This is a genomic window from Streptomyces sp. NPDC086080 (genome assembly GCF_044540255.1).
GTDB lineage: Bacteria > Actinomycetota > Actinomycetes > Streptomycetales > Streptomycetaceae > Streptomyces.
The window spans coordinates 56,661-103,957 of sequence record NZ_JBITRU010000027.1 but is presented as its reverse complement, the minus strand read 5'-3'; the positions used below and the strand labels follow the sequence as shown (position 1 = coordinate 103,957).

General features: G+C 71.3%; 43 protein-coding genes and 1 pseudogene (1 of these 44 only partly in view). 15 read left to right on the top strand and 29 right to left on the bottom strand.

Annotated elements, in window-relative coordinates; all coding sequences use genetic code 11:
• Nucleotides 1–215: 215 nt before the first annotated feature.
• The gene (locus tag ACIF9R_RS27655; protein WP_399985085.1) at nt 216–1,298 is read right to left on the bottom strand and encodes a sugar phosphate nucleotidyltransferase; all 1,083 of its coding nucleotides are present in this window, start codon (nt 1,296–1,298) and stop codon (nt 216–218) included.
• Nucleotides 1,299–1,394: 96 nt separating this feature from the next.
• The gene (locus ACIF9R_RS27650) at nt 1,395–2,798 is read right to left on the bottom strand and encodes a peptidoglycan recognition protein (RefSeq protein WP_399985084.1); all 1,404 of its coding nucleotides are present in this window, start codon (nt 2,796–2,798) and stop codon (nt 1,395–1,397) included.
• Nucleotides 2,799–2,927: 129 nt separating this feature from the next.
• On the opposite strand from ACIF9R_RS27650, the gene ACIF9R_RS27645 reads away from it, so the two are divergent.
• From ACIF9R_RS27645 to ACIF9R_RS27630, 4 genes are all read left to right on the top strand, one after another.
• Nucleotides 2,928–3,689, top strand: a complete 762-nt coding sequence (locus ACIF9R_RS27645) for a TIGR03089 family protein (RefSeq protein WP_399985083.1) — start codon at nt 2,928–2,930, stop codon at nt 3,687–3,689.
• Between the two features lie 309 nt (nt 3,690–3,998).
• Entirely contained in the window at nt 3,999–5,201 is a 1,203-nt protein-coding gene (locus ACIF9R_RS27640) for an LCP family protein (RefSeq protein ID WP_399985082.1), read from the top strand.
• Between the two features lie 242 nt (nt 5,202–5,443).
• Nucleotides 5,444–7,237 carry an LCP family protein gene (locus ACIF9R_RS27635; protein ID WP_399985081.1) on the top strand — a complete coding sequence of 598 codons (1,794 nt, stop codon included), beginning with the start codon at nt 5,444–5,446 and terminating at the stop codon, nt 7,235–7,237.
• Between the two features lie 592 nt (nt 7,238–7,829).
• Nucleotides 7,830–9,404, top strand: coding sequence for an LCP family protein (locus ACIF9R_RS27630; RefSeq protein ID WP_399985080.1), 1,575 nt, complete (start codon nt 7,830–7,832; stop codon nt 9,402–9,404).
• 56 nt (nt 9,405–9,460) lie between these two features.
• Here the strand turns inward: ACIF9R_RS27630 and ACIF9R_RS27625 are convergent, their stop codons facing one another.
• The gene (locus ACIF9R_RS27625) at nt 9,461–10,498 is read right to left on the bottom strand and encodes a glycosyltransferase family 2 protein (protein WP_399985079.1); all 1,038 of its coding nucleotides are present in this window, start codon (nt 10,496–10,498) and stop codon (nt 9,461–9,463) included.
• A 128-nt stretch (nt 10,499–10,626) separates the two neighbouring features.
• Here ACIF9R_RS27625 and ACIF9R_RS27620 point away from each other — a divergent pair, with 128 nt between their 5' ends.
• Nucleotides 10,627–12,102 (top strand): LCP family protein, encoded by a 1,476-nt coding sequence (locus ACIF9R_RS27620; RefSeq protein WP_399985078.1) that lies wholly within the window; start codon nt 10,627–10,629, stop codon nt 12,100–12,102.
• Nucleotides 12,103–12,278: 176 nt separating this feature from the next.
• Here ACIF9R_RS27620 and ACIF9R_RS27615 read toward each other — a convergent pair whose 3' ends face one another.
• Nucleotides 12,279–12,836: an acyl-CoA thioesterase gene (locus ACIF9R_RS27615; RefSeq protein ID WP_399985077.1), complete on the bottom strand. Its 558-nt coding sequence runs from the start codon at nt 12,834–12,836 to the stop codon at nt 12,279–12,281.
• Between the two features lie 120 nt (nt 12,837–12,956).
• On the opposite strand from ACIF9R_RS27615, the gene ACIF9R_RS27610 reads away from it, so the two are divergent.
• Nucleotides 12,957–14,228 carry an LCP family protein gene (locus ACIF9R_RS27610; RefSeq protein WP_399985076.1) on the top strand — a complete coding sequence of 424 codons (1,272 nt, stop codon included), beginning with the start codon at nt 12,957–12,959 and terminating at the stop codon, nt 14,226–14,228.
• Nucleotides 14,229–14,264: 36 nt separating this feature from the next.
• Here ACIF9R_RS27610 and ACIF9R_RS27605 read toward each other — a convergent pair.
• From ACIF9R_RS27605 to ACIF9R_RS27585, 5 genes and pseudogenes are all read right to left on the bottom strand, one after another.
• Nucleotides 14,265–14,673: pseudogene (locus ACIF9R_RS27605) on the bottom strand (IS200/IS605 family accessory protein TnpB-related protein); the annotation flags it as partial.
• A gap of 30 nt (nt 14,674–14,703) precedes the next feature.
• Nucleotides 14,704–15,627, bottom strand: coding sequence for an IS3 family transposase (locus tag ACIF9R_RS27600; RefSeq protein ID WP_399985075.1), 924 nt, complete (start codon nt 15,625–15,627; stop codon nt 14,704–14,706).
• Entirely contained in the window at nt 15,624–15,881 is a 258-nt protein-coding gene (locus ACIF9R_RS27595; RefSeq protein ID WP_399985106.1) for a transposase, read from the bottom strand. Before ACIF9R_RS27595 ends, ACIF9R_RS27600 begins: the two co-directional genes overlap by 4 nt.
• Nucleotides 15,851–17,197, bottom strand: coding sequence for an IS200/IS605 family accessory protein TnpB-related protein (locus ACIF9R_RS27590; protein WP_399985074.1), 1,347 nt, complete (start codon nt 17,195–17,197; stop codon nt 15,851–15,853). The genes ACIF9R_RS27595 and ACIF9R_RS27590 overlap by 31 nt, the downstream gene beginning before the upstream one ends.
• A gap of 445 nt (nt 17,198–17,642) precedes the next feature.
• The gene (locus ACIF9R_RS27585; RefSeq protein WP_399985073.1) at nt 17,643–18,011 is read right to left on the bottom strand and encodes a four-helix bundle copper-binding protein; all 369 of its coding nucleotides are present in this window, start codon (nt 18,009–18,011) and stop codon (nt 17,643–17,645) included.
• A gap of 230 nt (nt 18,012–18,241) precedes the next feature.
• On the opposite strand from ACIF9R_RS27585, the gene ACIF9R_RS27580 reads away from it, so the two are divergent.
• On the top strand, nt 18,242–19,405 hold the full coding sequence (locus tag ACIF9R_RS27580; protein WP_399985072.1) for a phosphatidylserine/phosphatidylglycerophosphate/cardiolipin synthase family protein: 1,164 nt from the start codon (nt 18,242–18,244) through the stop codon (nt 19,403–19,405).
• A 42-nt stretch (nt 19,406–19,447) separates the two neighbouring features.
• On the opposite strand, the gene ACIF9R_RS27575 is transcribed toward ACIF9R_RS27580, so the two are convergent.
• On the bottom strand, nt 19,448–20,605 hold the full coding sequence (locus tag ACIF9R_RS27575) for an acyl-CoA dehydrogenase (protein ID WP_399985071.1): 1,158 nt from the start codon (nt 20,603–20,605) through the stop codon (nt 19,448–19,450).
• A 181-nt stretch (nt 20,606–20,786) separates the two neighbouring features.
• Between ACIF9R_RS27575 and ACIF9R_RS27570 the strand changes: the two genes are divergently transcribed.
• Nucleotides 20,787–22,130 (top strand): UDP-glucose dehydrogenase family protein, encoded by a 1,344-nt coding sequence (locus ACIF9R_RS27570; protein WP_399985070.1) that lies wholly within the window; start codon nt 20,787–20,789, stop codon nt 22,128–22,130.
• 148 nt (nt 22,131–22,278) lie between these two features.
• Here the strand turns inward: ACIF9R_RS27570 and ACIF9R_RS27565 are convergent, their stop codons facing one another.
• On the bottom strand, nt 22,279–22,788 hold the full coding sequence (locus tag ACIF9R_RS27565) for a CGNR zinc finger domain-containing protein (RefSeq protein ID WP_399985069.1): 510 nt from the start codon (nt 22,786–22,788) through the stop codon (nt 22,279–22,281).
• 141 nt (nt 22,789–22,929) lie between these two features.
• On the opposite strand from ACIF9R_RS27565, the gene ACIF9R_RS27560 reads away from it, so the two are divergent.
• Both ACIF9R_RS27560 and ACIF9R_RS27555 read left to right on the top strand, forming a co-directional pair.
• Nucleotides 22,930–23,289, top strand: coding sequence for a VOC family protein (locus ACIF9R_RS27560; RefSeq protein ID WP_399985068.1), 360 nt, complete (start codon nt 22,930–22,932; stop codon nt 23,287–23,289).
• A 25-nt stretch (nt 23,290–23,314) separates the two neighbouring features.
• On the top strand, nt 23,315–23,707 hold the full coding sequence (locus ACIF9R_RS27555; protein ID WP_399985067.1) for a VOC family protein: 393 nt from the start codon (nt 23,315–23,317) through the stop codon (nt 23,705–23,707).
• A gap of 395 nt (nt 23,708–24,102) precedes the next feature.
• Here the strand turns inward: ACIF9R_RS27555 and ACIF9R_RS27550 are convergent, their stop codons facing one another.
• Genes ACIF9R_RS27550 through ACIF9R_RS27540 form a run of 3 tightly spaced genes read right to left on the bottom strand, consistent with a single transcriptional unit; the run spans nt 24,103 to nt 26,956 of the window.
• The gene (locus tag ACIF9R_RS27550; RefSeq protein ID WP_399985066.1) at nt 24,103–25,281 is read right to left on the bottom strand and encodes a dipeptidase; all 1,179 of its coding nucleotides are present in this window, start codon (nt 25,279–25,281) and stop codon (nt 24,103–24,105) included.
• Nucleotides 25,282–25,295: 14 nt separating this feature from the next.
• Nucleotides 25,296–25,820, bottom strand: coding sequence for a 5-(carboxyamino)imidazole ribonucleotide mutase (purE, locus tag ACIF9R_RS27545; RefSeq protein WP_399985065.1), 525 nt, complete (start codon nt 25,818–25,820; stop codon nt 25,296–25,298).
• Entirely contained in the window at nt 25,817–26,956 is a 1,140-nt protein-coding gene (locus ACIF9R_RS27540; protein WP_399985064.1) for a 5-(carboxyamino)imidazole ribonucleotide synthase, read from the bottom strand. The genes purE and ACIF9R_RS27540 overlap by 4 nt, the downstream gene beginning before the upstream one ends.
• Before the next feature lie 152 nt (nt 26,957–27,108).
• Between ACIF9R_RS27540 and ACIF9R_RS27535 the strand changes: the two genes are divergently transcribed.
• Nucleotides 27,109–27,639, top strand: coding sequence for a GtrA family protein (locus ACIF9R_RS27535; protein ID WP_399985063.1), 531 nt, complete (start codon nt 27,109–27,111; stop codon nt 27,637–27,639).
• 28 nt (nt 27,640–27,667) lie between these two features.
• Here ACIF9R_RS27535 and ACIF9R_RS27530 read toward each other — a convergent pair whose 3' ends face one another.
• Both ACIF9R_RS27530 and ACIF9R_RS27525 read right to left on the bottom strand, forming a co-directional pair.
• The gene (locus ACIF9R_RS27530; RefSeq protein WP_399985062.1) at nt 27,668–28,942 is read right to left on the bottom strand and encodes an ATP-binding protein; all 1,275 of its coding nucleotides are present in this window, start codon (nt 28,940–28,942) and stop codon (nt 27,668–27,670) included.
• 35 nt (nt 28,943–28,977) lie between these two features.
• Nucleotides 28,978–29,655 carry a response regulator transcription factor gene (locus ACIF9R_RS27525; RefSeq protein WP_399985061.1) on the bottom strand — a complete coding sequence of 226 codons (678 nt, stop codon included), beginning with the start codon at nt 29,653–29,655 and terminating at the stop codon, nt 28,978–28,980.
• Nucleotides 29,656–30,167: 512 nt separating this feature from the next.
• On the opposite strand from ACIF9R_RS27525, the gene ACIF9R_RS27520 reads away from it, so the two are divergent.
• Nucleotides 30,168–31,664: an oligopeptide:H+ symporter gene (locus tag ACIF9R_RS27520; protein WP_399985060.1), complete on the top strand. Its 1,497-nt coding sequence runs from the start codon at nt 30,168–30,170 to the stop codon at nt 31,662–31,664.
• Between the two features lie 187 nt (nt 31,665–31,851).
• On the opposite strand, the gene ACIF9R_RS27515 is transcribed toward ACIF9R_RS27520, so the two are convergent.
• Nucleotides 31,852–32,421: an ATP-binding protein gene (locus ACIF9R_RS27515; RefSeq protein ID WP_399985059.1), complete on the bottom strand. Its 570-nt coding sequence runs from the start codon at nt 32,419–32,421 to the stop codon at nt 31,852–31,854.
• Between the two features lie 242 nt (nt 32,422–32,663).
• Complete coding sequence (locus ACIF9R_RS27510) at nt 32,664–33,041, bottom strand: STAS domain-containing protein (RefSeq protein ID WP_399985058.1); 378 nt, start codon at nt 33,039–33,041, stop codon at nt 32,664–32,666.
• 252 nt (nt 33,042–33,293) lie between these two features.
• Between ACIF9R_RS27510 and ACIF9R_RS27505 the strand changes: the two genes are divergently transcribed.
• Nucleotides 33,294–34,208, top strand: coding sequence for an RNA polymerase sigma factor SigF (locus tag ACIF9R_RS27505; protein WP_399985057.1), 915 nt, complete (start codon nt 33,294–33,296; stop codon nt 34,206–34,208).
• Between the two features lie 95 nt (nt 34,209–34,303).
• On the opposite strand, the gene hutI is transcribed toward ACIF9R_RS27505, so the two are convergent.
• The 4 genes from hutI to hutU all read right to left on the bottom strand — a co-directional run bounded on the left by hutI (nt 34,304) and on the right by hutU (nt 40,189).
• Nucleotides 34,304–35,476, bottom strand: coding sequence for an imidazolonepropionase (gene hutI / locus ACIF9R_RS27500; RefSeq protein ID WP_399985056.1), 1,173 nt, complete (start codon nt 35,474–35,476; stop codon nt 34,304–34,306).
• Nucleotides 35,477–35,496: 20 nt separating this feature from the next.
• Nucleotides 35,497–36,921 carry a formimidoylglutamate deiminase gene (locus ACIF9R_RS27495; RefSeq protein WP_399985055.1) on the bottom strand — a complete coding sequence of 475 codons (1,425 nt, stop codon included), beginning with the start codon at nt 36,919–36,921 and terminating at the stop codon, nt 35,497–35,499.
• A complete protein-coding gene (locus ACIF9R_RS27490; RefSeq protein WP_399985054.1) occupies nt 36,918–38,120 on the bottom strand; it encodes an allantoate amidohydrolase in 1,203 nt (400 codons plus the stop codon). Before ACIF9R_RS27490 ends, ACIF9R_RS27495 begins: the two co-directional genes overlap by 4 nt.
• Nucleotides 38,121–38,512: 392 nt before the next feature.
• Nucleotides 38,513–40,189, bottom strand: a complete 1,677-nt coding sequence (hutU, locus tag ACIF9R_RS27485) for a urocanate hydratase (protein WP_399985053.1) — start codon at nt 40,187–40,189, stop codon at nt 38,513–38,515.
• Between the two features lie 134 nt (nt 40,190–40,323).
• Between hutU and ACIF9R_RS27480 the strand changes: the two genes are divergently transcribed.
• Entirely contained in the window at nt 40,324–41,736 is a 1,413-nt protein-coding gene (locus tag ACIF9R_RS27480) for a diaminopimelate decarboxylase (protein ID WP_399985052.1), read from the top strand.
• Between the two features lie 166 nt (nt 41,737–41,902).
• Here ACIF9R_RS27480 and ACIF9R_RS27475 read toward each other — a convergent pair whose 3' ends face one another.
• Both ACIF9R_RS27475 and ACIF9R_RS27470 read right to left on the bottom strand, forming a co-directional pair.
• Nucleotides 41,903–42,487: a hypothetical protein gene (locus ACIF9R_RS27475; protein ID WP_399985051.1), complete on the bottom strand. Its 585-nt coding sequence runs from the start codon at nt 42,485–42,487 to the stop codon at nt 41,903–41,905.
• 91 nt (nt 42,488–42,578) lie between these two features.
• Nucleotides 42,579–43,421 carry a MurR/RpiR family transcriptional regulator gene (locus ACIF9R_RS27470; protein ID WP_399985050.1) on the bottom strand — a complete coding sequence of 281 codons (843 nt, stop codon included), beginning with the start codon at nt 43,419–43,421 and terminating at the stop codon, nt 42,579–42,581.
• Between the two features lie 209 nt (nt 43,422–43,630).
• Between ACIF9R_RS27470 and ACIF9R_RS27465 the strand changes: the two genes are divergently transcribed.
• A complete protein-coding gene (locus ACIF9R_RS27465; protein ID WP_399985049.1) occupies nt 43,631–44,518 on the top strand; it encodes a TniQ family protein in 888 nt (295 codons plus the stop codon).
• 58 nt (nt 44,519–44,576) lie between these two features.
• On the opposite strand, the gene ACIF9R_RS27460 is transcribed toward ACIF9R_RS27465, so the two are convergent.
• From ACIF9R_RS27460 to ACIF9R_RS27440, 5 genes are all read right to left on the bottom strand, one after another.
• A complete protein-coding gene (locus ACIF9R_RS27460) occupies nt 44,577–44,930 on the bottom strand; it encodes a hypothetical protein (RefSeq protein WP_399985107.1) in 354 nt (117 codons plus the stop codon).
• Complete coding sequence (locus ACIF9R_RS27455) at nt 44,855–45,490, bottom strand: TniQ family protein (RefSeq protein ID WP_399985105.1); 636 nt, start codon at nt 45,488–45,490, stop codon at nt 44,855–44,857. Before ACIF9R_RS27455 ends, ACIF9R_RS27460 begins: the two co-directional genes overlap by 76 nt.
• Nucleotides 45,491–45,515: 25 nt before the next feature.
• Nucleotides 45,516–46,133 carry a TniQ family protein gene (locus tag ACIF9R_RS27450; RefSeq protein WP_399985048.1) on the bottom strand — a complete coding sequence of 206 codons (618 nt, stop codon included), beginning with the start codon at nt 46,131–46,133 and terminating at the stop codon, nt 45,516–45,518.
• A 132-nt stretch (nt 46,134–46,265) separates the two neighbouring features.
• Nucleotides 46,266–47,039, bottom strand: a complete 774-nt coding sequence (locus ACIF9R_RS27445; protein WP_399985047.1) for an alpha/beta fold hydrolase — start codon at nt 47,037–47,039, stop codon at nt 46,266–46,268.
• Nucleotides 47,036–47,297, bottom strand: the final stretch of a protein-coding gene (locus ACIF9R_RS27440; RefSeq protein ID WP_399985046.1) for an NAD(P)H-dependent oxidoreductase. The gene runs 296 nt beyond the window's last position; only the last 262 of its 558 coding nucleotides appear in the window; the start codon falls outside the window, past its right edge; it ends in the stop codon at nt 47,036–47,038. Before ACIF9R_RS27440 ends, ACIF9R_RS27445 begins: the two co-directional genes overlap by 4 nt.

The window sequence follows — 47,297 nt, the reverse complement described above, 5'->3', positions numbered from 1 at the left end:
TCGGCCGCGGGAGCGGCGGTGGCCGCGGCGCAGCTCGGCCGCGGGAGCGGCGGTGGCCGCGGCGCAGCTCGGCCGCGGGAGCGGCGGTGGCCGCGGCGCAGCTCGGCCGCGGGAGCGGCGGTGGCCGCGGCTCGGCCGCCGGCCCGGGTGCTACACCCGCCCCCACCGAAGGGACGCCGGCGCCGCAGGCATACGACCGGCCAGCCGCACCCGCCCTACTGGTCCGACGAGAATCGGAGGGCGCCCGCTGGGATGGTCGCGTCGCACCAGACCCTGACGCCCTCCCGGAGTTCGTTGTGCGCGCCGATGACCGCGCCGTCGCCTATGACCGTGCCGGTGAGGACGGACCGTTCGCCCACTCTCGCCCGTGTCCCGATCAGCGAGTCGGTGACGACCGCGCCCGGTTCGATGACGGCCCCCGGAAGGATCGTGCTGCCGAAGACGCGCGCGCCCTCCGCCACGAACGCGCCCTCGCCCACCACCGTCCCGCCCGCGAGCTTCGCGTCGGCCGCCACGGTCGCCGTGGGCAGCACCAGACGGTCACCGCAGCGTCCCGGCACCGCCGGAGACGGGGCTCGCCCGAGCACCAGGTCCGCCGAGCCCCGTACGAACGCCGCCGGCGTCCCCAGGTCCAGCCAGTACGTCGAGTCGACCATCCCCTGCAGGTGCGCCCCTGCCGCGAGCAGCCCCGGGAACGTCTCGCGCTCCACCGACACCACCCGCCCCGCCGGAATCGTGTCGATCACGGAGCGCCGGAAGACGTACGCCCCCGCGTTGATCTGGTCGGTGACGATCTCCTCGCGGGTCTGCGGCTTCTCCAGGAAGGCGAGCACCCGCCCCGTCCCGTCGGTCGGGACCAGCCCGTACGCCCGAGGGTCCGTCACCTTCGTGAGGTGCAGCGAGACATCCGCCCCCGTCGTCTCGTGCGTCCGCACCAGCGCCCGGATGTCCAGCCCCGTGAGGATGTCCCCGTTGAAGACGAGGACCGGTTCGTCCGGCCCCGAGTGCAGCCGGGACGCCACGTTCCGGATGGCGCCGCCCGTACCGAGCGGCTCCTCCTCCGTGACGTACTCGATGTGCAGCCCCAGCGCCGACCCGTCGCCGAAGTACGGCTCGAAGACCTCGGCCAGATAGGACGTGGCCAGGACGATGTGCTCGACGCCCGCCGCTCTCGCTCTCGCCAGCTGGTGCGTGAGGAAGGGCACCCCGGCCGCGGGAAGCATGGGTTTGGGCGTGTGCACCGTGAGCGGTCGCAGTCGCGTGCCTTTGCCGCCGACCAGGAGGATCGCTTCTGTCACCTGTCGTCTCTGCTTCCTGCCGGGACCGGCCGAACTGTCTTTCGGCCGGCCAGTGTATGCAGACCGTTCCCCGGCAGGAGGGACGCCCGGCCCGCCTCAGCGGCCCTGGTAACCGGCCGCCTTGGAGCGCGTGGTGCCGAGCTTCTTGTACAGCTTCCCCCCTGGGCACGAGGTGTTGAACCCGTCCCGGTGACCGGAGATCACGTTCAGTCGTACCTTCTTGCCCTTTCGGTAGAGATTGCCACCGCCGGACGTCAGATATGTCTTGGCCCGCGGATTCATGCCGTGCAGTCCCAGCTTCCAGGCGGTGAGCCGGGAGATCGCCTTCACGGCGGACTTCGACGGCTTCTTGGAGCCGTAGGAACCGATCAGCGCGATGCCGGTGGAGTTGCTGTTGAACCCCATGGTGTGAGCGCCCTTCACGGCCTTCGCCACTCCCCCGGCCCGGCCCTCGTAGATCCTCCCGCACTTGTCGACGAGGAAGTTGTAGCCGATGTCCCGCCAGCCCAGGCTGCTGACGTGGTACCGGTAGAAGCCGCGGATGAGTGAGGGCGCCTGGGAGCACGTGTAGTTGTTGCCGGAGGCGGTGTGGTGGACGAAGGCGACCTTGACCTTGCCGGTGTACGTGAACTTCTTCTCCCGCAGACCTTCGTTCGCCCCCCAGCCACTCCGGGTGACGATGGCGGGCCGCGGCCCGATGTACGGCTTGGCACGCTGCTGCTCGGTCAGTTCGGGCCCGCGCAGGGTGACGAGGTCCTGCCGGGTCCGCTCGGCGTCCAGGGCAGGAATCTCGGTGGCGCCGGGCGGGGCGAGCCCGGCGTTGGCCTCGGAGGCGGCGATCGCCCCGGCGCTCAGGGCAGCCGCACGGCCGTCCGCGGCCTCGCCCGGGGCCGGAGCGGCGGCGTCCGCTTCCCCGGGGTCGACGAGTTCGAGCCGCATCCCGGACGGCAACGCCGGGGATGCGCCGGCACCGGCCTCCCGGGCCCCGGAGTGGTCCGCGCCGGGTTCCCCGGGCTCCGGCCGCACCCGCACCTCCACACCGTCCGACTCCCCCACCCACAGCGGCGCCGTGGCCCCCCGCACCCGCCCCGAGGCGGCTTCCGGGGAGCCGGGATCGGCCGCGTGGTCGGCGTAGTGGGTCTCGACGTCCTGCCAGTCGGACCAGCCACCGGTGCCGACCGCGCGCGTACGGACCTGGACGCGGCCGTGGAGTTCGGCCCCGGAGTCGTCCCAGACGACCCCGAGGAGGGAGAAGTGCCGTACGGCACGGGGGGCGAGGCCGATGACGGAGGTGCCGGAGGCACGGTCATGGGTGAGGGGTCCCAGGGGCAGCGACTGGGTGCTGCCGGGGACGTCGGACGGGGCCGTCATCGCTGCGCGCGTGGCCGCTTCCGCCGTCGTCGCCGGTCTCGCGTCCGCCGCGACGGCGGGCGGAGCGAGCGGGAGGGCGAGGGCGGCGGCGCAGGTGACACCGATTGAGGAAGCAAGAATTCCACGCATGCCCCTGATCTTGAACATAGTCAGACAAATCTGTCCATCGGGGAATTGACGGACTGTTGGAGCGGGTTCCGCCGAACCGGTGCACCGGGCGGACGGTGCGCGGGAGCGGGGCGGCGTACTCTTGCGCGGGTGAACGCCACCGACCGCACCGCTGCCGACCTGCTGGGTTCCGCCCTCGCCGCGGACCCGGGACGCCCCCTGGTGACCTTCTACGACGACGCCACGGGCGAACGTGTCGAATTGTCCGTGGCCACCTTCGCCAATTGGGTGGCCAAGACGGCGAACCTCCTCCAGGACGAACTGTCCGTGGAACCCGGCGACCGGGTGGCGCTGCTGCTGCCCGCGCACTGGCAGACGGCGGTGTGGCTGCTGGCCTGCGCGTCGGTGGGCGTGGTCGCGGACGTGGCAGGCGACGCGGCGGCGGCGGACGTGGTCGTGAGCGGTCCGGAGCCGGAGTCGCTGGAGGCGGCGCGGGCCTGCCCGGGCTCCCGGATCGCGCTGGCGCTCCGGCCGCTCGGCGGACGCTTCCCGCAGCCTCCGGAGGGCTTCGCCGATTACGCCGTGGAGGTGCCGGGGCAGGGCGACCGGTTCGTGCCGTACGCGCCCGTCGACCCGGAGGAACCGGCACTGATCGTGGCGGGCCGGGAGTTCACCGGGGCGGAGGTGGTCGAGCGGGCACGGGCCGAGGCGCCGGAGCTCGGTCTGACCGGACCGGCCTCGCGGATCCTGTCGGGGCTGTCGTTCGACACCTGGGAGGGCCTGAACACGGGTCTGTACGGACCGCTGGCGACCGGCGGCTCCGTGGTCCTGTGCCGGAACCTGGACCGCCTCGGGGACGAGGCCCTGGACAAGCGGGTGGAGAGCGAGCGGGTGACGGTCATCGCCCGCTGACCGCCCCGCCACCGTTCCCCGCTGACCGCTCCCACCACCGCCCGCCACCGTTCCCGCCGTCGCCCCACCACGCCTCCCTCCATCGCCCCACAACGCTTCCCACCACCGCCGCACAACGCCTCCCGCCATCACCCCACCCACAACGCCGCCCACCACCGCCGGGGCGCCTCGCCGGCGAGCCGCCCCGTCCCCCGTTCGGCGTATCAGCACCCGCCACGCCCCCGACGCCCGGGTCATCGTCGTGGGAAGCGGCACACACCACACCCGTACGCCGTCCCGTCCCGTACGCAGCGAGGGGTGGACCCGGCCATGAGCGACACCGCAGGCACGCCCTCCGGGCGGCCGGGGGCCGGACCTGCCCCGGTCCCGGGTACGGGTTCCTCGCCCACCGGCCTGGGCCGGACCCGGCGCCGTCGGCGCTGGGCGCTCGCCACCGGGCTGACGGTCGCCGTCGTGCTCGTCGCCGCCGCGGCCGCCGGGTGGGCGGTGTACATGAAGCTGAACGGGAACATCACGCCGGACGAGGCGGCGGCGGCCGAACTCGCGCGGTTCGAGAAGGACCGGCCCACCGCGCTCGTCAAGGACGCCCAGAACATTCTGGTGATCGGCTCGGACTCGCGCGCCGGGGACGAGAACGGCCGCTACGGGCGGGACCCGGGGACCGAGCGCTCGGACACGGCGATCCTGCTGCATCTCTCGGCGGGCCGGCGCAGCGCCACCGCGGTGTCGATACCCCGGGACCTGATGGTGCACGTCCCGGACTGCCGGCGTCCGGATGGGGGACGGTCCGAACCGATGTTCACGTTGTTCAACTCCGCCTTCGAGGTCGGCGGTTCCGCCTGCACCATCCGCACCGTCGAGAAACTCACAGACATCCGTGTGGACCACCACGTGGTCGTCGACTTCGACGGCTTCAAGGACATGGTGGACGCGGTGGACGGCGTCGAGGTGTGCCTGCGCGAGCCCATCGACGACAAGGACGCGAAGCTGACACTTCCGGCGGGCCGGGTGACGCTGACCGGTGAACAGGCGCTCGGCTATGTCCGCGCCCGCAAGACCCTCGGCGACGGCAGCGACACCGGCCGGATGGAACGGCAGCAGCGGTTCCTCGGCGCGCTCGTCAACAAGGTGCTCGGCACCGACGTTCTGCTGAATCCGGTGAAGCTGTATCCCGTTCTGGACGCGGCCACCTCCTCCCTCACCACCGATCCGGGGCTGGCCAGCCTGCGGGGCCTGTACGAACTCGCCCGCGGACTGCGTGACATTCCCGCCGAAAACGTGCAGTTCCTGACCCTGCCCCGGGAGCCGTACACCGGGGACGTCAATCGGGACCAGCTCGCACAGCCCGCGGCGGCGGAACTGTTCGAACGGCTGCGCACGGACAAGCCGGTGAGAGTCGATACGGAACGTGACGGGAAGACCACGGAGAACGAGTCCGGGGAGCCGTCCGGGACCCCCTCCCCGGCACCCACTTTCCCGGGGAACACCGCCGCCGAGGACACCTGTACGTAAAGCCCTCCCCAAACCAACTCCGGGATGACACACCTTTGTCCAGGGAAATGGGCGGATTGCCCCCTTGTGAGGACGTGCAATTCGTCACCGCCGTCGCCCTGGGACGATCAGGACCGTTAGTGTGAGCGCTCCGGTGCGTCCGTTCCTCAGGCCCGTCCTGAGATCACGCACTGTGTGACCAAGACTCGAGCGCCTGGGAGGGGTAAGGCGCCGCGTGGCCCCGACGGAGGATTCGAGCAACCGTGGACGCGCAAAGCCGTGGGCGGGGAGAGAACGTTGATCCCGCAGACCAGTGGGTCCTCAATCCGGACACCGGCGAATACGAACTGCGACTGGGCCCTTCCGCAGCGCAGTCGCCGATCCCCGGCCCGCGGGGCCCGCGCCGCTCCGGCGGGGGAAGCCCCGGCCCGGAGTCCCCGCGTGGCCGTTCGGCCGCACCGGGGCGTTCCTCCGAGCGGTCCGGCCGCACGGTGCCGGGACGGGAGACGCCGGAGCAGGAGACGCCGGACCGGGAGGTGCCGCCGCAGCGCAGGCGCCGGGGCGCGCCGGAGGAGCCGCCCGCGCGGCGCGGGCGCCGGCCGGTGAAGAAGAAGTCGAAGGCGAAGAAGGTCCTGCTGTGGACCGGCGGCACCATGGCGTTCGTGGTGCTCGCCACCGCCGTGGGCGGCTATCTGTATCTGGAGCACCTGAACGACAACCTCACGACCGTTTCCGACGACGGCGCCGGCACGGGTGGCTTCAGCAAGGACAAGGCGATCAACATCCTGCTGATCGGCACCGACAAGCGCACGGGCTCGGGCAACGAGGGCTACGGCGACAAGGGCAGCGCGGGGCACGCGGACACCACGATCCTGCTGCACGTGTCCAAGGACCGCTCCAACGCGACCGCGCTGAGCATCCCGCGTGACCTGATAGTCGACATCCCCGACTGCCCGACGGAGCAGGAGGACGGCAGCCAGGAGGTCATCCCGGGCGAGACCGGCGTCCGCTTCAACACCAGCCTGGGCCAGAGCGGCCGTACGCCCAGCTGCACCATGCGCACTGTGACCGAGCTGACCGGGATCAAGCCGGACAACTTCATGGTGGCGGACTTCAACGCGGTCAAGACGCTGACCTCGGCGGTCGGTGGCGTCGAGGTCTGCCTGGCCAAGGACATCGACGACCCGGACTCCCATCTGAAGCTGCCCAAGGGCACCCACACCATCGAGGGCGAGGAAGCCCTGGCCTTCGTGCGCACCCGTCACTCGGTGGGCCTGGGCGGCGACCTGAGCCGGATCGGGCTGCAGCAGCAGTTCCTGAGCGCGCTGATGCGCCGGCTCAAGTCGAACGACACGCTCACCAGCCCGGGCAAGATGGTCAAGCTGGCCGAGGCGGGCACCAAGGCGCTCACCGTCGACTCCACACTGGACAGCATCAACAAGCTCAAGGACCTGGGTCTGGAGCTGGGCAAGCTCAACGTCAAGAACCTGACCTTCACCACCGTGCCGGTGCTGGACAACCCGGCGGAGACGGTGAAGGCGACCGTCGTCCTCAACGAAGCGAAGGCCCCCGAGGTCTTCGACCTGATCCGCAACGACGTGTCGTTCACCGAGGTCAAGCAGCAGAAGAAGAAGGAGAAGGCGGCGGTCGCCGCCCGGCTGAAGGGCGAGAAGTCGGCGGCCTCCGAGGTCCGGGTCCGGATCCTCAACGGCGGTGCCGCCGCGGGCAGCGCGCAGTCGACGCTCAGCTGGCTCCAGGTCGAACAGGGTGTCACCAAGTCGGAGAACGCGGGCAACGCCCCGGCGGAGCTGGCCAGGACGACCCTCGAGTACGCCCCCGACCAGGCCGACCAGGCACGCCGGCTGGCCGAGATCATGGGGCTGTCCGGAGCGGCGATGAAGCCCGGGGAGAGCGTCACCAACTCCCAGGGTGTGCCCGCGATGACACTGACCCTCGGCAAGGACTTCAAGGGTGCGGGGGTGTCGCTCACACCGCCGGACAAGGCGCCGGACGACATCGAGAAGTCCACGGCGGACAAGGTGGAGTGCGCCAAGTAGAGACCTGACGGTCCCGTCGCGTTCCTTCACTCCGCGGCCGAACGGATATCGGCGAGCCCTGCCACTGGAGACGCTCTGCCACTGGAGACGGGCCCCGGCGGCCGCACGGACGGCTCCCGGTCGCCGGAATTCGTTGAAGTCACCGCGTATTCCGGGGCAACTGACGGGCCCGTCGTGCGTCTAACAGGACGCAGGACGGGCCTGTTCACCGAAGCGAGGAGTTTCCAGGGGTGGGAAGGACGGGGGAATTGAATCCTCCCCCAGCTGAAGCAGGGGGATTCCTGGCTCACGCCGCCTGCGGGTCAGCGACCCGACAGGTCTTCCACGATCAGCACCAGCCGGGTTGAAACCAGCCCGGGGTCATACGGCAAAGCTCGGAGGTGCATGTGCGGTCTTGGTTCTCGATCAGCACGACGTACGCGCTTGGTTCTCGCAACGTACGGCGTGCAGTTCACCCGGCCGGGTGGGCGGTCTTTCGCCTTGACGGCGAAACCCCGTTTCCTGCCCTGCTTCGCAGGGGTCCGATTCTCCCCCGCAAGCGGGAGGTACCCCCACCCCGGCCTGAAGGCCGGGGCATCCTCGGGGGAGCCAGGTGACGCAGAACGCCACGCGGGAGACGCTCCGTGACGAGGAGCGCGCGCAGGGTCCGGACGAGGGCCCGCCCGCCGGCGTCGGCGGACCCCGCCCGCGGCGCGCCCGCCGGCTGCTCAAGTGGTCGGCCGCGGTTCTCGCCCTGCTGATACTCGGCGCTGCCGGGGCGGGCTACGTCTACTACCGGCAGCTGAACTCCAACATCAAGAAGGACGCCCTGAACCTGGGCGACCACAAGGTCGCCAAGCCGACGCCGAACGCGGCCGGACAGACACCGCTGAACATCCTGCTCATCGGCAGCGACGCGCGGGACACCGAGCAGAACCAGCAACTCGGCGGCGCCCGGGAGACGTTCGGCTCGGCACCGCTCGCCGATGTGCAGATGCTGGTCCACCTCTCCGCCGACCGGACCAACATGTCCGTGATCAGCATGCCGCGCGACACCCTGGTCGAGATCCCCAAGTGCACCGACCCGGACGACGGAACGGTGTACCCGGCGAGCGACGGGCGCACGATGACCAACCAGAGCCTCGGACACGGCGGTCCGGGCTGCACCGTGGCCACCTGGCAGGAGCTCACCGGCATCCACATCGACCACTTCGTCATGGTCGACTTCGCGGGGGTGGTGGCCATGGCCGACGCGGTCGGCGGTGTTCCGGTGTGCGTCGACGCCAACATCCACTCGCGCGACGGCCAAGGGCACGGTTCCGGGCTGAAACTGGAGAAGGGCACCCACCCCGTCAAGGGCGAGCAGGCCCTGCAGTGGCTGCGTACGCGCTACGGCTTCGAGGACGGCAGCGACCTCGCCCGCGCCCGGGCGCAGCACATGTACATGAATGCGATGGTCCGCCAGCTGCGCGAGAACGCCACCCTGAGCAACCCCAACAAGCTCCGCAGACTGGCCGAGCGGGCCACCGAGGCGCTCACCGTCGACCCCGGGCTCGACACCGTGAAGAAGCTGTACGACCTGAGCAACGAGCTGCGCACGGTGAAGCCGGAGCGCATCACCATGACCACGATGCCCAACCGGTACGTGGGCGCCCGCGTGGAACCGACCGAGGACGCCGACAAGCTGTTCCGTCTGGTGCGCGAGGACATCGCCCTCGACGGCAGGGACGCGAAGCCGGAGAAGACCGCGGAGAAGCCCCCGTCCGACCCGGCGGCCGACGACGCCGACATCGCCGTACAGGTCCGCAACGGAACCCGCACCGACATGCTCGCGGCCGCCCCCGGGCGGGCCGGAACGATCGCCGGGTTGCTGCGGGAGCAGGGCTTCACCGGTTCCACCGCCGACACCGTCGGCGCCGTCAGCGAGAAGCGGACGGTGGTGCACTACCCGAGCGCCGATCTGGAGGGCGACGCCCGGCGCGTCGCCGAGGCGCTCGGTATCCCGGCGCGTCAGGTGAAGAGGTCCACCGACGTGTCCGGGGTCACCCTCGTGGTGGGCGCCGACTGGCGCGAGGGCACGCGGTACGAGGCTCCCGAGGAGGACGACACCACCCCCGAGTCGGCGAAGCCGCTCAACGGGGCCGACGACAAGGCCTGTATGCACGTCAACCCGGCCTACAGCTGGTGAACGCGAGGGGCCCCCGTCCCGGCCGGGACGGGGGCCCCTCGGTACTCCGTGTGCCGTCAGGCGGCCGGCGCGTCCGCGTGGACGGCGGGACGCCGGGAGGCGATGACCTTCTTCGCCAGCGAACGCGGGCTGGTCAGAAAGCCCCAGCCCCAGGACATGTGCATGGTGGCCAGCGCCACCGGGATCCGCAGCCGCGCCTTGAGCGGCAGGCCCTTGCCGGCCGGTACGGACCCGGCCGCGATCGCCGCGAGATACCCACCGGGCACCACCAGACCCCATGGCGTGAGCAGCGCCCCCACCAGGATCCCGGCCGCGATCGCGCACACCGCGGCCGGCGGGGCGAGGTAGCGCAGGTTGATGGAACCGGAGTGGTAGCGGGCCACCACGTGCCGCCAACGGCCGTAGTCCTTGTACTGCTTGGCCAGCGCCCGCACGCTCGGCCGGGGCCGGTACGACACCCTCAGTTCCGGCGAGAACCAGATCAGCCCGCCGGCCTCACGGATGCGGAAGTTCAGCTCCCAGTCCTGGGCGCGGATGAACTCCACGTTGTAACCGCCCTGCCGCTCCAGGGCCTCACGCCGGAACACACCGAGGTACACGGTCTCGGCGGGGCCGGCCTGTCCACCGGTGTGGAAGGCGGCGTTGCCGACACCTATCCGCGACGTCATCGCGGCGGCGACGGCGTGCTCCCAGTCGTTCTCACCCTCGGCGTGCATGATGCCGCCGACGTTCTGCGCCCCGGTCTCCTCGAGCAGCCGTACCGCGGTGGCGATGTAGTCCGGGGAGAGCATCCCGTGCCCGTCGACGCGGACCACGACCGGATGACGCGAGGCCTGGATCGCCGCGTTGAGGGCGGCCGGGGTACGGCCGGTCGGATTGGGCACGGTGTGCACCCGCGGGTCCTCGGCCACGAGTTCGGCGGCGATCTCGTCCGTGCGGTCCGTGGACGGACCGAGGGCGATCACGACCTCCATCTCGCCGGCGTACTCCTGGGCGAGAATCGCGCGGACCGAGCCACGCAGATGCCGCTCCTCGTTGAGGACGGGCATGATCACGGAAACGGCGGGGAGCCGCACGTCGGGATTGGCGTTCATAGGGGGCTCACGTTACCGCGAACGGGGGACACCGGTGCGCGCGCCGGGGGGCCGTGCCCCGGGCCGCAGATCGTATCGGCCTACGGTGCTCACGATGCCACGCACGGCCGTCGTCCGGAGGTGCCCCCTTGCCCACGCCGCCGCGGTCCCCCCGGCCCCGCACCGCACCCCAGCAGCCTCCCCGGCAGCCCCGCCGGGGCGTCCGGCCCTCCGCGGCCCCGCGCCGTAAGCCGCGCTGGGCCCTGCGCACGGTCACCACCCTGTCGGTCGTGGTGCTCGCCTCCGCCGGAATCGGACACGCGGTGCTCAGCGGCCTGGACGAGGACATCGCCCGGGTCGACCCGTTCCGCGACATGAAGAACCGCCCCGAGGCCGGTCACGGGACGAACATCCTGCTCGTCGGCACCGACGGCCGCGAGAGCATCGGCAAGAAGGAGCGGGAGAGGTACCGGCTCGGCGGGGCGCCCTGTCACTGCACCGACACGATCATGATCGTGCACATCTCGGAGGACCGGGACCGCGCCAGCGTGGTCAGCCTGCCCCGCGACTCCTACGCCGAGACGCCCCCGCACACCGACCGGGTGAGCGGAGAGCGGCACGAGGGGCATCCGGTCAAGCTGAACGCGGCGTACGCCGAGGGCGGGCCGCAGCTGACCGTGCGCACCGTCGAGAAGATGACCCGGGTGAAGATCGACCACTACCTCGAGGTCGACTTCACCAGCTTCATGAAGACGGTCGACGTGGTCGGCGGTGTCGAGATCTGCACCGACCGCCGGCTGAAGGACGGCCACACCGGCCTCGATCTGCCGGCCGGGCGGCACACCCTCAAGGGCGGTGACGCCCTGCGGTTCGTCCGTGCCCGGCATGTGGACGGCACCTCCGACCTCAGCCGGATGAGGCGCCAGCAGCACTTCCTGGCGGCGCTGGTGGACCGCGCCACCTCCTCCGGGATCCTGCTGAACCCGATGAAGTTCCGGGACGTGACCCGCGCGGTGCTCGGCTCGGTCCGTGCCGACCGGGGCTTCGGCACCGGCGAACTGCTGGACCTCGGCCGGGCGATGCGCAACTTCTCGCCGTCCTCCTCCGAGTTCACGACGGTGCCGATCGCGAAGATGGGCCACGTCGTCAAGGGCGTCGGATCGACGCTGAAGTGGGACACCGACAAAGCCGGGCACATCTTCGACGCGCTGCGCCGGGACCAGCCGCTCTCCGGGGGCCGTTCGCCCGACGCGGCGCTGCGGGTACCGGTGGACCCCCGGCAGATCCGCGTGCAGGTCGAGAACGGCACCCGGACCGTGGGCCTGGGCCGGCGCGTGGACGCGGCGCTGGCGGCGACCGGTTTCCGCACCACCCGTACCCCGGCCAACGCGGCCGAGCGGAACGTGGAACGCACGGTCGTCGTTCACGACCCCCGCTGGAACCGCTCCGCGAAATCCCTCGCCGCGGCCCTCCCCGGCAGCGAACTGCGCGCCGTGAAGGGCCAGGGTGCCACGCTGAAGGTGATCGCGGGCGCGGACTTCGAGAAGGTCCGCAAGGTGCGCGCCGAGGACCCGGGGCAGGGCGAGTTCGGTGTGGTGCGGGGGGACGAGGTGAGCTGTTCCTGAGCGGCGGGCGGGCGGCGGTCCGCCTGGTTCGTCCCGCCGAGGGGCTCGCCGCGGGCGGGTCCCGCGGTTTTTCGCCCCCGCCGCCCCTTCCCGTCCCGTTCCCGGGGGCTCCGCCCCCGGACCCCCTGTGCGCAGTTCCACGCGCCCCTTACCGTCCCGTCCCCGCGCCCCGTGTGTCAGTCCTCGAAGCCCTCGGCGGCCCGCTTCTCCCGCAGCTCCATGATGGCCCGGCGACGGGCCAGCCGGTGGGTGCGGCGGATCTGGGCCTCCTGGTAACGGCGCTTGTCCTGCTCGGTCTCCGATATGACCGGCGGCACCCGGCGCGGCCTGCCGTCGGCGTCGACGGCCGCGAACACCAGGTACGCCGAGCCGACCTGGGTGGCCGGCGTGGACTCGTTCCACCGCTCGGCCAGCACGCGCACGCCGACCTCCATCGAGGTGCGGCCGGTCCAGTTGACCTGGGCCTTCACATGGACCAGGTCACCCACGCGGACCGGCTCGAGAAAGGCCATCTCGTCCATGGAGGCGGTGACCGCCGGCCCTCCGGAGTGCCGGCCGGCGACCGCGCCCGCGGCATCGTCCACCAACTTCATGATCACCCCACCGTGCACCGTGCCCAGCAGGTTGGTGTCGTTGTGGGTCATGATGTGGCTGAGGGTCGTGCGGGATGCCGCGATGGACTTGCCCGGGATGTCCGGACTCTCCGTTGTCGCGGCCGGCGCCTGGTGTGTCATGGACTCCACCTTATGCCGCGGCGGGGTCCGCCCCGTTTTGTGTCGGCTTCGCAACAGCGCCGCTCCGATTTTCCGACGACCCTTGTGTGACGCACCGCGTGGACCTGCACACTGTCTCCCATGAATGATTGGCCCGAGGCACGGTCCGACGACAACCGCGGCAGCCGCTACGGACGCGGGAGCGCGAGCGCACAGCCCGAGAGCGCCCGTGTCATGCGGCAGATCCGCCGCGGCCCGGCGGCCCCTCCCGGGCAGGGTGCGTACGGCGGCGTCCCGCAGCAGCCGTCGTATGTGGACGGCAGCGGCCACGGCGGTTACGACAGCGGCTACAACACCGGCCAGGTCTACGGCTCCCCCGGCGGCGGTGGCCACGGCGCCGGCGGTGACGACGGCTACGGCCCGCAGCGCCCCGCGCCCGACTGGCGCCGCCGGATCAAGTGGACGGCGATCACGGTCGTGACCGTGCTGGTCGTGACGACCGTCGGTACGTACTTCTGGGCCGACTCCAAGCTCAACCGCGAGGTCGACCTGTCGAAGGTGATCGAGCGGCCCGAGAAGGGCGAGGGCACCAACTACCTGATCGTCGGCTCCGACAGCCGTGAGGGCCTGTCCGACGAGGACAAGAAGAAGCTGCGCACCGGCTCCGCCGAGGGCAAGCGCACGGACTCGGTAATGATCCTGCACACCGGCGACAACGGCCCGACCCTCATCTCGCTGCCCCGGGACTCGAACGTGGAGATCCCGTCCTTCAAGGGCTCCGAGTCGGGCAAGACCTACCCCGGCACCGGCCGCCAGGTGAAGCTCAACGCCGCGTACGCCGAGGACGGGCCCGAACTGCTGGTCCGTACGGTCGAGTTCAACACCGGCCTGCACATCGACCACTATGTGGAGATCGGCTTCGCCGGCTTCGCGAACATCGTGGACGCGGTCGGCGGGGTGGAGATGGACATCCCGCGGGACATCAAGGACACCAAGTCCGGCGCCGACTTCAAGAAGGGCAAGCAGACCCTGAACGGCGAGGAGGCGCTCGCCTTCGTCCGTACCCGGTACGCGCTGCCGGGCTCCGACCTGGACCGTACGAAGAACCAGCAGAAGTTCCTCTCGGCGCTCGCCGGCCAGGTGGCCACGCCCGGCACGGTCCTCAACCCCTTCAAGCTCTACCCGACCATGGGCGCAGGACTGGACTCCCTGATCGTCGACAAGGAGATGGGCCTGTTCGACCTGGCCGACATGTTCTGGTCGATGAAGGGCGTCACCGGAGGCGACGGAACGTCCATGAACATGCCGCTCGCGGGCAGCAGCGGTGGCAACCTGCTGTGGGACAAGGCGAAGGTGAAGCAGCTGGTGAACCAGCTGAACAACGACGAGAAGGTCACCGTCAAGGGCAACTGACCGTTCCTGGTCAGTGAGCAGAAGCGAGTCTGGGACTCATGTCTGCTCGCTGCGGACATCCCGAACGGTGTTGGGTGTCCTGGTCGCCAGCGTTCGCTCCGCGTCCGGCGGCCACGGATCGTGTCCGTGGTCCGGGAAGGCGGGGGCGGGGTTCCTCACGCCCGGGAGTCTTTGGTCCGGCCTGGGCGGTTTGATGCCCGTGCTCATCGCTCTGGTGTGCACGGGGCGGTGCCGTCTGACGCCGGACCGAATAGCCCTGGGCGCGTCGTCCGATCGCGATGCTTGCCGCATCGTGTCGGGTGGTGGTGCGGGTGGTGCTGGTCAGGGGTTTCTGCCAGTGCTGGACGCCCCAGCGGGAGGTGTAGGCGGGGTCGACGGCGATGACCGTGATGCCGGTGGCGTCGGCCATGGAGGTCAGGCGGGCGCGCAGGCGGCCGGTGGGCATGAGGTTCCCCCGCTGCGCGGGAGTTGCTGACTAGCTGGTCAGGGCGGGTTGACGTGGTTTCAGGTTCACCGGTTCGGCCGGTGCCTGGTTGGCGTAGTGCTTCTCCTCGAACTCGATGGGGCTGAGGTAGCCGAGGCGCTTCTGGATACGGCGGGGGTTGTAAAAGCCGTCGATGTACTCAAAGAGCGCGAGGTTCGCCTCGGCCCGGGTGGCGAATACGCGGCCGCGGATGCATTCCGTCTTGACGATGCTCCACAGGTTCTCGGCGAGGGCATTGTCGAAGGAGTCGCCGACGGAGCCCATGGACGCCTTGATCCCGGCTCTGACCAGGCGTGTTGTGAGCTTGATGGATGTGTACTGACAGCCGCGGTCGGCGTGGTGGACGAGTTCGCCGGGGGCGACCTCGCGGCTGGCCAGGGCGTATTCGAGGCTGCTGAGGACCAGGTCGGCGTCCGCTCTGGCGGAGGTTTCCCAGGCCACGACCCTGCGGGAGAACGCGTCTCTGATCGCCGACAGCCACAAGGGTCCCTCGAGGGTCGGGATCATGGTGAGGTCGGTGACCCACAACCGGTTCGGCGCGTCGGCGGTGAAGTCGCGTTGCACCAGGTCGGGGGCGGATTCGGCGTCCGGGTCGCGGGTGGTGAAGCCCTTGCCGTGCCGGCGTGGGCTGATCCCTGTGAGGCCGGCTTCCCTTATCAGCCGCTCGACGCGTTTGCGGCCGACGTGAACTCCTTCTCTCTTGAGGACGGCGTGGACGCGGGGCGATCCGTAGGTTCCGCCGGAGTCGGTGTGGACCTGACGGATCCGGCTGGTCAGTTCGACGTCCTGGCGGCGGCGTTCGCAGGGGTCCTGCTGAGCCCGGCGCCACCGGTAGTAGGTGGAGGAGGGGATGTGCAGTTCCCGGAGGGTGAGCTCGACCTCCAGGTTCTCGTGCTCGTCGAAGAGCGCGATCACCTGGGCCGGGTCGGGTCGAGCTGAGCCGCGAAAAAAGCCGACGCCGTCCGCAGGACCTCGTTCGACCGCTTGAGCTGGGCGTTCTCCTTGCGCAGCGCGGCCAGCTCGGCGCGTTCGTCGCTGGTCAGCAGATCATCACGCTCGCCGGCATCGGCCTCTGCCTGGCGGATCCAGCCGCGCAGGGCCTCGTGGTGGACGCCGAGTTCCTCGGCCATGCGGCGGATCACGGGCTTGGGCTCCGACGCGCGGTACATCCGCACCGCACGCTCACGCAACTCCAGTGGGTACTTCCTCGGGGCAGGCATCTACAGGGCTCCTCTCTACGAGTCCCATATGACCTGATGTCACCATCCTCCGCATCCCGGGGGAACCTCAGCATGCCGGAGATCAGGTGCCGGAACCGCTTCTTCCGGCCGTGTTTCTCGCGGGTCTTCTCGGCGGTGAAGTCAAGGTCCTCGACGGCGATCGCCTTCACACCGCAGGAGGTGGCCCAGTGCAGCAGCCGGGTCAGGGCGTGGCGGACCTGGGCGTCGCGGTGGTCGGCGGGGCCGGTCAGGTCGTAGAAGAACCGGCGCGGGTTGCCGAGGGGGTTGCCATGGGCATCAAGGCGCCAGGCGGCCAGGTGGTCGGCGTTGGTGTCCACCCCGATCACCCCGTGGGCGAGCGCCGTCGCCATCGGCACCGTTGGGGGTGCCGGGGTCTGCCAGGAGGCCGTCAAATACCAGCGTGCACGGCCGGTGTCATAGTGGATGCGGTAGGCGATGGCCCGGTTGGCTGCCACGCGGTCGGCCCACTCCTGCCCGCGGTGCGCGAACCGGATCCGGCCGGTGAGGACGTACCGGCCGTGCGGGGCGTTGGACAGTTCTTTCAGCGGGTTGGGCAGGCGGATGCTCACCTCACCGTCCGGGCTGATGCGGAAGGTCTCGTTTCCGAACTGTTTCCCGCTCTCCCCGTCCGCCTGCAGGAACCAGCGCTGCGCTTCCCAGCGTTGACGCCACTGGGATTCTGTGAGCCCGGCGGCGGGCAGGTGGTGGCGGGTGCGGGCCAGGCGCTTGCCGCCCCGCACCACATGCACCACCCCGGCCTCCCAGTCGGCTCGCTCCCGCGCCAGCCGGTCCTCCAGCACGCGCAGGCGGCGGGCCTTGGCATGCCATGCGCGCCTGCTGCGGTAACCACCCGGCGCCCGCTTGGTGCCCCTGGACCCGACCGGCAGTGACAGCCGGTGGGCAATCACGCCGATCCCCGCCTCCAACGACCGGATACGGGCCAGAGCGCAGCGGCGGGCCAGCGCCCACTGGTCATGCGTGGCCTTGGTGATCGACCCCGCCCAGCGGGCCGACGAGTGAGGCGTCAGCTCCCGCTTACGCACAGCCCACGCCCCGGCGTCATGGTCCAGACCATCCCGGCAGCGCGCCTTCAGGTCACGGCCGGCCAGCGCGCCCAGATGCGCGCCCACCCGTCGCAGCACCTCCTCATCGGCACCGGTCAGCTGCCCCAGCCGGGTACGGATCGCCACCCCCGACGGGCCGGGTACGACGAACGGCGCCGCGATCTCCCGCAGACCATCCACCGCCCCACCCCCGCCGCCGGCCCAGCCCCGAGAGGCCCGATCACCACACCCAACGAGCATCTCCCGCAAAGGTCACCCATTCGACAGGCGGACTCCCCTTCCAACCGCCGGAATGCGGCACGACAGCCCCGCCCGCCGCCAGTGCTCACCCGTATACGCCAGAACACTCCCGCTCAGCACAGTCCCAGCAGCTCACCACCCCTGCCACCGCGTCCCGGCACTGGGTCTCCTCCCCCCGTCGTGACCCCGTGGTGCAGCCGATCACGGTCTGTCGCTTGCGTTTCGGAGCGTCCGACACGTGCCGCTGCGGTCCGTCGCGCGATCGCCGCCGGTCCCGCCCCCTGCGGGCCGCGACAGGACCTCCGGCGGAGACGACTCGGGCCGCGACCGGCAGATTCCGCCGGCTTGACGGCTGCACCACTCGGCGGGACGCCGTCCGGCACGGTCACATCGTGCTGCCGGTCATGGCACGGCACATCTCGGAGCAGCGGTGACAGGACTCGGCGCAGCGCGTCATCCGGTCGTCGTCCGGCATGGACATACACGCCTCGGCGCACATGTCGCACGCCTGCGCGCACATCATGCACATCTCGTTCGCCAGCGGCGAGCGGCGCATCATCATGTCCGCGCAGATACGGGTCATCTCGGAGCAGTCCATGAGGGTCCGCATGATCGGCATCCGGGCTTCGCCACCCAACTGCAGACAGGAGCTCATGGTCTCCTCGCACACGGTGTGGCAGGACATGCAGGCCTGAACGCAGTCCTGCATCTGCCGGCTCATCGGTTCCGTCGTGGGGGGCCGCTGCTGGGTCATGGTTCCTCCCGGGGGACGGCGGGCACCGGCGATCGGCCCCCGCCCCTCCGTCCTACGCCCCTCGCCCCATGACCACCACAGGACGGCCCCGAGGGCCGCCCCTTCCGCTTGCCGTGGCCCGGGTACGGGATATCTGCTTGGAAGGACCGACAACGGCAACAAGAGGTGGTGCGCCCAGGTCGGACCGACGACGGGCAGGGGGCTCGACGAGCAGGACAGGGAGAGCACGCGTGGCACCACAGACGGACAGGAAGCGGCTGCGCAGACGGCTGGAGCGGCTCCTCGGCATCGCCGCGACCGAGGGCAACGAGCTCGTGCCGCTGCGCAACGGCGACCGGATCTTCCCCGAGATGCTGGCGGCGGTCCGCGCCGCCGAGCACACCGTCGACATGATGACCTTCGTGTACTGGCGGGGCGACATCGCGCGGGAGTTCGCCGAGGCGCTGGCCGAAAGGGCCCGCGCGGGCGTGCGCGTACGGCTGCTGCTGGACGGTTTCGGCGCCAAGGAGATCGAGCCGCGGCTGCTGGACGCCATGGCGGAGGCCGGCGTCCAGGTGGCGTGGTTCCGCAAGCCCACGCGGCTGTCACCGATGCGGCAGAACCACCGCTGCCACCGCAAGGTCCTGGTCACCGACGAGCACACCGCCTTCACCGGGGGTGTCGGCATCGCCGAGGAGTGGTGCGGCGACGCCCGGAACCCCGGCGAGTGGCGCGACACCCATGTCAAGGTCAGAGGGCCCGCCGTGGACGGGATAGCCGCCGCCTTCGCGCAGAACTGGGCCGAGTGCCACGACGACCTGTATGACGAGCACGACCGCTTCACCGCCCAGGAGCAGCCGGGCAACGCCACGGTGCAGGTGGTGCGGGGGTCGGCCAGCTTCGGCTGGCAGGACATGCAGACACTGCTGCGGGTGGTGATCACCTCGGCGCAGGAGCGTTTTCGGCTCTCCACGGCCTACTTCGCGCCCGACACCTACTTCATCGGCCTGCTGGCCGACGCCGCGCGCCGGGGGGTGCGGGTGGAGATCCTGCTGCCGGGGCCGCACACCGACCAACGGGCCTGTCTGCTGGCCGGCCGTTGGCACTACCAGACCCTGATCGACGCGGGTGTGGAGGTGCGGGAGTACCAGCCGACCATGCTCCACACGAAGATCATCACGGTGGACGGGGTCTGCTCCCTGATCGGCTCCAGCAACTTCAACCGCCGCTCCATGGAGCACGACGAGGAAGTCATGCTGGCCGTCCTCGACGAGGACTTCACCGCGCGGCTCGACGCCGACTTCGACGCCGACCGCGAACTGAGCGAGCCCGTCGACCCGGCCCGCTGGAAGCGCCGCCCCCTGTCCGAGCGCTTCGCCGAGGCGGCCGTCACCCCGATCCGGCGCTTCCTGTGAGGGCTCCCGGGACGCGTCGCCGCGGCCCGGGAGCACCGGGTGTCACGGCAGGTTGCGGGCCATCACGATCCGCTGGACCTGGTTCGTGCCTTCATAAATCTGCGTGATCTTCGCGTCGCGCATCATCCGCTCGACCGGGTAGTCACGGGTGTAGCCGTAGCCGCCGAGGAGCTGGACGGCGTCCGTGGTGACCTCCATGGCGACGTCGGAGGCGAAGCACTTGGCGGCGGCACCCTGGAAGGTGAGGTCGGCGTCACCGCGCTCGGACTTGGCCGCGGCGGCGTACGTCAGCTGGCGGGCGGCCTCGATCTTCATGGCCATGTCGGCGAGCATGAACTGGACGCCCTGGAAGTCGGCGATCGGCTTGCCGAACTGCTTGCGCTCCTTGACGTAGCCCTTGGCGTAGTCGAGGGCGCCCTGGGCGATGCCGAGGGCCTGCGCGGCGATGGTGATGCGGGTGTGGTCCAGCGTCTTCATCGCGGTGGCGAAGCCGGTGCCCTCCTCGCCGATCATGCGGTCGGCGGGGATGCGGACGTTGTCCAGGTAGACCTCGCGGGTCGGGGAGCCCTTGATGCCGAGCTTCTTCTCCGGGGCACCGAAGGAGACGCCCTCGTCGGACTTCTCCACGACGAAGGCGGAGATGCCCTTGGAGCGCTTGGTGGGGTCGGTGACCGCCATCACCGTGTAGTACTCGGATTCGCCGGCGTTGGTGATCCAGCGCTTCACGCCGTTGAGGACGTAGGCGTCGCCGTCGCGGACCGCCTTGGTCTTCATGCCGGCGGCGTCGGAGCCGGCGTCCGGCTCGGAGAGGCAGTACGAGAACATCCCGTCGCCCTTGGCGAGCGGGGTCAGGTACTTCTTCTTCAGCGCGTCGGAGCCGGAGAGGATGACCGGCAGCGAGCCCAGCTTGTTCACGGCCGGGATGAGGGAGGAGGACGCGCAGACGCGGGCCACCTCCTCGATCACGATGACCGTCGCGAGGGCGTCGGCGCCGGCGCCGCCGAACTCCTCGGGGACGTGGACGGCGTGCAGGTCGTTGGCCACGAGCGCGTCCAGCGCCTCGCGGGGAAAGCGGGCGTCCTCGTCCACCGCGGCGGCGTACGGCGCGATCTTCGCCTCGGCCAGTGCGCGGACGGCGTCACGGAGCATGTCGTGCTCCTCGGACGGGCGGTACAGGTCGAAGTCAGCCGATCCGGCCAAGGTCTCTCACGCTCCAAAACGCTGCGATGCTGGTCACGCTAACTACCGTTAAGTAACTCCGATTTTATGCCTTCCGCCACGGTCGCGGATAGGTGAGGTTGACGACAGCCGACCGCCGCCGTTCCCGGCCCCCCGGATATGCTCGGGCGCGCCCTGTTTGCCGTATACCCCTGGAGCACCCATGGCCCTCAAGATCACCGTGATCGGCACCGGTTATCTCGGTGCGACCCACGCGGCGGCCATGGCGGAGCTGGGGTTCGAGGTACTGGGACTCGATGTCGTACCGGAGAAGATCGACACGCTCCGGCGCGGCGAGGTCCCGATGTACGAGCCGGGGCTCGACGAGTTGCTGCGCCGGCACGTCGCCGGGATCGAGGGGTCGACCGGGCGGCTGCGGTTCACCATGGACTGGGCCGAGGTGGGCGAGTTCGGTGATGTGCACTTCGTGTGCGTGAACACCCCGCAGCGGCACGGTGAGTACGCCTGCGACATGACGTACGTCGATTCCGCGATCGCCTCGCTCGCGCCGCACCTCAAGGGCCCCGCCCTGGTCGTCGGCAAGTCGACGGTGCCCGTGGGGTCCGCCGACCGGCTGGCCGCCTACCTGGTGGAGCACGCCCCGGCCGGCGAGGACGTGGAGCTGGCGTGGAACCCGGAGTTCCTGCGCGAGGGATTCGCCGTGCAGGACACGCTGCACCCGGACCGGATCGTGGTGGGGGTGCGCGGCGAGCGGGCGGAGAAGCTGCTGCGTGAGGTGTACGCCACTCCGGTCGGGGAGGGCTCGCCGTTCGTGGTGACGGACTTCCCGACGGCGGAGCTGGTGAAGACGTCCGCGAATTCCTTCCTGGCCACCAAGATCTCCTTCATCAACGCGATGGCGGAGCTGTGCGAGGCGACCGGCGGTGACGTCGCCAAGCTGGCGGAGGCCATCGGTTACGACGACCGGATCGGCGCGAAGTTCCTGCGCGCCGGCATCGGTTTCGGCGGCGGCTGTCTGCCCAAGGACATCCGGGCGTTCATGGCGCGCGCCGGCGAGCTGGGCGCGGACCAGGCGCTGACGTTCCTGCGGGAGATCGATTCCATCAACATGCGCCAGCGCGGCCGGATGGTGGAGCTGACGAGGCAGGCCCTGGGGGGCGGTTCCTTCCTCGGCAAGCGGGTGGCGGTGCTCGGCGCCACCTTCAAGCCGGACTCGGACGACGTCCGGGACTCGCCGGCGCTGAACGTGGCCGGACAGATACATCTGCAGGGCGGCCAGGTCACGGTGTACGACCCGAAGGGCATGGACAACGCCCGCGGTGTCTTCCCGACCCTGGGGTACGCCGGCTCGGCGCTGGACGCGGTACGGGGTGCCGATGTCGTCCTGCATCTGACGGAGTGGCGGGAGTTCCGGGAACTGGACCCGGCGGAGCTGGGCGAGGTCGCGGCCGAGCGGCTGATCCTGGACGGACGCAACGCCCTCGACGCGGAGGTGTGGCGGAAGGCCGGGTGGCAGTTCCGCGCGATGGGGCGTCCCACCGCGTAGGCTCCCTCCGGCGGACCCCGGCCCGGGTCCCCGGCATGATCCGGCGGACCGGCGCCGCGTGAACGGGTGACGCCGGTTCGGCCGAGGCTCAGTCGGCCGAACCGGCGTCCTGCAGCATTCTGCCCCACCGGGCGGGGTCTCGGAGCGGCTACGCCTCCTTCGCCCGGTACCGGCGCATTTTGGCGCGCGCCCCGCACACCTGCATGGAACACCAGCGGCCGCGTCCGGCGGGGCTGCGGTCGTAGTACGCCCAGTGGCAGGTGGTGGCCTCACAGGCCTTCAGTCTGTTCCAGGTGCCCGCGGTGACCGCTTCGGCGACGGCGGCGGCGATCCGGGAGAGCAGCGGCCCGTCGTCGACGGGTGCGAGGGCGGCCGAACCGTCGGCGGTGTCGACCGTGACCACCAGGGGGGCTCGCGCGAGCAGGTCGCCGAGGGGGGTGACCCGCTCGCGGTGCGGGGGGTGGCCGGCGTGGGCGAGGAGGGTCGCGCGCAGGGACTCGCGCAGTTCGCGGGCGGAGTCGGCGGTGTCCTCGGTGAGCCCGAAGGGCGCGCGGCCCTCGGGGGTGTCCAGCGCGTCGCCGCCCGTCGCCAGGTCCACCGTGTTGACCAGGGCCTGGATCAGGACCAGCTTCCCGGGCGGGGCCGCTCTCTCACTCATGCCTGGACCGTACCTCCCGGTTCCCTCTCATCCGCATATCCGCTTATCCGCTTGCGGCGTTACCTCCTATGGTGCAGCATGCGGTAACGGTTACCGGTTGCCCGAATCTACGGGTAACTTCCGAGACCTCGAGGAGGAGTCATGTCCGTTGCCACAGTGGGCGCCGTCGTCCTGGACTGTCCCGATCCGCGTGCGCTGGCGGCCTTCTACGCCGGGATCGTGGGCGGCACGGTGGAGGGAGAGGGCGACTGGGTGGACCTCTCGGTGCCCGGCGGCCCCGTCCTCGCCTTCCAGGCGGCCCCGGGGTACGAGCCGCCGCGCTGGCCGGCGGCGGACCGCTCGCAGCAGTTCCATCTGGACCTGACCGTCGACGACCTGGACGCGGCCGAGAAGGAGGTGCTGGCGCTCGGCGCGAAGCCGCTGGACACGGAGGACCGCTCGCGCACCTTCCGGGTTTACGCGGACCCGGCCGGGCACCCGTTCTGCCTGTGCGCCTGCTGACGCCTGCTGACACCTGGAGGAATTCATGGCCGCCGTGGCTCGCCTGCGCAGTGTCGTCGTCGACTGCCCGGACCCGCGTGAGCTTGCCGTCTTCTACGCGGCCCTCGGTGGCGGCACACCCGTGGAGGAGGACGCGGACTGGGTGGTGCTCCAGATCCCCGCGGGGCCGCGGCTGGCCTTCCAGCGCGCGCCGGGGTACGCCTCGCCCGACTGGCCGCGCGCCGGCCACGGTTCGCAGCAGTTCCATCTCGACTTCGACGCCGGGAACACGTGGGAGGAGATCGACGCGGCCGAGGAGAAGGTCCTGGCACTGGGGGCGCGGGTGCTGGACCGGGAGGACTACGAGAACAAGGACTTCCGGGTGTACGCCGACCCCGCGGGGCATCCGTTCTGCCTGTGCCGGATCGAACAGCCCTAGAAGCCCGGCTGGTCAGCCGTCCGGGCCGGCGACCGTCGCTGTGGACGGGGGCCGGCGCCGGCGCCGCTGGGCGGTGTGGGCGGCGAAGTCGGCGCCGCGCGGTACCCGCTGGACATGTCCCCGGGCCGGCAGGGCCGCCACGGACCGGACCGGCCGTCGGCCCTGCGGCCGGCACGGCACGTCCCGGGTCGCGTCGGCCGGTTGCCGGGCACGCCCCCGGTCGCCCCGGACGGGGCCCGGCGCACCCCCGGCCACGTCGGACGATTGCCGAGCACGCCCCCGGTCGCCCCGGACGGGGCCCGGCGCACCCCCGGTCGCCTGGGGCCGGGCGGGGCCCCGGTCGCCTCGGACGAGGCCGGGCACGTCCCCGGTCGCCTCGGACGAGGCCGCGCGGGTCAGGTGTCCAGGGACTCCAGCGTCGCGTGGGACGGTGCGCGGCTCGTCCGGAGATCCCGGGCCACGTCCTCCGCGGCGCCCAATACCCGTACCGCGTTCTGCCAGGTGAGCTTCGCCAGGTCGGGCCGGGACCAGCCGCGGCCCAGGAGTTCGGCGATCAGGTTCGGGTAGGCGGACACGTCGCCGAGGCCGTCGGGGGTGAAGGCCGTGCCGTCGTAGTCGCCGCCGATGCCGAGGTGGTCGATGCCGGCGACCTCGCGCATGTGGTCCAGGTGGTCGGCCACCGTGGACACCGTCGCGACCGGGCGGGGGTGGGTCTCCTCGAAGGCCCGGTGGACCTTCATCCCCTCGGCGGTGGTGTCGAGGTGGTGGAAGCCGTGCGCGCGCATGTTCTCGTCGGCCGCCGCCGTCCAGTCGACGGCCGCCTGGAGCACGAACTTCGGCACGAACGTCACCATGGCCACACCCCCGTTGGCGGGCAGCCGCTCCAGGACGTCGTCCGGGATGTTGCGGGGGTGGTCGCAGACCGCGCGGGCGGAGGAATGCGAGAAGATCACCGGCGCGGACGTGGCGTCGAGGGCGTCCCGCATGGTCGTCGCGGCGACGTGGGAGAGGTCGACCAGCATGCCGAGCCGGTTCATTTCCCGCACCACCTCCCGGCCGAAGGCCGAAAGACCGCCCACTACTGGCTCGTCGGTCGCCGAATCCGCCCACGCCACATTGAAGTTGTGGGTGAGGGTCAGATAGCGGACGCCGAGGTCGTACAACCCCCGCAGCGTGCCGAGGGAGTTGGCGATGGAGTGGCCGCCCTCCGCGCCCATGAGCGAGGCGATACGGCCCTGCCCACGCGCCGCCTCCATGTCTGCGGCGGTCAGCGCGGGTGCCAGGTCCCGCGGATGACGCTCCAGCAACTGCCGTACGCAGTCGATCTGTTCCAGCGTGGCTGGCACCGGGTCGGGCTGGTCCGCGCGGACGTACACCGACCAGAACTGCGCCCCGACGCCGCCCGCCCGCAGCCGGGGGATGTCGGTGTGCAGGTGGGCGGACTGGTCGGCGGCGATGTCGCGGGCCCCGAGGTCGTAGCGGACCTGTTCACGCAGCGCCCACGGCAGGTCGTTGTGCCCGTCGGCGACGGGGAACTCCGCCAGCAGAGCACGGGCGTCGTCGAGGAACGTCATGGCACCCACGCCGCTCAGTTGCCGAAGCCGAAGCCGCCGCCGGAGCCCTCGGCCTTGGCGCGCAGCCGCTTGCCCTTCTCGGTGGCCTGGTCGTTCAGCTCCTGCTGGAACTCCCGCATCCGGCCGAGGAGTTCCTCGTCGTGCGTGGCGAGGATCCGGGCCGCGAGCAGGCCCGCGTTGCGCGCGCCGGCCACGGAGACCGTCGCGACCGGGACACCGGCCGGCATCTGCACGATGGACAGCAGGGAGTCCATGCCGTCGAGGTACTTCAGCGGCACGGGCACGCCGATGACGGGCAGCGGGGTGACCGAGGCGAGCATGCCGGGCAGATGCGCGGCGCCGCCCGCACCCGCGATGATCACCTTGAGTCCCCGGTCCCCGGCCTGCTCGCCGTACGCGATCATCTCGCGGGGCATGCGGTGCGCGGAGACGACGTCGACCTCGTAGTCGATCTCGAACTCGTCGAGCGCCTTGGCTGCCGCCTCCATGACGGGCCAGTCGGAGTCCGACCCCATGACAATGCCTACGACCGGGCTCATTCGGTGATCGTGCCTCTCAGGTAGCCGGCTGCGTGACGTGCGCGCTCCAGCACGTCGTCCAGGTCGTCGCCGTAGGTGTTGACGTGGCCGACCTTGCGGCCGGGCTTCACGTCCTTGCCGTACATGTGGATCTTCAGTTGCGGGTCGCGGGCCATGCAGTGCAGGTACGCGGAGTACATGTCCGGGTAGTCGCCGCCGAGGACGTTGACCATGACCGTCCACTTCGCCCGCGGGCGCGGGTCGCCGAGCGGGAGGTCGAGGACGGCGCGGACGTGGTTGGCGAACTGCGAGGTGATCGCGCCGTCCATCGACCAGTGGCCGGAGTTGTGCGGGCGCATCGCGAGTTCGTTGACGAGGATGCGGCCGTCGCGGGTCTCGAACAGCTCGACGGCCAGGTGGCCGACGACGCCGAGTTGCCCCGCGATGTTCAGCGCCATCTCCTCGGCGCGGAGCGCGAGCTCCTCGGCGAGGCCGGGCGCGGGGGCGATGACCGTGTCGCAGACGCCGTTGACCTGCTGGGACTCCACGACCGGGTAGGCGACGGCCTGGCCGTGCGGGGAGCGGACCACGTTGGCGGCCAGTTCCCGCACGAAGTCGACCTTCTCCTCGGCGAGGACGGGCACACCGGCCTTGAACGGCTCGGCGGCCTCCTCGGCGGAGCCGACGACCCACACGCCCTTGCCGTCGTAGCCGCCGCGGACCGTCTTGAGGACGACGGGGAAGCCCTCGCCCTCCGCGGCGAACGCGGCCACGTCCCCCGGGTCGGCGACGATGCGGTGCCGCGGGCACGGCACACCGATCGCGTCGAGCTTCGCACGCATCACGCCCTTGTCCTGGGCGTGCACCAGCGCCTCGGGGCCGGGGCGGATGGGGATGCCGTCCGCCTCCAGGGCACTGAGGTGCTCGGTGGGCACGTGCTCGTGGTCGAAGGTGATCACGTCGCAGCCGCGCGCGAACGCGCGCAGCGTCTCCAGATCGCGGTAGTCGCCGACGACGACATCGCCGACGACCTGCGCCGCGGAATCCTGCGGAGTGTCACTGAGGAGCTTGAACCTGATGCCGAACGGGATGCCCGCCTCGTGTGTCATACGAGCGAGCTGGCCCCCGCCGACCATGCCGACTACCGGGAACGTCACGACCCCAGGGTATCGGCCCGCGCCACGGTGGCCGATTTCGCACCCGTCGGGCGGGAGCGTCCGCGGTCGTGGCCCACGTCCGCAGGAAGATCGCGCGGCCCGGTGGTTAGCATGGCTGGGTTACGCATTCGACGAACAGGAGCCTGCAGGCGATGGAACATGGTTCCTCGGGGCTTCGACGGCTCTACCGGGAAGTGGCCAAGTTCGGCGCGGTGGGGGGAGCCGGCGTCCTGGTCAACCTGGGCGTGTTCAACCTGGTCCGGCAGGTCACCGACCTCCAGGTGGTGCGAGCGAGCGTCATCGCCACCGTCGTGGCGATCGTCTTCAACTACGTCGGTTTCCGGTACTTCACCTACCGGGACCGCGACAAGTCCGGGCGCACCCGGGAGATGTCCCTGTTCCTGCTGTTCAGCGCCATCGGTCTGGTGATCGAGAACGGTGTGCTGTACACGGCGACGTACGGATTCGGCTGGGACAGCTCGCTGCAGAGCAACATCTTCAAGTTCCTCGGCATCGGCGTCGCGACCCTTTTCCGCTTCTGGTCCTACCGCACCTGGGTGTTCCGCACGCTGCCGGCCCGGGGGCCGGTGGCGGGGTCGGGGCCGGGCCCGGTCGGTGAGGCCCGTCCGGTCGAGGCAGCGGGTGCCGTGGCGCGTCACCGCTCCGTCCGGCGGCTGCCGTAGCCGGCACTCCGTCCGGCGGCCGCCGCCGTCAGCGCACCGTGCGGCGGCTGTCGTCGTCCGGGGACTTCTGCGGGGGCGTACGGGAGAGGAAGAGGCCGAAGACCGCCGGGTTGGCCTGCAGCATCTCCAGACGGCCGCCGTCCGCTTCCGCCAGGTCCCGGGCGACCGCAAGTCCGATGCCGGTGGAGTTGCGTCCGCTGATCGCCCGCTCGAAGATCCGGGCGCCCAGGTCGGCGGGGACGCCCGGGCCCTCGTCGGTGACCTCGACGACGACCTGGTTGCCGGTGACCCGGGTCCGCAGGGCGACCGTGCCGCCGCCGTGCATCAGCGAGTTCTCGATCAGCGCGGCCAGCACCTGGGCGACCGCGCCCGGCGTGCCCACCGCCCGCAGTTCCCGCTTGCCCGACATGACGATGGCCCGGCCCGCGCTGCGGTAGGCGGGGCGCCACTCGGCGAGCTGCTGGGTGATCACCTCGTCGAGGTCGAAGGTGACCGCGGAGCCGGTGCGGGGGTCGCGGGAGTTGGTCAGCAGCCGCTCCACCACGTCCGTCAGCCGCTCCACCTGCGCCAGCGCGATCGTCGCCTCCTCCTTCACCGTGTCCGGGTCGTCGGTGAGGGTGATCTCCTCCAGCCGCATCGACAGGGCGGTGAGCGGGGTACGCAGCTGGTGGGAGGCGTCGGCGGCCAGACGGCGCTCGGCGGTCAGCATGCGGCCGATGCGTTCGGCGGAGGAGTCCAGCACGTCCGCGACCCGGTCCAGCTCCGGGACGCCGTAGCGGCGGTGCCGGGGACGCGGATCACCGGAGCCGAGGCGCTCGGCGGTCTCCGCGAGATCGGTCAGCGGGGAGGCGAGCCGGCTCGCCTGGCGGATCGCCAGCAGCACCGCCGCGATCACCGCCAGCAGCGCCACCAGGCCGATGATCAGCAGCGTACGGCCGACCTCCCGGGTCACCGAGGAGCGCGGCTCCTGGACGGTGACCGTCTCGCCCTCCTTGCCGGGCGCCGAGGCACTGATCACATCGCCGTCCGGCTTGGTGCCGACCTCGATGAGCGGCTTGCCGGGAATCCGGACGATGGCGTACCGGTCCTCGGTGACCTGGTCGCTCAGGATCTCGGCGGTGACCTTGTCCTCGACGAGCAGCCGGCTGTCGACGATGCTGGCCAGCCGTACCGCCTCGGACTCCACCCGCTCCCTGGCGGTCTCACTGATCGTACGGGTCTCCACGATCACCAGGGAGACGCCGAAGACGGCGATCACGACGAGCACCACGGCGAGCGTGGACTGGATCAGACGACGGCGCATGTTCTCTTACCGGGAGCCGGACCCCGCGGGGGGGTTCAGCTCTTCTCGAAGCGGAAGCCCACACCGCGCACGGTCGCGATGTAGCGGGGGTTGGCGGCGTCGTCGCCCAGTTTCTTGCGCAGCCAGGAGATGTGCATGTCGAGGGTCTTGGTGGAGGACCACCAGGTGGTGTCCCAGACCTCGCGCATCAACTGGTCCCTGGTGACGACCCGGCCCGCGTCCCGCACCAGGACCCGCAGCAGGTCGAACTCCTTGGCGGTGAGCTGGAGCTCCTCCTCACCCATCCACGCCCGGTGCGACTCGACGTCGATGCGCACCCCGTGGGTGGCGGGCGGCTGCTGGGGTTCGGTGGAGCCGCGGCGCAGCAGGGCCCGGACCCGGGCGAGCAGTTCGGCGAGGCGGAACGGCTTGGTGACGTAGTCGTCGGCGCCCGCGTCCAGGCCCACCACGGTGTCGACCTCGTCGGCGCGGGCGGTCAGGATCAGCAGCGGAACCGTGTGCCGCTCGGCGCGGAGCCGGCGGGCGACCTCGAGGCCGTCCATGCCGGGCAGACCGAGATCCAGCACCACCAGGTCGACGCCGCCCTGCATCCCGGCGTCGAGGGCGCCGGGTCCGTCCTCACGCACCTCGACTTCGTAGCCCTCCCTGCGCAGGGCGCGGGCCAGCGGCTCCGAGATGGACGCGTCGTCCTCGGCGAGCAGTACACGGGTCATGGCAGTGATGGTAGTCCCGTCACGGCGGGCCCCGGGGTGTGATCGCCGGGCTGGGGTTCTCACCGTCCGCACACCTGTCTCTCACCCCGGGCCGTCCTGGTACGGACCTGAGGGTATGGGGTGCGATCCCGGGGTAGACCTTCGAATATGTGATCCAGTTCCACTGTGACCTGTGATCCGTATCTCAAGTCCTTCCTTATCCGGCACTGTCCTGCCGTATGGTGAATCCACGCCTGTTGCACCACGGGGACCTTTGGCGCCGTCGACGCCGAGGGTCTCCGCTGTGTGCGGGGCCGGTTTCCGCCGGCCCGGAAGCAATGACCTGTGGCCGGGCCTCACCGCGCGTAGACGCACGGAGGAGGCGTGGATCCCGGTGGTCGCCGTCCGCCGCTCCGCGATCCGGAGCGGCCTCCCCGGGGCGTGGGTGGACGGTGCGGCCCCGCCGGTGCCGGCCTGCCCCCCACCGGGCGCGTGCACACACCTGCGACGCGTCCCGACAGCAAGGAACGACCATGGCGTCCAGCCTGACGAAGGACTCGGTCACTCCGGGTACCCCCGGTTCCGAGGAGACCTTCTTCGGCCACCCCCGCGGACTGGCCACACTCTTCATGACCGAGATGTGGGAGCGCTTCTCCTACTACGGCATGAGGGCCCTGCTCCCGCTGTACCTCGTCGCGCCCGGCGGACTGGGCCTGAGCGCGGGCACCGCCACCGCGATCTACTCGGTGTACCTCTCGCTGGTGTACCTGCTCACGATGCCGGGCGGCTGGTTCGGCGACCGCGTGTGGGGCCCCCGCAGGACCGTCGCCGTCGCCGGCGGCATCATCATGCTGGGCCATCTGACGCTGGCCCTGCCGTCCTCCGGCACCTTCTACGCGGGGCTCGGCCTGGTCGCCATCGGCTCCGGTCTGCTGAAGGCCAACATCTCCACGATGGTCGGCCAGCTCTACCAGGGTCCGGGCGACCCGCGCCGGGACGGTGGCTTCACCGTCTTCTACATGGGCATCAACCTCGGCGCCTTCGCCGCGCCGCTGGTCATCGGCACCATCGGTGAGAGCGTCGACTGGCACCTGGGCTTCGCGCTCGCCGCGCTCGGCATGGGCCTGGGCGTGGTGCAGTTCCTGCTGGGCAGCCGCCACCTGGACGCCCGGTCCAGCATCGTGCCGAAGCCGCTGTCCGCGGAGGAGAAGTCCTCGACACTGCGCAAGGCCGCGCTGTGGGCGGGCATCGCCGTCGTCACGTACACCGTCCTCGGCGTCACCGGCACCTACACCCTGAACTGGGTCCTGGTCCCGCTGACACTGCTCGGTGTGATCGTCCCGGTGATGGTGATCGCCCGCATCAAGCGCGACAAGGACCTGGACCGCGCCGAGCAGTCGAAGATGTCCGCGTACATCTGGTTCTTCGTCGCCGCCGCGATCTTCTGGATGATCTACGACCAGGGCGGCTCGACCCTGTCACTGTTCGCCGACTCGTCGGCCGAGAACAGCGTCCTCGGCTGGGACTTCCCGGTCTCCTGGTACCAGTCGGTCAACCCCGTCCTGATCATGGCGCTGGCCCCGGTCTTCGCCTGGGTCTGGCTGGCGCTGAACCGGCGGGGCAAGGAGCCGAGCACGATCGTGAAGTTCGCCTCCGGTCTGGTGCTGGTCGGTGTGTCGTTCTTCCTGTTCCTGGCCCCGCTGTCGATCGCCGAGGGCGGCCACAGGGCGGCGGCACTCTGGCTGGTGGCGATCTACTTCACGCAGACCGTCGGTGAGCTGCTGCTCTCCCCGGTCGGCCTGTCGGTCACCACGAAGATGGCGCCCGCGAAGTACGCCTCGCAGATGATGGGTGTCTGGTTCCTGGCCGTCACCGCCGGTGACGCCACGACCGGGCTGCTGTCCATCGCCGGCGTCGACCTGAACAAGACGGGCATCGTCACGATGGAGGCCACGCTCGCCGTGCTCGCCGGTGTCGCGGTGTGGATGTACCGCAAGAAGGTCAAGAGCCTCATGGGCGACGTGCGCTGAGCGACCCCCGAGAAACGCCGGAGAGGCTGCTTCCAGCCTCTCCGGCGTTTGGTCCGGGGGCCGCTTCCAGCCTCTCCGGCGTTTGAGGAGCGGGGGTCCGGGGGCGGAGCCCCCGGGGGACGGGAACGGGAAGGGGCGGCGGGGGCGAAAACTCCCGTTGAGGACCCCGGGGCACGGCCCGCGGCACCTACGCCGGCGTTCCCAGTTCCGCCCAGACCGTCTTGCCCGCCACGCCCGGAGCGCGGACGACGCCCCAGTCCAGACACAGCCGCTGCACGATGAACATGCCGTGCCCACCCGGCCGGCCCGCCCGGTGCGGGGTGCGCGGGGACGGCTGACCCGTACCCCGGTCGGTGACCTCCAGCCGGATCACCTTCCTGTCACAGGTGATCGCCATATGGTCCGGCCCCTCGGCGTGCAGACACGCGTTGGTGACCAGCTCGGAGACGACCAGCAGGACGTCCTCGGCCGCGGCCCGCCGGTCCGCGGTGGCGGCGGGCAGCCAGCCCCACTCGTACAGCGCCTGACGGGTGAAGTCACGGGCCAGCGGGACGACGCCGCTCTGGTCACCGAAGTCCAGCCGGCGGACCCGCCCGCCGCCCGAGGAGCCCGGCGGCGCGGTGGGCGTGGCGACGCCGCCGTCGGGCGCGCCCCCGGCCGGTGCGCCCCCGGCCGGCGCCGCGCCCCCAGGCGTCCCGGAAGCGCCGCCGGGCTCCGGACCGCGGTCGCCCGGCGAATAGGGCCGGGTGGTGCTCATCAGCGCTTCACCTCACCGTGTCACCGGTTCACGATTCAAAAGATTCCGTACTCGGTCGGTCACGCGCGTACGGCACGTCCGGTTCCCGGCACCCTCGCGACCACCGTGTCCGGCCCGTTCAGGATGTCTCCTGCCCGAGCGTGCCGAGGGGACACCCCCGTATTCGCGCGAAAAGGCGCGACGAAGGAGACCCCGCGACGACGGGAGTGACAAGAGCGCCCCGCCGGGCGTGCCCGCGCGGGTCACGCCGAATCGTCGGCCAGGGCCGCCTCGAGCGTGTCATGGACGGTGAACACCGCGTCCGCTCCCGTGATCTCGAACACGCGCGCGACCACGGACTGCATTCCCGCGAGATGGACACCACCCCCGGCTTCCTCGGCCTTCAGCCGGGCGCCGAGCAGCACGTTGAGCCCCGTGGAGTCACAGAACTCCAGCCTGGAGCAGTCGATGACAAGCCGCTTGAATCCCTTGGCGAGGCAGCCCTCAAGTGGCTCGCGCAACAGATCGGCAGTGTGGTGATCCAACTCACCCGCCGGAGTCACGACGGCACTGGGGCCCTCTTCTCGCACCTCGACCAGAAGCCGGCCAGACTGTGCGCTGCCGACCGTCCCGCGGTCCATGCCGTCTCTCTCTCCCGCCGTCGTGCCTGCTTGCTGACGCCTCAGAACATTACGCCTTCCGGCCACGCATCGACACTCTAACAATCACGCACAAACAGACATATGCGCACAGGACGCACTTGCGATGTCCTCGCGGAAGCCGGTAGGGCTAGTAAAGACACGGAAACCGACACGGCCGGCTTTGGAGGCGCCGCACACCGCAGTGCACGTATCGGCTTCGGCAGCCATATGCCGAGAACGATGGAGGACATCATGTCACCCCGGCTCGACGCATCGCCTACCCCTGAAGCGACGTCGACACCACCTCCGGAACATCTGGATCCCATCGAGCACGACGACCAGGGTGTCGTCCCGGACGACCTACTCGCCGGACTACCGGAGATCCCCCCCTACGACGAGGTGGGCCCGGTCGACGCACGGGCTCTGTCCAAGACTCTCTTCGAGCGCCTCGAGTCGCTGGAGGAGGGCACCCACGAGTACTCGTACGTCCGCAATACGCTCGTCGAACTGAACCTCGCGCTGGTCAAGTTCGCCGCCTCCCGCTTCCGCTCGCGCAGCGAGCCGATGGAGGACATCATCCAGGTCGGCACCGTCGGCCTGATCAAGGCGATCGACCGCTTCGAGCTGTCGCGCGGTGTGGAGTTTCCCACTTTCGCGATGCCGACCATCATCGGCGAGATCAAGCGCTTCTTCCGCGACACCTCGTGGTCCGTGCGGGTGCCGCGCCGGCTCCAGGAGCTCCGCCTCGACCTGGCCAAGGCCGGTGACGAACTCGCCCAGCAGCTCGACCGCGCGCCGACAGTGGCCGAGCTGGCGGAACGTCTGGGCATCACCAACGACGAGGTCGTCGAGGGCATGGCCGCGTCGAACGCCTACACCGCCTCCTCGCTGGACGCCCAGCCGGAGGAGGACGACGCCGAGGGTGCGCTGGCGGACCGGATCGGTTACGAGGACCACGGGCTCGAAGGCATCGAGTACGTCGAGTCGTTGAAGCCGCTGATCGCCGAACTGGCGCCGCGGGACCGGAAGATCCTCTCCCTGCGCTTCGTCGCGGGCATGACCCAGTCGGAGATCGGCGAGGAGCTGGGCATCTCCCAGATGCACGTCTCCCGTCTGCTGTCGCGGACGCTGGTGCGACTGCGCAAGGGACTCACGGCGGAGGACTGATCCTCACCGGATCGACGCGTGCCTCGAAGGGGGCGGTCCGCAGCCGGGCCGCCCCCTTCGGCGTGACGCCGCGCCCACCCCGGCCGGCCGCCCGGTCACGCCTCGCGTACGCCCCGCCGCCACACCCCGGCGACCAGCGGGACGCCCGGCCGGTAGGCGAGGTGCACATGGCTCGGCGCGTCGAGAAGGACGAGGTCGGCGCGCGCGCCCAGGGCCAGACGGCCGATGTCGTCACGGCGCAGGGCCGCCGCGCCGCCCGCGGTGGCCGACCAGACCGCCTCGTCCGGTGTCATCCCCATGTCCCGTACCGCGAGCGCGATACAGAAGGGGACGGAGGACGTGAAGGACGAGCCGGGGTTGCAGTCGGTGGAGAGCGCGACCGTCGCCCCGGCGTCCAGCAGCCGGCGGGCGTCCGGCCAGTCGGCGCGGGTGGAGAACTCGGCGCCGGGCAGCAGGGTGGCGACCGTGCGGCTGTTCGCCAGGGCGTCCACGTCGGCGTCGGTCAGATGGGTGCAGTGGTCGGCGCTGGCCGCGTCGAGCTCGACGGCGAGCCGGACTCCGGGGCCGTAGGTGAGCTGGTTGGCGTGGATGCGCGGGTGCAGACCCTTCGCCCGGCCTGCGGTGAGGATCGCGCGGGCCTGGTCGCCGTCGAAGGCTCCCTTCTCGCAGAAGACGTCGATCCAGCGGGCGTACGGCGCGCAGGCGTCCAGCATCTCGCCGGTGACCAGGGCGACGTACCCGGCCGGGTCCTCGGCGTACTCGGGGGCGACGATGTGGGCGCCGAGGTAGGTGACCTCGTCGGTGTGACGGGCCGCCAGGCGCAGGGCACGGGCCTCGTCCTCGGTGGTCAGGCCGTAGCCGGACTTGGTCTCGAAGGTCGTGGTGCCCTGCCGCAGGGCCTCCGCGAGGTGGCGGGTGAGATTCGACTCGAGTTCCGCGTCGCTCGCCGCCCGGGTGGCGGCCACGGTCGTAAGGATGCCGCCCGCACGGTAGGGGCGGCCGGACATCCGGGCGTTGAACTCCTCGGTGCGGTCGCCCGCGAAGACCAGGTGGGAGTGGGAGTCGACGAAGCCGGGGAGGACCGCCCGACCCCCGGCGTCGACCCGGTTGTCAGTGGCGGGTGCTTTGCTTGATTCACCGGTCCACACGACGCGGTCGCCGTCGACGACGACGGCCGCGTCCCGGACCAGACCGAGGGGAGACATGTCACCCAGGGAGGGATCGTTGGTGACCAGCGTGGCGATGTTGCTGATGACGGTACTGCTCATGGTGTCCTCATGGGTGGTCGTCAGGCGCGCAGGGCTTCGACGGCCCGCGCGAGGGCTCCGGGCACATCGGGAACGAGCGTGTGCGCCCCGTCGCGCACGACGTGCCGGCCCGCCACGATCGTGTGCCGTACGTCCGCCGCCGTCGCGGCGAATACGGCCGTCTCGGCGCCGAGTCGCGGCAGTGGCCCCGCTGTTCTGACCGAGTCGAGGGCGATGGTGACGAGGTCGGCGCGCGCCCCGGTCCCGATGGTGCCGATGCCGTCCCAGCCGAGGGCGGCGTGTCCGTCGGCGGAGGCGGCCCGCAGCAGGGCGGCGGCCGTCCAGTGGCCCCGGGTGCGGGTGCGCAGGCGCTCGTGGAGCTCCATCGCGCGCGCCTCTTCGAACAGGTCGATCACCGCGTGGCTGTCGGAGCCGAGGGAGAGCGGGGAGCCCTCGTTCTGCAGGGCCGCGGCGGGGCCGATGCCGTCGGCGAGGTCCCGCTCCGTCGTCGGGCACATACAGGTGCCGGTGCCGCTGCCGCCGATGAGGGAGATGTCCTCGGCGGTGAGATGGGTGTTGTGGACACCGGTGGTGCGCGGTCCGAGGACACCGTGCAGGGCCAGGAGCTGGGCCGGGGTGCAGCCGTGGATCTCGCGGCAGGCGTCGTTCTCGGCGGTCTGCTCGGACAGATGCACATGGAGCGGGGCCCGCCGCTCCTCCGCCCACCGCGCCACGGTCGCCAGCTGCTCCGCCGGTACGGCCCGGACGGAGTGGATCGCCGCACCGATCCGTGCGTGATCCCGTTCCTTGAGAAGTGAACAGCGTTCGGCCCAGGCGTCCGCGTCGCCGTCGGAGAAGCGGAGCTGGTGGGTGGTGGGCGGCTGTCCGAAGCCGGAGGAGAGATAGGCGGTGTCGAGGAGGGTGATCCGGATACCGGCTTCGGCGGCGGCCGCGATCAGCGCCTCGCCCATGGCGTTGGGGTCACCGTGGGGCGTGCCGCCGGGGGTGTGGTGGACGTAGTGGAACTCGCCGACCGTGGTGATGCCGGCCAGCGCCATCTCGGCGTAGGTCGCGCGCGCGAGCGAGAAGTAGCTTTCGGGGGTGAGCCTGTCCGCGACGGCGTACATCACGTCTCGCCAGGCCCAGAATGATTCCGGTGCCTGTTCCGCCGCCCGTTCCCCTCTCCGCCGAAGCGGAGGTGTACCGGCGTGCCCGGGGGCGTCGGCGCGTCCGGGTAGGCCGCTTCCCGCCTGGACGGTGCCGCGCAGCGCGCGATGAAAGGCATGGCTGTGGCTGTTGGCCAGGCCCGGCATCGTGAGACCGCGCAGCACCTCCGCGCCGGGCGGTGGGACGGGGGTCTCCTTGTGGACCACGGCGATGCGGCCATCGGCGATGTCGAGCGCCACGCCCGGCTCGACGGTGCCGTCCAGCCACGCGTATTCCGCCCAGTAGCTCCTCTTGGTCACGTGCGGACCAGTCCTTCCAGTACGTCGGCGAGGGCGAGGACTCCGGCCACGCAGTCGTCCTCGGCCGCGTACTCGGCCGGCGAGTGCGAGACACCGGTGGGGTTGCGCACGAACAGCATGGCGGTCGGGACGCGTCCGGAGAGGATTCCTGCGTCGTGTCCGGCGCCGGTGCCGAGGACGGGCACGGTGAGGTGGGTCCCGCTGCCCAGGATGCGGGCGAGTTCGTCACGCAGGGCGTGGTCGAACTCGACGACGGGCGTGAAGGACTCGCGTTCGACGCCGAGGTCCACACCGTGGGCGGCGGCGTGGGCGCGGGCCGCCTTCTCCACGCCGCCGACCACGGTGTCCAGGCGCTCCTGGTCGGCGGCGCGGGAGTCGAGCCAGCCGCGCACCAGGGAGGGGATGGCGTTGACGCCGTTCGGCTCGACGGCGATCTTGCCGAAGGTGGCCACGGCACCGGCGCGTTCCGCCTCGCGGCGGGCGGCGAGGACGGTCTCGGCGTACGGCAGCATGGGGTCACGGCGGTCGGCGAGCCGGGTGGTGCCGGCGTGGTTGGCCTCCCCGCGGAAGTCGAACCGCCAGCGGCCGTGCGGCCAGATGGCGGAGGCGACGCCGATGCGGTCGCCGGACAGGTCCAGGGCGCGGCCCTGCTCGATGTGGAGTTCGACGAAGGCGCCGATGCGGTCCAGCCGCTCGGGGTCGGCGCCGATGGCGTCGGGGTCGTACCCGGCTGCCTCCATGGCCTGCGGGAGCGTGATGCCGTCGGCGTCGGTGAGCCGGTGGGCCTGCTCGACCGTGAGCACGCCCGCGGTGAGCCGCGAGCCGACACAGGCGAGGCCGAACCGCGCGCCCTCCTCGTCCCCGAAGTTGACGATGCCGAGCGGCCTGGCGAACGGCACGCCTCTGCGGCGCAGTTCGTCGAGGGCGGCGAAGGCGGACACGACCCCGAGGGGCCCGTCGAAGGCCCCGCCGTCGGGCACGGAGTCGAGATGCGAGCCGGTGACCACGGCGTCCCCCCGCGCGGGGTCCCCGAGCCAGGCCCACTGGTTCCCGTTCCGGTCGACCTCGTAGGTCAGCCGCCGGTCGCGGGCCTGCTCCTCGAACCAGCCCCGGCACTCGGAGTCGACCCGTGTCCAGGCGAACCGCCGGTACCCACCGGAACCGGCGTCGCGCCCCATGGGCAGCAACTGACGCCACATCTCATGGAAACCGTCCCCCCGGACTGCCCGCGCCGCACCCTGCTCCCGGTCGTCGCCGGCCCGCACCCCACCGGGCCGCGGGCCGGCGGCCGAACCCGGGCCGCCAGGCCGTGCGCCACCCTCCGGCGACGGGCCACCACCAGGCTGTGAGCCATCCGCCGGCCACGGACCACCGCCAGGCCCCCGGCCACCCACGGACCGCGAGCCACCGGAATCCGGGCCACCGGGCCGTGGCTCGCCGCCGGTATCCGGACCACCGCCGGCCTGTGGGCCGTGGTTCCGGAGGGTGGTGGGGGTGTCTGCCGTGCCGTGCGGGCCGCCGGGGTGTGGGGACGCGGCCGGAGCCGTGGGCGGCAGCGATGCACCCACCCCGGCCGAAGAGTCGACGTCCCTCACGCCGAGTCACCCTCACGCATCGGCACCCGCACGCCCCGCTCGTCGGCCACCGACTCCGCGATGTCGTACCCGGCGTCGACATGCCGGATGACCCCCATCCCGGGGTCGTTCGTCAGCACCCGCCGGATCTTCTCCCCCGCCGACGCGGTCCCGTCCGCCACCGTCACCTGCCCGGCGTGGATCGACCTCCCCATGCCCACGCCCCCACCGTGGTGGATGGACACCCACGACGCCCCGGAAGCCACATTGACCATGGCGTTCAGCAGCGGCCAGTCGGCGATGGCGTCGGACCCGTCCAGCATCGCCTCCGTCTCCCGGTAGGGCGACGCCACCGAACCGCAGTCGAGATGGTCCCGCCCGATGACGACCGGCGCGGCCAGCTCCCCGCTCGCGACCATGTCGTTGAACCGCTCGCCCGCCTTGTCGCGCTCGCCGTAGCCGAGCCAGCAGATCCGCGCCGGCAGGCCCTGGAAGTGGACCCGCTCCCCGGCCATCTTGATCCAGCGGGCCAGGGACTCGTTCTCCGGGAAGAGCTCGAGGATCGCCTTGTCGGTCTTGGCGATGTCGGCCGGGTCACCGGACAGCGCGGCCCAGCGGAACGGGCCCCTGCCCTCGCAGAACAGCGGCCGGATGTAGGCGGGCACAAACCCCGGGAAGGCGAACGCGCGCTCGTACCCGGCGAGTTGCGCCTCACCACGAATCGAGTTGCCGTAGTCGAACACCTCGGCACCGGCGTCCTGGAAGCCGACCATGGCCTCGACGTGCCGGGCCATGGACTCGCGGGCCCGGATGGTGAAGCCGGCCGGGTCCTTCGCGGCGGCGTCGGCCATGTCCTCGAAGGCGATGCCGGCCGGGAGGTACGCCAGGGGGTCGTGGGCGGAGGTCTGGTCGGTGACGATGTCGATGGGTGCGCCCATGGCGAGCAGCCGCGGGACCAGTTCGGCGGCGTTGCCGAGGACGCCGATGGACAGCGGCCGCCGCCGGTCCCGGGCCTCGACGGCCAGTTCCAGGGCGTGGTCGAGCGAGTCGGCCCGCACGTCCAGGTACCGGTGCTCGATGCGGCGCTCGATCGCGCGGGGGTCGCAGTCGACGCAGATCGCGACCCCGTCGTTCATCGTCACGGCGAGCGGCTGGGCCCCACCCATGCCGCCGAGCCCGGCGGTGAGGGTGATGGTTCCGGCGAGGGTGCCGCCGAACCTCTTCGCGGCGACGGCGGCGAAGGTCTCGTAGGTGCCCTGGAGGATTCCCTGGGTGCCGATGTAGATCCAGGATCCGGCGGTCATCTGCCCGTACATGGTCAGGCCGAGGGCCTCCAGGCGGCGGAACTCCTCCCAGGTGGCCCAGTCGCCGACGAGGTTGGAGTTGGCGATGAGGACGCGCGGGGCCCACTCGTGGGTCTGCATGACACCGACGGGGCGCCCGGACTGGACCAGCATCGTCTCGTCCTGCTTGAGGGTCCGCAGCGTGCGGACCATGGCGTCGAACGAACGCCAGTCGCGCGCCGCCTTGCCGGTGCCGCCGTAGACGACGAGCTTGTCGGGGTGCTCGGCCACCTCCGGGTCGAGGTTGTTCTGCAGCATCCGCAGGGCGGCCTCCTGCGGCCAGCCCAGGGCGCTCGGTGTGGTGCCGCGCGGCGCTCGGACAGGACGGGGTCCGGTTCCGGGTCCGGCCATGGTGTGCCTCCTGTGGGCTGCGGACGATTACTGCAGATATTCATATCCTCATGCGCTGAATAGAGCTAGTCAAGAAGGGGGGTGTGTCAGCACGTCCGTACGAGGGATGTTTGTCTGGATGGATGCGCGCCAACATGGAGAACACCGACGGGACGAGGGACGCGGTGGCTGACGAGAACCGCTTGACGGACGAGGTGGACCCACAGGGCACCGGGCGGGCGGCCCGGCGGGACGAGGCGGTGCGGGCCGCCGTGGAGCACGGGCTGCTCGACGCCGATGTCCCCTTGGTGGCACTGCTCGACGTCACCGGCATCCGGGAGTCGGCCGCCGGGCTGCGGGCGGCGTTCGACGCGGTGACGGCGCCCGGCACACCCGTGCTGCACGCGTTCGCGGTCAAGGCGAGCCCGCTGGTGCCGGTGCTGCGGCTGCTCCGCGAGGAAGGCATCGGCGCGGAGGTGGCGAGTCCCGGCGAGCTGGCGCTGGCGCGGGCGGCGGGGGTGGAGCCGGAGCGGACGGTCCTCGACTCCCCCGCCAAGACGCCCGCCGAACTGCGGGAGGCGCTGGCGCTGGGCATCGCGGTGAACGCGGACAACCCTCAGGAGCTGGGGCGTCTCGACGCCCTGATGGCCGGGTCCGGCTCCCGCTCTCCCGTCGGCATCCGGGTGAACCCGCAGGTCGGCGGCGGTTCCATCGAGGCGCTGTCCACGGCGACGGCGACCTCCAAGTTCGGGGTGGCGCTGCGCGACGAGGGAGCGCGGGAGTGGGTGGTGCGGGCCTGTCTCGACCGGCCGTGGCTGACCCGGCTGCACGCGCACTCCGGCTCTCAGGGCATCGCGCTGTCGATGATGGCGCGGGGCGTCTCGGAGACGTACGCCCTGGCGGAGGAGATCAACCGGCGTGTGGGACGGCAGCAGATCGACACCATCGACATCGGCGGCGGCCTGCCGGTGAACTTCGCGTCCGAGGCGAACAGCCCGACGTACGGGGAGTACGCGCGGGTGCTGAGCGAGACGGTGCCGGGACTGTTCGACGGGCGGTACGGGCTGGTCACCGAGTTCGGCCGGTCACTCCTGGCCAAGCACGGCACGGTGGTCGCGCGTGTGGAGTACGCCAAGAGCGCGGGCGGACGCCCGGTCGCGGTGACGCACGCGGGAGTGCAGGTGGCGGCGCGGACGGTGTACGCGCCGGAGTCGTGGCCGCTGAGGATCGCCGCGTACGACGCGAAGGGGCGGCGCAAGGAGGGGCCGGCGGTCGTGCAGGACGTGGCGGGGCCGGCCTGCTTCGCGGGCGACCTGCTCGCACAGGGGCAGGAACTGCCGCTGCTGGAACAGGGTGACTACGCGGCGGCGCTGGACACGGGCGCGTACTACTTCGCCCACCACTACGCGTACAACTCGCTTCCCCGCCCGGCCGTCTACGGCTTCGCCCCGGACGGCGCGGGCACCATCACCTTCGCCACGGTGCGCCGCGCCCAGACCATCGAGGAGATCGTCACCGAATCAGGCGCCCTCCACACCACCACCCTGACCTCCCTCCCCACCCCCTGACAACACCCCAGGCCCGCGGGGGCACTACGCAACCAACCCCGCCCCCACCCCCCAGGGGCGCGGGGAACTGCGCGACCAACCCCCACCCACCCGCACCACACCACAGCCCGTAACCACCTGAAGGGGCGCGGGGAACTGCGCAGTCCCCCACCCCGCCCCGCAGGGATCACGCCGAGGCGACAGCCCGCCGCCGCGCGCCCCCCGGCGCCGCATCCCCCGCCGCGATCCCCGTCGCACGGTACGCCTTGACCCGCTTCCCGGCCGGCCGCCCCACTCCCGCGCGCAGCCAGTCGACACGCACCCACAACAGCACCTCGCCGTCCTGCTCCAGCCGCCCGATCCACGCCGCCTTCAGCCACAGGCCCGCTCCGCAGCCGGCGAGCAGCAGACCGGCGGCCGCGGGGGCGGCGAGCGCCGATCCCAGTGCGGCGAGGAAGGCGAGCAGCAGCCACCAGCGGTGCCCCCGGCGCCAGTTGCGCACGGTCACCGCGCGGTCCTGGAGCACATCGTGCTTGCCCGCCCGCGCCGCCTGGCGGGCCAGCACGCGGTACCGCTCCCGTCCGCCGTACACCACGACGGCCGCCGCCACGAGGAACAGCGCCGCGCCCGCGAGAACACCGATCCGGCGCCCGGTCAGTCCCGGCACCAGCACCCCGACGCCCGCGGCGACGACTCCCAGCCACCACAGTGGCGCGGCCCCGGCCCGTACGACGACGGCCACCCGGGCCAGCCCTTGTCCTCCACGTGTCACGTCCGGCCTCCCGTCTCTCATGCCAATGGACAGGAGAGGTTAGCGACCCAGGGTGAGACAAGTCTGAGAAAGCGCGGCGGACGGCGCCCCCTCAGTCCACGAACAGCCCGCGCGCCGCCGCCTTCGCGTCGAACTCCTCCAGCCGCGCCTGCGCGTCGGGCAGGTCGTCGCACATCGCCTCCAGCAGTACCCGGCCCAGCAGCATCGGCGCGCACGCCGTGTCGAAGGCCAGCCCGGTGCCGACGGCGGCGGGCAGCAGCAGGTCGGACACCTTGGCGACCGGCGCGAATGGGGAGTCGGCGACGGTGACGACGGTCAGCCCCGTCTCCTTGGCGTGGACGAGGGCGTCGACGACCTCGCGGGGATGGCGGGGCAGCGCGAAGCAGAGCAGGGCGCTCGCCCCGGCCCGGGCGGCGGCGTCGATCCGGTCGTGGAGCATCGTGCCGCCCTCGTGGAGCAGCCGTACGTCCGGATGGACCTTGGCGGCGAAGTAGGCGAAGCCGTGCGCCTGGGCGGCGGCGGCCCGCAGCCCCAGCACGGGCAGGGGACGGCTGCCCGCGAGGACCCGCCCCGCCCGCCGCACGGGCCCGGGGTCGGCCAGTACCCCCGCCAGGTGCCGCAGGTTCTCGATCTCGGCCTCGACGGCCTGCTGGTACGCGTTGTACGAGCCGGTCTCCGGCGCGGGTTCGACGGGCGCGATCTCGCGCAGGTGCCGGCGCAGGGCGGGGTAGCCGTCGAATCCGAGGGCGACCGCGAATCTGGTGACGGACGGCTGGCTGACCCCGGCCAGCTCGGCCAGCTCCACGCTGGACAGGAACGGCACGTCGGCGGCCCTGCGCACCATGCTGTGCGCGATGCGCCGCTGGGTCGGCGTCAGCCGGTGCCCCTCGAAGAGCGCCTGGAGGCGCGCGGCAGGGCTCTCGGTGCCGCTCATGACGTGACGTCCCCCTAGGACCTCGGGCCCGCTCGGCCTATTCACCCATCACCACTTCTGCATGCCGTTATACAACCGCACGGGACATCGCGCCGAACACACGTCGTGAGTGAGGGCGGAGGGTGGAAATGAGAGTGTGAACTCCAACGCGATAGTGCACTTGATAGCGTGGACTCCTATATGAGAGCGGTCTGCATCGCTTCTTGGGGGTGAGGTCAGCGCTGCCGCGACGATTGGCGCTGGTCACGGTCCCTCATTCGGGAGAAGCCTTCGGGTCGTGGGTGGACCGGATGGCGCGGCTGAACCGCTGCCCGGCTGCGGAGGTGGCGGATCTGCTGGGTCTTCGGCTACGCGGAGCGTCTGCCGATGTGCGACCGCCGGTGTTCGGGGTGCGATCGGATGAATCGCTACGGCGGGCCTTGTACGCGACGACGGGCATTCCCGGCAGCCTGGTGGACGGCATGCATCTGTCCGTTTTCGAAGGCGGGCCGCTGAACGTGTCGGCGGTGCTCTCGGCAGGCAAGTCGCATCGGCCCGCGGCGGGCCGTGAGTGGGCGGAGGTGTACGGCAGCCGAGCGTGCCCGAGCTGTTTGCTGGTTTCGGGTGGGGTGTGGCGGCTGTGGTGGAAGCTGTCGTGCGCGGCGGTGTGCCCCGAGCACCCGGTGCTGCTACTGGATCGTTGTCCGTCGTGCGGCGGGGTGCTGCGATGGCCCGCCGCTTCCGGACACCGACGCCGTCCTCCACCGGCGCTGGCACGGCCATGGCGGGGCCCTGTGGTACCAGAACGATCCACTGCTGACGGCCGCTCTCATCAAGATCGCGACGGCGGGCGGCCTCGCCGAATCCAGGTACGCCCGCACACAGGCCGACGCGGCCTCGTGGTCCGCCGACGGCCTCTTTTCCCCGGGCACCGGTGTACCGCCGACCAACCGCTTCGGCGGTACGTGCCGCGCGATCGGCTGCGCGGCCTGGGTTCCGCCCGGCCAGAGCCACGTGGTGAAGACGCAGGTCATATGCCCCGCACACGCGGATCACGCCATCACGCCAGGAGCCGCAGACCTCATCCCCCGGCGTTTCACCTGAGCGGCGCTCGATGACGAAAGCCGTGGCCTGGCGGAACGGACCACGCGAACCTCGCGGTGGTGGGCGGGTCCATCAGCCAAGTGGCCCCGCCCCGGGCGTGTCCCACCGTACGGACCGGGCGGCGATGCGCACGAGGGCGGACACCGCGGCAGGCGTCCCGTTCGCCAGCGTCCACGGCAGCTGCGGCTGCCACGACTGCCCCAGCGTCTCGTGCACGGCATCGATGACAATGCTCTCCATCCGGTCCAGCAGACCAGCCAACGTCTTGCGGTGCGTGACGTCGCGGATGATCAGGACGAGCTGCTGCAGCAGCTCGCGCGACGTCTCGTTGTGCAAGACATCGGCGGGGGTCAGCAGCGCATGGACGCGGCGCTGGACGTGAACGGCCTCCTCGTCGCCCACCGGGAGCGCCGGCATCTCCGCCACCGGGAACCCGCACACCCTCGCCCCAAGGCGCCGTGCGCCGCGGCCGTTCCGTGCCGCCGGACGCACGCAGTGCGTCCCTGTCCGGCGCCGGTAGCCTCCCGCCGCCAGTACAGCCTGAGGCCGCAGCGCGGACAGCGGTCCACCAGACACACCAGGTGGTCCGCGCACAAGAAGGTCCACCTCAGCCGCCAGCTGAGCAGCCACCGGCCGCCCGACGCCTCGACGCACAGCGGGCACGCGGCCGAGTGATCGCGGCGCAGCCACGGCTGGGTCACGCGGGCACCCTGACCGACGCGCCCGTTGTCCTCAACGAGCTGCGGCAGCGCCGTCGGCGCGTAGTAGCCGAGCAGCATCCGCTCCACCTGCGCCGGCCTCAGCCCCGTACGCCGCCGCAGTCCCTCCAACTGCTCCTGGCTCAAATGGAACTGGTGGGTACTGAAACTCGCGCTGCCCGGCAGTCCCAGGGTCCGCAGGGCCCTCGCCCGCGACACCCGCAAACTCGCCGCGACCGTATCGACCCAGCTGACGAACGCCTCCCCAGGAAACGGGGCCGGAACCACCCCGAGCCGCCGGACCGGCTCCTCCTCAGCCACAGCCCGTCCCTCCCCGTCCCTCTTCCCCGGCCACGCTCTCCACGAGGGGGCGCGCCGGGCTCAGCCCCAGCCCCCGGGAAGCCCCGGGACAGATCCAGGACTGCGGATTCCCCGGCCACACCCGGTGCAGGGCGGAACCGCAGCCAGAGCACTGCGAGATCAGGTACCTCTGGTGCCGTACGCATGCGAACGACCAGACGAGCCGCCATTTCAGGAGCCAGCGGCCACCGTTCTCCCGCAGGCACGACGGGCAGGCGTTGGACTGCTTGGGCAGCACCGTCCGCAGCCGGTACCGCCACGCGGCCCAGGCCCCGCACTCCTTCGCGTCGTCCGGCGGCAGCGGCTCCAGCGCACTGCCCGCGTAGTGGGCGAGCGTCATGCTTCGCAGCCGCTGCCCTGTCACCCCGGTGCTCTGGCTCACCGCACGCACGACGGCGTCGCTGACGCGGTAGCCGAACACGGCCGACACCGTGCTTGAGCTGATCAGACCGGCCATGCGCAGCGCCTCGGTCCGGGAGACCTGGTTGAGCCGCGCGAGCGCGTCCCCCCAGCTCAGCAGAGACGCACCGGGACAGGGATCGGGTACGAGCGCGAGCCTGCGTGGACTCATGCCCCAGGCTCCCGCCGGGGCGTCGCGAATCCGAGCAGAGGGCCTGAAGTGACACCCAGCCCCCTGAGCCAGCTCGACGGCTGCGGTCGCAGACGGCGACTGAGTCGGCTGGGATAGCTGAAGGGAGATCTGTCAGATGGCACGCAGCCGCACATGGGCGTTGCGGACCAGGTCGGCGAAGGCATCCGGGTCCTGCAGCGGGAAGAGATGGCCGCCGGGGGCGTGTGCGAGGTGGGCGGGCGTGCCGGCGCCGCGAACGGCCCTGAGGAACGCCTGTTCCTCCAGGCGGAAGAGAAGGTCACAGCGCCCGTTGACGAACCGGGTTGGAGTCCGCAGTCGGGCGGCCAGGCTCAGGAAGTCCACGCGGCGCAGCTCCTGGACAGTCTCACCGAAGGCGTGCTGGGCGAAGCCGCCGGCGATGACGGCTTCGGCGCACTCGGGGGTGGCGTGGCGGCGGAAGAGGCGGGCGTTCACTGCGGCACTGCGCACCTCGCTGCGGCGCTCGTCGATGCGTGCGGCGGCAGTGTAGGCGAGCGCCTTCAAGCCGCGCGCCCGCGTGGTCGAGCCGCACACCAGCAGTCCGCGCACGTGGTCGGGGTGGGCCGCCGCATGGGCCATGGCCACGAAGCCGCCCAGGGACATGCCGACGACCAGGGGCCGTCGGCCCGTCGCCGTGTGTGCCTCGGTGACCGCGGCGTCGAGTGCCTCGACGGCCGCGGCGAGCGTGAACGCCCTGCCGTGCAGGGTGCCGTGGCCGGGCAGGTCCGGGGCGCTCACCCGGAAGTCGGGCGCGAGCCGCCGGGCATGCGGGAGCCACATGGACGAGGACACGCGGATGCCGTGCACCATCACCACGGCGGCGGCCGTCTCACGACTGTCGAAAACGCGCAGTCCCGGCAGGCTCATGCCACACTCCGCACAGCCTGCTGCGCGCAAAGCCGTGCCGTGGCGCGCCGGAGCAGCGCTGTCCCCCGGTCGAGTTGCTCACGGGCGCCGACGTACTGGGGAGCCCCCAGTGATCGTGCGGCCCGCTCGGTCAGGAAGCAGCCGGGGACGATGGCGGTCGCCCCCATGGAACGGAGCACCGTGCGCAGCGCTTCGTGGAGCAGCGTGCCGTGGCTGGCCATGTGCCCGGTCGCCAGCGGCAGAACGGCCTTGCCCACA

Bases quoted from the DNA above. Each gene is read 5' to 3' on its own strand.
- ACIF9R_RS27535 (WP_399985063.1), top strand. From the start codon at position 27,109: ATGGAACATGGTTCCTCGGGGCTTCGACGGCTCTACCGGGAAGTGGCC.
- ACIF9R_RS27490 (WP_399985054.1), bottom strand. From the start codon at position 38,120: ATGTGGCGTCAGTTGCTGCCCATGGGGCGCGACGCCGGTTCCGGTGGG.
- ACIF9R_RS27640 (WP_399985082.1), top strand. From the start codon at position 3,999: ATGAGCGACACCGCAGGCACGCCCTCCGGGCGGCCGGGGGCCGGACCT.
- ACIF9R_RS27650 (WP_399985084.1), bottom strand. From the start codon at position 2,798: ATGCGTGGAATTCTTGCTTCCTCAATCGGTGTCACCTGCGCCGCCGCC.
- ACIF9R_RS27515 (WP_399985059.1), bottom strand. From the start codon at position 32,421: ATGAGCACCACCCGGCCCTATTCGCCGGGCGACCGCGGTCCGGAGCCC.
- ACIF9R_RS27615 (WP_399985077.1), bottom strand. From the start codon at position 12,836: ATGACACACCAGGCGCCGGCCGCGACAACGGAGAGTCCGGACATCCCG.
- purE (WP_399985065.1), bottom strand. From the start codon at position 25,820: ATGAGCCCGGTCGTAGGCATTGTCATGGGGTCGGACTCCGACTGGCCC.
- ACIF9R_RS27585 (WP_399985073.1), bottom strand. From the start codon at position 18,011: ATGACCCAGCAGCGGCCCCCCACGACGGAACCGATGAGCCGGCAGATG.
- ACIF9R_RS27625 (WP_399985079.1), bottom strand. From the start codon at position 10,498: ATGAACGCCAATCCCGACGTGCGGCTCCCCGCCGTTTCCGTGATCATG.
- ACIF9R_RS27470 (WP_399985050.1), bottom strand. From the start codon at position 43,421: ATGAGCGGCACCGAGAGCCCTGCCGCGCGCCTCCAGGCGCTCTTCGAG.
- ACIF9R_RS27450 (WP_399985048.1), bottom strand. From the start codon at position 46,133: ATGAGTCCACGCAGGCTCGCGCTCGTACCCGATCCCTGTCCCGGTGCG.
- ACIF9R_RS27560 (WP_399985068.1), top strand. From the start codon at position 22,930: ATGTCCGTTGCCACAGTGGGCGCCGTCGTCCTGGACTGTCCCGATCCG.
- ACIF9R_RS27555 (WP_399985067.1), top strand. From the start codon at position 23,315: ATGGCCGCCGTGGCTCGCCTGCGCAGTGTCGTCGTCGACTGCCCGGAC.
- ACIF9R_RS27505 (WP_399985057.1), top strand. From the start codon at position 33,294: ATGTCACCCCGGCTCGACGCATCGCCTACCCCTGAAGCGACGTCGACA.
- ACIF9R_RS27570 (WP_399985070.1), top strand. From the start codon at position 20,787: ATGGCCCTCAAGATCACCGTGATCGGCACCGGTTATCTCGGTGCGACC.
- hutU (WP_399985053.1), bottom strand. From the start codon at position 40,189: ATGGCCGGACCCGGAACCGGACCCCGTCCTGTCCGAGCGCCGCGCGGC.
- ACIF9R_RS27445 (WP_399985047.1), bottom strand. From the start codon at position 47,039: ATGAGCCTGCCGGGACTGCGCGTTTTCGACAGTCGTGAGACGGCCGCC.
- ACIF9R_RS27510 (WP_399985058.1), bottom strand. From the start codon at position 33,041: ATGGACCGCGGGACGGTCGGCAGCGCACAGTCTGGCCGGCTTCTGGTC.
- ACIF9R_RS27550 (WP_399985066.1), bottom strand. From the start codon at position 25,281: ATGACGTTCCTCGACGACGCCCGTGCTCTGCTGGCGGAGTTCCCCGTC.
- ACIF9R_RS27530 (WP_399985062.1), bottom strand. From the start codon at position 28,942: ATGCGCCGTCGTCTGATCCAGTCCACGCTCGCCGTGGTGCTCGTCGTG.
- ACIF9R_RS27565 (WP_399985069.1), bottom strand. From the start codon at position 22,788: ATGAGTGAGAGAGCGGCCCCGCCCGGGAAGCTGGTCCTGATCCAGGCC.
- ACIF9R_RS27595 (WP_399985106.1), bottom strand. From the start codon at position 15,881: ATGTACCGCGCGTCGGAGCCCAAGCCCGTGATCCGCCGCATGGCCGAG.
- ACIF9R_RS27610 (WP_399985076.1), top strand. From the start codon at position 12,957: ATGAATGATTGGCCCGAGGCACGGTCCGACGACAACCGCGGCAGCCGC.
- hutI (WP_399985056.1), bottom strand. From the start codon at position 35,476: ATGAGCAGTACCGTCATCAGCAACATCGCCACGCTGGTCACCAACGAT.
- ACIF9R_RS27525 (WP_399985061.1), bottom strand. From the start codon at position 29,655: ATGACCCGTGTACTGCTCGCCGAGGACGACGCGTCCATCTCGGAGCCG.
- ACIF9R_RS27480 (WP_399985052.1), top strand. From the start codon at position 40,324: ATGGAGAACACCGACGGGACGAGGGACGCGGTGGCTGACGAGAACCGC.
- ACIF9R_RS27520 (WP_399985060.1), top strand. From the start codon at position 30,168: ATGGCGTCCAGCCTGACGAAGGACTCGGTCACTCCGGGTACCCCCGGT.